This is a genomic window from Flavobacterium sp. ZB4P23 (assembly GCF_003970375.1).
GTDB lineage: Bacteria > Bacteroidota > Bacteroidia > Flavobacteriales > Flavobacteriaceae > Flavobacterium.
Genome location: NZ_RYDK01000004.1, coordinates 337,702 through 390,173 on the forward strand (window position 1 = coordinate 337,702; position 52,472 = coordinate 390,173).

A 52,472-nucleotide genomic window follows, 5' to 3' on the forward strand; every position below is an offset into this window, starting at 1 on the left:
GTTTAGCAGTGAGTATTACCGATGGTTTAGTTCGTGTTTCAGTAGGATTGGAAACCGTAAAAGATGTGATTGCTGATTTAGAGCAGGCATTGTTGTAAGGATTTTTTGATTGTAGATTTACTACAAATTAAAAATCATCAATCTCCATTCACTATTCTTAAATCAAAAAGTATATTTTTGTTGTTTCAATATAAAAAGAATGTTGATTTCAGACAGCTTTGAAATCTACAATCAAAAATAATTAATCTTCAATTATATTTTTTTAAAATGCTTTCAAAAAAAACTAAATACGGAATAAAAGCACTTACTTTTTTGGCACGCCAAAAAAACAATTTTCCGGTGCAAATAGCGGAGATAGCCAAGAGCGAGACTATCTCGATCAAGTTTTTAGAAAGTATTTTATTATTACTGCGTCATTCTGGTTTTTTAGGAGCCAAAAAAGGAAAAGGCGGAGGCTATTATTTGATAAAAGATCCTAAGGAAATAAATATGGCCCATGTGTATCGTATTCTAGAGGGACCTATTGCATTACTTCCATGTGCCAGCCATAATTTTTATGAGCCTTGTGAAGACTGTGCCGATGAAACCACTTGCGCCGTTCGGAAATTAATGACCGAAGTGCGAGACAATACCCTGATGATATTGGAAAACAATACCCTAGCGGATATCGCCTTTTAAAAAATAAACTTAAAAATTAGTGTTGTAGTTAAACAAAAAGTACTATTTTTGCGCTTTAATCTACAATGCCGATAGGGTAATAGATAATAAATAAAATTTATTTTACCTTGCAAGCATGAATAAAGAAGTAGTAGAAGAAAATAAAGGGATGATAAAATCCCAAATTACATTTAAAGAACGCTTGTGGGTTGTTATTCCGGTTGTTTTATTAGTTGGATTAATTTCTACATTGGTGTACAACCATCATGCTGAATTTTCTTGGAATGGTTTTGTGGGAGGGTTCGATCAGGAGTTTTTAATCTTTTTTTGTATTGGCGTTTTTGCACAACTAGTCGATGGAACTTTAGGAATGGGCTACGGAGCAACCTCTACCTCTTTTTTATTGGCATATGGAATCCCGCCAGCAATCAGCAGTACAGGTGTTCACGTTGCTGAAATGTTTACCACCGGCGCTTCTGCAATTTCTCATCATCGTTTTGGGAATATCAATAAAAAACTAGTCCGGCATTTGTTGATACCCGGAATTTTGGGTTCGATTACCGGAGCTTATTTGTTATCGGATGTAATTGATGGGGATGCAATAAAGCCTTTTATTGCCGTGTATATGATCGCTTTGGCGGTTATAATTATCAGAAAGGCAATGCAAAAAAATATTATTAAAAAGAAAACGAAACGATTGAATATTCTGGCTTCTTTTGGGGGATTCATGGATTCCGTTGGAGGTGGAGGCTGGGGGCCAATTGTAACTTCTACATTATTAGGACGCGGTAGAAATCCTAGATATACAATTGGTTCTGTGAATGCAGCCGAATTTGCGGTTTCTTTCGCTAGTGGTATTACATTTATGATTTTTGGAGGAATCCAAGGATGGCAGGTTATTATAGGTTTAATTTTAGGAGGCGTTATTGCTGCGCCAATTGCTGCTTTATTAGTTAATAAAATCAAAAGAAAACCAATGATGATTTTGGTAGGTATCTTAATTATTATTTTGAGTTTAAGAACCTTGTCAAAATTGTTGTAAAAGATAAACGGAATTATGAGCACAGATATAGTACAAGCGTTATTGCATAAAACCAAAGATTTTTCCATTGAGGAAACGCTTCGTTTTTTAGCCAACGAATATAAGGATAACGTAGTTTTTTCTACTTCTTTTGGTCAGGAAGATCAGGTGATTACGGCTTTAATTGCGAAAAATGATTTGCCAATTACCATTTTTACATTGGATACAGGACGATTATTTCAGGAAACGTATGATGTTTTTCATAAAACTTTAAGAAAATATAAAATTGACATTAAAACCTATTTTCCGGAAGCAATTGCGGTGGAAGAGTTGTTAAATCATAAAGGTCCAAACAGCTTCTATGAATCGGTGGAGAATAGAAAAGAGTGTTGTTTTATTCGAAAAGTGGCACCGTTGACTAAAGCATTAAAAGGGAATGACATCTGGATTACTGGTTTACGTGCGGAACAATCCGAAAACAGAAATGACTTAGACCTTTTTGAATACGATGAAAAGTTCGACATTATAAAATTCAATCCATTATTGAAATGGACTTTGATAGAAGTAGAAGCTTATTTAGAAAAAAATAATGTGCCACAAAATGTATTACACAAACAAGGGTTTGTAAGTATAGGATGTGCTCCATGTACGAGAGCCATAGCCGAAGGGGAAGATATCAGAGCAGGGAGATGGTCATGGGAATCGAGTCATAAAGAATGTGGGTTGCACCAAAAATAATTAAAAATTAATACAACAATCTTTCAATTTTTGAATTTTTCAATCCTTGAATAAATAAAAATATAATGAGTACCATATTAAAAACAAATGCTTTAGAAAGCGAAGCGATATACATATTTAGAGAAGTAATTTCTCAATTTGACAAACCGGTATTGCTTTTCTCTGGTGGAAAAGATTCGATTACTTTGGTACGTTTAGCTCAAAAAGCATTTTTTCCAGCGAAAATCCCTTTTCCATTGTTGCACGTAGATACGGGACATAACTTTCCTGAAACTATTGCTTTTAGAGATAAATTAGTTGCTGAATTGGGATTAGAATTAATCGTTCGTAATGTGCAAGATGCTATTGACGAAGGGAAAGTTGTAGAAGAAACAGGTAAGTACTCCAGTAGAAACAGTTTGCAAACGACTACACTTTTGGATGCTATCGAAGAATTCAAATTTGATGCTTGCATCGGTGGTGCGCGTAGAGATGAAGAAAAAGCGAGAGCGAAGGAACGTATTTTTTCGGTTCGTGATGATTTTGGTCAATGGGACGAAAAAAATCAGCGTCCTGAATTATTTGATATTTTAAACGGAAAAATTGAAAACGGTCAAAACGTTCGTGTTTTTCCAATTTCGAATTGGACAGAGCTAGATGTTTGGAGTTATATCGAACAAGAGCAAATCGAAATTCCATCGATTTACTTTTCACACAAGCGTAAGGTATTCTTGAGAGACGGTATGATTTGGTCTCATTCTCCTTTTGTTTACCAAGAAGAAGATGAGCAAATTGAAGAAAGAATTGTTCGTTTTAGAACCGTTGGAGATATGAGTTGTACCGCAGCTGTTGATTCTTACGCAGCAACTATTCAGGAAGTGGTGGGTGAAATTAGATCTTCAACTATTTCTGAAAGAGGAGCCAGAATTGATGATAAACGTTCTGAAGCTGCAATGGAAAAAAGAAAACAACAAGGTTATTTTTAGAAAACAATTATAAGTTATGAATTATAAATTATGAATTGTTCCGAGATATTTAAAATTTATAATTCAACATTTAAAATAAAAAAATCAAATTTAGAAGTTTTTACAAGGTGTTTTTGAAAACCTTAAACTTTTAAACTTTAAACAAAATTCAGATGGAAGTTTTAAAAATAGCAACAGCAGGAAGTGTAGATGACGGAAAAAGTACATTAATCGGGAGATTATTGTACGATACAAAATCATTGACTACAGATAAGATTGAAGCAATAGAAAAAAGCAGTAAGCAAAAAGGATACGATTATTTAGATTTCTCATTGGCTACCGATGGTTTGGTTGCTGAAAGAGAACAAGGAATTACGATTGATGTGGCGCATATTTATTTTTCGACAGCCAAAAAAAGTTACATTATTGCCGATACTCCGGGTCACGTTGAATATACACGAAACATGGTTACCGGAGCTTCAACTTCACAAGTTTCAATCATTTTGATTGATGCGCGTAAAGGAGTTATTGAGCAAACCTACCGTCACTTTTTTATCAATAATTTATTGAGAGTAAAAGATGTGATTGTTGCGGTAAACAAAATGGATTTAGTTGATTATTCAGAAGAAGTATACAACAAAATCAAAGCAGACTTTCAGGCATTAAATGCAAAAAGCGCTTTTAAAGAACAAAATGTAAGTTACATTCCGCTAAGTGCAATCAATGGTGGTAATGTTGCAGATAAATCGGAGAATATGCCTTGGTACACCGGACAGACGGTTTTGGAACATTTAGAATCATTGGAACCAAATGATATCTACGAAAACGGAATCGCACGTTTCCCTATTCAAACAGTAATTAGACCAAAAACGGAAGAGTATCATGACTTTAGAGGATATTCAGGAAAATTATACGGGAACACTATTAAAGTAGGAGATGCTGTAACGGTGCTTCCTTCTTTAACTGAATCTACCGTAACGAATATTCACTTTTTTGATAAACAATTTGATGAAGCGACAGCAGGTTCTTCTATCACTATCGAATTAGATAATGACATCAATGTAACCAGAGGTGATATGATTGTAAAATCGAATGAACTTCCTAAAATTGAAAAAGATATTACAACAACTGTTTGTTGGATGGACAGTAAAAAATTAGTGGCAGGTGCAAAATATTATGTGCAACACAACAGCAATAGAGTTTTGGCGAAAATTGACAGTGTAAAAAACGTAATCGCAACCGATTATTCTGGAACAACACCAGCGACTCAATTAGCTATAAATGAAATTGGAGAAGTAACTATCAAATTGAGCAAAGCCATTTATTTTGATGCTTATACTGATAATAAATCTAACGGAGCTTTCATTTTAATAGATGCTGCAACCAACACAACAGCAGGAGTTGGGTTTATAAAATAGCCCCCACCCCAGCCCTCCCCGAAGGGGAGGGAGACATCCTGGATAAAAGTATGCCGGTAGTTAAGGCGTTTGCCTTTTACGATAAGAATATAATAATAATTGAGTTAAAAGAAAATGTAATAATATTTCCAGTTTCGACTCCCTCCCCTTCGGGGAGGGTTGGGGAGGGGATAAACATAACTAAAGATGCAAAGTTTTAGAACAGAAATAGAAGATCCGATTGTCCAAAAAGAGATTATCGATTTAGAGAAAAAAATTCATTCCTTCCGAAGTGGACAAATTGACGATGAGCGTTTTCGCAGTCTTCGTTTGGCCCGTGGTATTTACGGTCAACGTCAAGAAGGCGTGCAAATGATTCGTATTAAATTGCCTTACGGAAAAGTAACTAGCGAGCAATTGAAGCGTATTACGGAAGTGTCCGATAAATATTCTACGGGACGTTTACACATTACAACTCGTCAGGATATTCAAATTCACTATGTGAGTTTAGACAGAACACCTGAGCTTTGGTCTGAGTTGGCCAAAGATGATATCACTTTGAGAGAAGCGTGTGGAAACACCGTGCGTAATATTACTGGAAGCGAATTAGCGGGTGTTGATGTTGACGAACCTTTTGACGTGTCGCCTTATGCGCATGGTTTGTTTCAATATTTATTGCGTAACCCAATTTGTCAGGAAATGGGACGTAAGTTCAAAATATCATTCTCCTCTTCTGATAAAGATACCGCTTTGAGTTATTTGCATGATTTAGGATTTATTCCAAAAATTGTAAATGGCGAAAAAGGGTTCAAAATAATGTTTGCGGGTGGTTTAGGTTCTCAACCAAGTCACGCTGAATTGCTTTCAGAATTTGTACCGGTGAACCAAATTATTCCAACTGCCGAAGGTATAATCAGAGTTTTTGACCGTTACGGAGAAAGAGCAAAACGTTTGAAAGCACGTATGAAGTTTTTAATCAAGGACTTGGGTCGTGAAGAGTTTTTGCGTTTGGTTGACGAAGAGAAAAAAGCTCTTCCGTTTCATACTTACGAAATAGACACTACCGCTTTTGAAGGACCAATTACTGAACCTTTATTGGCAGTACCAGCAGTAACGATCGAGGATGTTGAAGCTTTTGAAGCTTGGAAAAAATCGAACGTGATTGTACAAAAACAAGCAGGATATGTAGCTATTGGTATCAAAGTACTTTTAGGAGATTTTTATACGGACAAAGCAAGATTGTTAGCCGATTTGATTAAAAATTACGGTGCGAATGAATTGCGTTTTTCATTACGACAAAACATCGTTTTACGTAATATTAAAGAAGAAAATCTAGCGTTCTTTTACCAAGAATTAGCCAAATTGGATTTTGTTGCTTTAGGATATGATACTATCGGAGATATCACGGCTTGTCCGGGAACGGATACGTGTAATTTAGGTATTGCAAGTAGTACTGGTATTGCGGATGAATTAGAAAGAGTATTAAAAACAGAATACCCACAATACAGCAACAATCAACAAATCGCCATAAAAATTAGCGGTTGTATGAATGCTTGTGGACAACACAATATGTCCGAAATTGGTTTCCAAGGAATGTCTATTAATGCAGGAAAGTTGGTAGCTCCGGCTCTTCAAGTTTTATTAGGTGGCGGGAATTTAGGAAACGGAAACGGAAGATTTTCTGACAAAGTGATTAAAATTCCAAGCAGAAGAGGACCCGATGCGTTGCGTTATATCTTAAATGATTTTGAAGCAAACGGAAACGGACAATCGTTCTTGAATTATTACGACGCCAAAGGAGAGAAATATTTCTATGAATTCTTGAAACCATTAGCGGATATAACAAACCTTACCGAGGCTGATTTTGTAGATTGGGGAAATGCTGATAACTACGTAAAAGCAGTTGGAGTAGGAGAATGTGCAGGTGTAGTAATTGATTTAGTGGCTACTTTAATATTAGAAGCCAAAGATAAAATGACTTTTGCACAAGAAGCTTTCGAAGAAGAAAAATGGGCAGATGCGATTTACTTGGCCTACGCAGGTTTTGTAAACGGAGCCAAAGCAATTTTATTGGCCGAAAACCAAAAAACAAATCACCACGCTGGAATTATCGATTTATTTGATACTGTTTTTATCGAAAGCAAAAAAATAGAATTGGATTCAAGCTTTAAAGATTTGGTTTATCAAATCAAAGCGAATGAGCCTTCTGCCGAATTTGCACAAAAATACATCCAACTAGGAGTTGCGTTTTTTGATACAATAGAGAAATACAGAGCCAAAGACCTAGCTGATGCATAATACAATACAACCCAAAGTAACTTTAGTAGGCGCTGGTCCTGGCGATCCGGATTTGCTTACTCTGAAAGGAGTAAAGGCGCTGGCAGAAGCGAATGTGGTTTTGTATGATGCACTAGCCAATGAGGAAATAATGATTCATGCACCCAAAGAGGCCATAAAAATATTTGTAGGGAAACGAAAAGGCTGTCATGAATATACACAAGACCAAATCAATCAGTTGATTGTTGATAATGCGCTTACCTATGGAAATGTCGTTCGGTTGAAGGGTGGAGATCCATTTATTTTTGGTCGTGGAAGCGAAGAAATTGAATTTGCAGAAAGTTTTGGAATCCCTACATTTGTAGTCCCCGGAATTTCATCTTCGATTGCAGTTCCGGCTTATCAAGGAATTTCTTTGACAAAAAGAGGTGTTTCAGAAAGTTTTTGGGTAATCACAGGCACTACTTCCAACAGGAATTTGTCGAATGATGTAGCTCTCGCAGCGCAATCATCAGCAACAGTTGTGATTTTGATGGGAATGAGTAAACTATCACAAATTGTGTCATTATTCCAGAAGGAATCCAAAGGAGAAACTCCTGTTGCAATTATTCAAAACGGAACTACTCCACAGGAAAAAATTGGAGTTGGAACGATTAATACCATCCAAGGAGTTGTGGCGGAGAAAAAGTTAAGTTCACCAGCTATAATTGTTATTGGAGAAGTGGTCAAAGAAAGTAGCAAGTTAAAAGGATTTTACGAAGAATTCATTTTAAGTAACATTGCATAAAAAATAAGTATAAATTATTCAAGCTCTGGCTCCATCTCCTTCGGAGAGGGTTGGTAGAGGAAAATAAGATAGTAATGGAAAGAAACGAACTATATCCTGTTTTTTTAAAACTACACAACCTCAATGTACTTATTGTAGGTGGAGGAAATGTGGGTTTAGAAAAGTTATCTTTCATGTTGAAATCCAGTCCAAATGCCAATGTTGAGGTGGTAGCACCGAAGTTTTTACCTGAACTGGAAACGCTAGTACAAAAACATCCTTCGGTAATATTGACCTATAAAAAGTTCAATCGCTGGATGCTTCGCAAACGCCACATGGTAATTGCCTGCACCGATGATTTGAAAGTAAATAAAAGAGTATTCGACTTGTCACGAAAAAGACATTTGATTTGCAACATTGCCGATACACCGGATTTATGTGATTATTATTTGGGCGGAATCGTAACCAAAGGAAATGTAAAAATAGCCATTTCAACCAACGGTAAATCACCGACAACTGCCAAAAGATTACGGGAGTTTTTCGAAGAAATAATTCCGGATGACATCAATAAAATGGTCGAAAACCTGAATGAATACCGCAAGACGCTGAAAGGAAATTTTGAAGAAAAAGTACAAAAAATGAATGAAATCACCGAGGCGTTAAAAAACAAAGAATAAAAGCATTACAAATTAACGAATGATATTTATCATTTAAAGTTGTAAAAATCAATCGTTAATTTGTACTAAATAGTTTATTATAATTACATTACATAAAGAATAAAAAAATGATTAAAACAGACATACTTATAATAGGAGCCGGACCAACTGGTTTATTTGCCGTTTTTGAAGCAGGATTATTGAAATTAAAATGCCATATTCTGGATGCTTTGCCACAAGCGGGCGGACAGCTTTCAGAATTATATCCTAAAAAACCAATCTATGATATTCCAGGGTTTCCAGAAGTATTAGCGGGGGATTTAGTGGATAATTTAATGGAACAAATCAAGCAGTTCGAGCCAGGATTCACCCTTGGCGAGCGTGCAGAAACTATTGAAAAACAAGAAGACGGAAGTTTTATTGTCACCTCAAATAAAGGAAAAAAATTCCATGCACCAGTTGTAGCAATTGCTGGTGGATTAGGAAGTTTTGAACCCAGAAAACCATTGATTGAAGACATCGAATTTTACGAAGATAAAGGAATCAAGTATTTCATTAAAAATCCGGAAAAATTCAGAGACAAAAGAGTAGTAATTGCAGGAGGTGGTGATTCCGCTTTAGATTGGAGTATTTTCTTGTCGAATATTGCTTCCGAAGTGACTTTAATTCACCGTAGAAATGAATTCAGAGGAGCCTTGGATTCGGTCGAAAAAGTGCAGGAGTTAAAAGATTCCGGAAAAATAAAAATGATCACGCCGGCAGAAGTAGTTGGTTTAAATGGAGCCGAACATTTAGAATCAATTGATATTGAAGAAAATGGTGCCCACAGAACCATTCCTACAGATTATTTTATTCCGCTTTTTGGATTAACTCCAAAGTTAGGTCCTATCGGAGACTGGGGATTAGACATTGAAAAAAATGCCATAAAAGTAAATAATGCTTTGGATTATCAAACGAATATTCCCGGAATTTTTGCCATTGGTGACGTAAACACTTATCCAGGAAAACTGAAATTGATTCTTTGTGGATTCCACGAAGCAACTATGATGTGTCAGGCAGCCTACCAAATAATCAATCCGGGTAAGAAATATGTGCTGAAATATACTACAGTTTCTGGTGTTGACGGATTTGACGGAACTCGTAAAGAAGCTCCAAAAGCCGTGGTTAAAGCCATAGTTTAACAACTTAATACAAACTAGTTAAAAAATATAGCGCTAATACTTGCAAGTATAGGCGCTATGTCTTTACTTTGCACTGTTCCTATATTTATTGAAAGTTATCACGAAAGGCGGAGGGAAAGACCCAATGAAACCTTAGCAACCCTTTATCTTTAAAGAAGGTGCTACATTCTACTTTATACAGAACCAGTTTCAGTATTTAAGATAGATAACACACGAATACTCACTCAGTATTTCTCAAACCTTTTCTTGATAACATATATTTTTAGCCTTCTGAATTAATTTCGGTATCAGGAGCGAACAATTGGTGTTTTTTTGCCAATACTGTTCCCGCTTTCCGCTATATCTTTTTTTCTGAACGCCAGAAAAATAGGATATCGCTTCAATCGGGGCTAAAGAGTTCATATAGTGAACTTTTGTAATTAATAATCAAAAGTGTAAATCCCGAAATGGATCGTGATTTACAAGAAATAACAAGATATGTCAAGCATTCAAGAAGCCATTAAAAAAAACATACTCATACTCGATGGAGCTATGGGAACCATGTTGCAACGCTACAATTTCTCTGAAGAAGACTTTCGAGGAGAACGTTTCAAAGATTTTCCACATTCCTTAAAAGGGAACAATGATTTATTGTCACTTACGCAACCACAAGCGATTCGTGCGGTACACGCCGCCTATTTTGAAGCAGGAGCAGATATCGTTGAAACCAATACTTTTTCTGGAACCACCATCGGAATGGCAGATTACCATCTCGAAGATATTGTTTACGAACTTAACTACGAATCGGCACGAATTGCCCGTGAAGTAGCCGATGAATTTACAGCCAAAAATCCAGATAAACCTCGTTTTGTAGCCGGTTCAGTTGGACCAACAAACAGAACAGCGAGTATGTCACCAGATGTAAATGATCCAGGTTACAGAGCGGTAACTTTTGATGATTTGCGCATTGCTTACAAACAACAAGTAGAAGCATTGATAGACGGAGGAAGTGATTTACTGTTGGTGGAAACTATTTTCGATACGTTAAACGCCAAAGCGGCTCTTTTCGCTATTGAAGAAGTCAAAGACGAACGTAATATTGATATTCCAATCATGGTTTCCGGGACAATTACCGATGCATCAGGAAGAACACTTTCAGGTCAAACCGTGGAAGCTTTCTTAGTTTCGGTTTCACACATTCCGTTGTTGAGTGTAGGATTCAATTGCGCCTTGGGTGCCGATTTGCTTAAACCGTATCTCCAAACCTTAGCGCATAATACTTCGTTCAATGTTTCGGCACATCCTAATGCAGGATTACCCAACGCTTTTGGAGAGTACGATGAAACGCCAGAACAGATGCAAGCCTTTATCAAAGAATATTTAGACGATAATTTAGTAAATATCATAGGTGGCTGTTGCGGAACAACCCCAGAACACATTAAGTTGATTGCTGATATCGCAAAGGAGTATAAACCTAGAGTTTCAACAGCAACGATGTAATTAAATTTCCTGCATGGTTTTTTTAAACTGTGTAGTGATGTTTGAAAATGGATTTTTTTAGTTGAATCCAAGTTAGTGCCAGCGCCGGAACTGATAACACTAGATAGCGCGGATTTGTAATCCGTGCCCACAAAGAGAATAAAAACATAAAGTGTGATTTTGTCATTCGGACGAAGGAGGAATCACATTACGGATATAGTTTGATGAGATTCCTCCTTCGTCGGAATGACAAACTGGGTGGCTAGGTTCCCCCGCTAGCGCGAGCTTCTAGCTCGTGCCCATTAACAAAGGCAGGATAAATAGATTTTGAAATATAGAATTATAATTTAGAATAGGCACGAGCGGGACGCTCGCGATAGCGAAGTACGAGTTCCGTAGGAACGATATATTTTGTAGCAACGGAATTTATTCCGTTGAATGAAATAAAAATTAGGATTACGAGCATATTCTGTTGATAATAGATGATTTAGTACCAATATCCGCGTGAGGGATAGCAGTGAAAAGCCCACAGACAAATGAAGTCCCGATAGCTATCGGGACGGAATTAGTCGAGGACTTGTAACGAATAGCCCGACCCTTGTGGTCACGCCCAAAATAATAAGAAACAAAACGAACTACACGTTAAAAAAAAGTAGAAATAAACAACAAAAGCATAAACTTGTACCGTTTCTAAAACCGTGCAGGACAAATAAAGATAAAAAATGGCACAAGCAGAAACTAGAAGAAACTTGGTATTATCAGGATTAGAGCCTTTAATCATTACGCCTAACAGCGTATTTGTAAATATTGGTGAACGAACGAATGTTACCGGTTCTAGAAAGTTCCTTCGATTAATCAAGGAAGAAAAATACGAGGAAGCACTCAGTATTGCCAAAGAGCAAGTGGAAGGTGGCGCGCAAATCATCGATATAAATATGGATGAAGGAATGCTTGATGGCGAATATGCCATGACGAAATTCCTGAATTTGATTGCTGCTGAACCGGATATTTCCAGAGTTCCAATCATGATTGATAGCTCGAAATGGGATATCATTGAGGCTGGACTAAAAGTGGTGCAAGGTAAGAGTGTGGTAAATTCGATTTCCTTGAAAGAAGGCGAAGAACAATTTATTCATCACGCTAAATTGATTAAGCGTTACGGTGCTGCGGCAATTATTATGGCTTTTGATGAAACTGGACAAGCAGATAATTACGAGCGCCGGGTAGAAATATGCCAACGTTCATATGATATTTTGGTGAATAAAGTTGGTTTTCCTCCGCAGGATATTATTTTCGATTTGAATATATTTCCAGTAGCGACAGGAATGGAAGAACACCGCTTGAATGCTTTGGATTTCTTTAGAGGAACAAAATGGGTTAGAGAAAATTTACCTCACGCACACATTAGTGGAGGTGTAAGTAATGTTTCGTTCTCTTTTAGAGGAAATGATACGGTTCGGGAGGCGATGCACTCCGTGTTTTTGTACCACGCCATCCAACATGGAATGACGATGGGAATCGTGAATCCTGAAATGTTGTCTATTTATGACGAAATTCCAAAAGATCTTTTAGAACGCGTTGAAGACGTAATTCTGAACAGGCGAGAGGATGCCACAGAGCGATTACTGGATTTTGCCGAAAATGTAAAAGGAGATGTAAAGAGCAATGAAAAAGCGATTCAGGAATGGCGCTCTGGAACGATTCAGGAACGATTGACACATTCCTTAGTGAAGGGAGTGGATGAATTTATTCTTTTGGATATTGAAGAAGCTCGACTGGCAGCAAAAAAACCAATTGAAGTTATTGAAATTAACTTAATGACAGGAATGAATGTGGTTGGGGATTTATTTGGTTCGGGTAAAATGTTTTTGCCGCAAGTGGTAAAATCGGCTCGGGTAATGAAAAAAGCAGTGGCTTATTTGTTGCCGTTTATTGAAGCCAGCAAACAAGCCGGAGACAAACAAGGGAATGGAAAAATCCTGATGGCAACCGTAAAAGGCGATGTACACGATATTGGTAAAAACATTGTAAGCGTGGTGCTGGCGTGTAATAATTATGAGATTGTAGATTTAGGCGTAATGGTGCCTCCCGAAAAAATTATCGCAGCGGCCATTGAGCATAACGTAGATATTATTGGATTGAGCGGATTGATCACGCCGTCACTGGACGAAATGGTTTTTCTTGCTAAAGAATTAGACAAAAGAGGACTTAAAATTCCAATAATGATTGGTGGGGCAACAACTTCGCGAGCACATACAGCCGTGAAAATTGCACCACAATACAGAGAAACGGTTATTCATGTGAATGATGCTTCGAGAGCCGTAACGGTGGCGGGAAGTTTATTGAACAAGGATAAAAAAATATATGCAAGCGACATTAGAGCGGAGTATGATGCCTTTAGAGAGACGTTTTTGAATCGTTCACGCGACAAGAATTTCTTAACTATTGAGCAAGCGCGCAAGAATAAATTGCAGTTGGATTGGGAGAATTTTACTCCTGTAAAGCCAAAAATCATAGGCGAACAAGTGATCGAAGTGGATTTGGATGTTTTGGTTCCGTATATTGACTGGACACCGTTTTTTAGAACATGGGAATTGTTCGGGAAATATCCGGCAATTTTAACGGATGCGGTAGTGGGCGAACAAGCCACTTCGGTTTTTGCAGATGCGCAGGAAATGTTAGAAGTTATTTTGAGAGAAAAGAAACTGACTGCTAAAGGAATTTATGGAATTTTCCCTGCCAATCAAGTGAACGATGATGACATTGAGATAAGTGATGAAAACGGAAAACCATTGCAGACATTCTTGACGTTACGTCAGCAATCACAAAAAACAAAAGGTGCTCCAAACATTGCTTTGTCTGATTTTATTGCTCCAAAAGATAGCGGTAAAACGGATTATATGGGCGCATTTTGTGTCACGACTGGTTTTGGTGTTGATGAGTGGGCGGCTGAATTCGAAAGAGATTTAGACGATTACAATTCGATTATGGTCAAAGCATTAGCAGATCGTTTTGCGGAAGCTTTTGCGGAATATTTACACGAAAAAATCCGTAAAGAAATTTGGGGCTATTCATCAGATGAAGCTTTAAGTACAGAGGCTATGATCGCTGAAGATTACAAAGGAATCCGTCCAGCTCCAGGATATCCGGCTTGTCCCGACCATTTAGAAAAACCAACAATTTGGAAATTACTAAATGTTGCAGAAGAAATTGGAGTGACCTTGACCGAAAGTATGGCAATGTGGCCGGCTTCATCCGTTTCTGGGTATTATTTTGGAAATCCGGAAAGCAAGTATTTCGGACTTGGAAAAATAAAAGAAGACCAAGTCATTGATTATGCCAAACGCAGAAGCATTCCAACCGATGTAGCAATGAAATGGTTGAACCCGAATGTAGCAGATTAAAATCCCCACCCAGCCTCCCCGAAGGGGAGGAGTCGAAAAGAAAGAAAAAAATATTGTTCAATTAAAATTACCCGAGTTCTCCCCTCCTTTGGAGGGGTCGGGGGAGGATCATGAAAGTAACACAACATATAGAAGCAGCCAAAGGAGAAACGTTATTCTCCTTTGAAATTATTCCGCCTCAAAAAGGCAAAAGTATTCAGGAATTATACAATAATATTGATCCGTTGATGGAGTTCAAACCGCCATTCATAGACGTAACCACCTCTCGCGAAGAATTTATCTATATGGATAAAGGAAATGGTTTATTGGAAAAAAAACTAACCAGAATGCGTCCAGGAACACTTGGGATTTGCGCTTCGATCAAGCATAAATACAATGTAGATACCGTTCCTCATGTGCTTTGTGGTGGTTTTACCAAAGAAGAAACGGAATATCTATTAGTTGATTGTCATTATCTGGGAATTGATAATGTGATGGCTTTGCGTGGCGATGCCATGAAAGACGAGCAGTCTTTTGTTCCTAAATTAGGAGGAAATGATTTTGCAGTTGATTTGGTCAAACAAATTAACCAATTAAATTGCGGGAAGTACTTGCATGACCTCATGGATGTTGATGATAAAGCCAATTTTTGTATTGGAGTTGCGGGATATCCGGAGAAACATTTAGAATCACCGTCTTTAATTTCAGATTTGAAAAGACTCAAAGAAAAAGTAGATGCCGGTGCGGATTATGTGGTGACGCAAATGTTTTTTGATAATGCTAAATACTTCGAATTTGTTGCCAAAGCCAGAGAAATTGGGATCACCGTTCCTATTATTCCGGGAATTAAGCCTATTGCCGTGCAAAGACACTTACAAGTTTTGCCACAAATTTTCCGAATCGATCTGCCGGAAGATTTAATTCATGCGGTTGATCAGTGCAAAAACAACGCAGATATCAGACAAGTAGGAATCGAATGGGCTATCCAACAATCATTGGAGTTGAAAGCAGCCGGTGTTCCCGTGTTGCACTATTATTCTATGGGAAAATCAGAAAATATTCGACAAATAGCGAGTAAGGTTTTTTAGGAGCTATTTCCAGCTATTCGTTACAATCTTTTCTTGTCTAAAAAAACGAGACAAGAAAAGGATTTTTACTGCTATCTGGGCTAGGGATTTAACGGTTATAAATGTCGTTATTCATTCCAAATTCTCATAATTTTGTCATTCCGACGAAGGAGGAATTTCACCGCATGGGATTCCTCCTTCGTCGGAATGACAAATCAAACGGTATAAGTATTATGAATGGCTAGTATTTTTCATCTGCAAACTGCGACTGAACACTGATTACTATTTTTTCGTAATCTCTCTAAAAACAGCCTCTAAATTTTTATTTTTCTGATTCAGTTGCAATGTTTTCAAACCATTGGCATTGGCAAAATCAAAAACTGCCGGACGCATGTCTTTATCCGCTTTGAAAGTCAACTCCCAAATCATGTCGTGCGTATTTTTATAAGAAACAAGATTTTCGATTTTAGCAATGGCTTGTTCTTCGATTTTATAGTCAAATTCTACTTCAATCACTTGTTCCTTATCTTCAGAAATTAAGTTGTCCAGTTTTTTATCGGCAACAATTTTTCCATTATTGATGATAATAACACGGTCACAAATCGCTTCTACTTCCTGCATAATGTGCGTCGAAAGGAAAACAGTTTTGTCTTTTCCCACATTTTTAATCATATTACGAATTTCGATTAATTGGTTTGGATCTAAACCAGTGGTTGGTTCATCCAAAATCAAAACATCGGGATTGTGCAATAACGCATTGGCAAGGCCCACACGTTGCCGATATCCTTTAGACAATTGGCCTATTTTTTTATGACTTTCGGTAGTTAAACCAGTAAGTTGAATTACTTCGTCGATACGGGATTTAGCTACTTTATACACATCAGCGTTAAAGGCTAAATATTCGCGTACATACAAATCCAAATACAGCGGATTGTGTTCCGGTAAATAACCAATTGAAAGTTGTACTGCCTTTTGGTTGGTGTTTACATCATTTCCGTTTACTATTGCGGATCCTTCATCAGCATTGATGTAAGTGGTCAATATTTTCATCAAAGTTGATTTTCCGGCTCCATTTGGACCTAAGAAACCAACTATTTCTCCTTTTTTGACAGAAAATGTAATGTTGTCTAAGGCTTTTTGAGTACCGTAACTTTTGGATATGTTATTTACTTCTATTGACATGGAATTTTATTTGTTGCAAAAGTAAACAGAAAAAGTATTGATTTATTGTTTTTGTAACTCAATAAATAAAAGACCTTAGTCAAAGTTTATTGAGCAAGAGGATATTCTCTTTTAGATTTATATATTTACCATAAACTATATGAACATGAATTTGAAAAACACACAATCAGGGAGTTTCTTGAAAAACTACAAAAGTATTTTATTGCTGCTTGGCGGAATTTTGGCAGGAAGTATATTGGGTTTAGTTTTTGGAAAGGAAGTAGAAGTGATTAAACCATTGGGCGATATATTTCTGAATTTATTGTTTACCGCCATTATCCCTTTGGTGTTTTTTACGATTGCATCTTCGATTGCCAATTTAGAAAAATCAGAGAAACTGGGAAGATTATTTGTAATTGTTATGGGAGTGTTTTTAAGCACCGTATTAATTTCTGCCATTTTGATGCTGGTTGGTGTCCTGTTATTTCCCATTCATCAAGACATCATTATTTCAAAAATACCGTTAGAAAGTATACAAAGTACAAATACAGGTTCACAAATTACCCAATTGCTTACAGCGGGGGATTTTTATGAGCTGCTTTCTCGAAAAAGCATGTTGGCCTTAATCATTTTTTCCTTTCTAATAGGGTTTGCCGCCCTGCGTTCCGGAGAAAAAGGAAAAGATTTCAGCAGGTTTTTGAATTCAGGCAATGAAGTGATGAAACAATTGTTACACATCATCATGAAAACGGCTCCAATAGGTTTGGGGGCTTATTTCGCGTATCAGGTTGGAATTTTTGGACCGCAATTATTTGGAGCTTATGCAAAACCTTTGGGGCTTTATTATGCGGTTTGTGCTTTCTACTTTATTGTGTTTTTTAGTTTGTATGCTTTTATCGCTGGAGGGAAATTAGGATTTAAAGTATTTTGGAAAAATAATATTACGCCTTCCTTAACCGCATTGGGAACTTGCAGCAGCATTGCCACTATTCCTGCCAATCTGGAAGGTGCCGAAAAAATGAATATTCCGGCTCACATCAGAAATGTAGTTATTCCACTGGGTGCGCCTTTGCATAAAGACGGATCTAGTATGTCATCTATTGTGAAAATTGCGGTAATTTTCGCCATGTTCGGAAAAGATTTAACGGATCCAAATACCTTATTAGTGGCGTTAGGAATTACAGTAATTGTTTCGGTAGTTGAAGGTGGAATTCCTAATGGAGGTTATATAGGAGAAATTTTGGCGATTACCGTTTATGGTTTCCCAATGGAACAAGCTCTTCCAGCTGCAATGATTGTGGGGACTTTAGTAGATCCAATGGCGACATTGCTAAATGCGAATGGTGATTTAGTGTCGGCGATGATGGTTGCCCGAATTTCGGAAGGAAAAAAATGGCTTGCTGAAAAAGTAGTTGTATAAAACCACTTTTTTTAGCCGGTTTCAATGGTATAGTTTTAAAAACAGTAAAATAGCAACGACTTATTGGTGTTTTAAAGACCTTTTTTTAATTATTACATAATTAATAACCAGTTTTTTAGCGAATTCTTTTTTTGTTCAATAAAATCAGCCTTTTTTTTTGGATAGCTGGAAATTATGTATACATTCGCAGAGTAATTAATACAAAAAACAACAGCATGTTGAATAACCGATTTTATTTTAGCAACTCTTATTATTTCTTCTGGAAGGTCGAAAGGGATTGTTGTATGGTTATTTGATTATAAAATTAAATTGATACTATAAATATACAATCCCGATGTAAATCGGGATTTTTTTTTGCTTAAAAAGGTGTGAAATGAATGAAATAATTGGAATACAAGGCATAACGGGTTCTTTTCACCATCAGGTGGCGCAAGAATATTTTCATCAGGCGGTTGCTTTAGATGAATGTTTGTCCTTTGAAGAGTTAGTGGATAACCTGCTCTCCGGTAAATCAGATCAGGCAGTTATGGCTATAGAAAATTCTATTGCGGGCCCAATTATTCCGAATTACGCATTGATTGACAAGAATAATTTACACATTATTGGGGAGCATTATTTAATAATTCATCAAAATTTAATGGCCTTAAAAGGGCAGAAAATAGAAGATATTTTGGAAGTACATTCGCATCCTATGGCCATTTTGCAATGTATGGAATTCCTTAAAAAATATCCAAATATAAAATTAGTCGAAGATAAAGATACTGCCGAAACGGCACGTAGAATTCAGGGAAATCAGTTGAAAGGGATTGCTGCAATTGCCAGTATTACGGCGTCGAGAATGTATGATTTAGAAATTTTGGCTCCGGAGATTCAAACGATTAAAAATAATATGACACGTTTTGTGATTATCAAAAAGGAAAATTCATTTATTCCGGAAAACGAAATTAACAGAGCGTCCATCAAATTTGAATTGGATCACAAACGGGGAAGTTTAGCGGCAGTTTTGAATGTGATGAGCGATTGCAAATTGAATTTAACAAAAATACAATCGTTACCAAAAATAGAAACGCCTTGGAAATATTCGTTTTTTGTCGATGTCACTTTTGAAAAATACGAAGATTATGCGAAAGCAAAGTCGCTATTGATCATTATGGCAGAATATTTCAAAGTGTTAGGCGAATATAAAAACACAAAATTATAAAGCCCTTAACCCCAACCCAACCCCCGAAGTGGGAATTAGATTAAGATCGATTTACAAGAAATTTAAAATAGAAGAATGATTACTATAGCGAAACGTCTCGAAATAATTGAAGAATACTATTTCTCCTCAAAGTTGAGAGAAGTAAGGCAACTGGCTTCTGAAGGGAAACCCATTATCAATATGGGAATTGGAAGTCCGGATTTACAGCCGTCACAGGCGGTAATTGATGCAGTGGTTCTGGCAATGCAAGAGGAGAATGCACATCAATACCAAAGTTATCAGGGGTTGCCAGAGTTGCGGCAAGGTATGGCTGATTTTTACAAAAACAATTACGGAGTTGCGTTGAATCCGGCTAACGAAATTTTGCCTTTGATGGGTTCCAAAGAGGGAATTATGCATATTTCACTGGCTTTTTTGAATGAAGGCGATCAGGTACTGATCCCAAATCCAGGATATCCAACCTATACTTCGGTGACAAATTTAGTGGGAGCAGTTCCGGTTTATTATGACTTAAAAGAAAACAATAACTGGGAGCCGGATTTTGAAGCTTTGGAAAAACTAGATTTGTCGAAAGTGAAAATCATGTGGATTGGGTATCCGCACATGCCAACTGGAGCCAGAGGAAGTCTGGCATTGTTTGAAAAATTAGTGACTTTTGCCAAAAAGCATAACATTTTATTAGTCAACGACAATCCGTATAGTTTTGTTTTGAACGACAATCCGATGAGTTTGTTGCAAGTAGCAGGTGCAAAAGACGTGGTTTTAGAATTGAATTCTTTGAGTAAGACTTTTAACATGGCGGGCTGGAGAGTGGGAATGCTTCTGGGAAATGCAGCTTGCATTGATGCCGTTTTGAAAGTGAAAAGCAACATGGATAGCGGTATGTTTTACGGGATTCAAAAAGGAGCAATTGAAGCTTTAAAAAGTGACAAAACTTGGTTTGATTCGATGAATGCGATTTATAGAAAACGCAGAATTCTTACCGAACAACTGGCTGAGAAATTAGGCTGTAAAGTTTATAAAGAAGGAGTTGGATTATTTGTTTGGGCAAAATTGCCGGACGGAATCACATCGGCGGAGAAATTCATAGATGAAATTTTATATGACAAATCTATTTTTATTACACCGGGAACCATTTTTGGTTCTAATGGAGAAGGTTACATCCGATTTGCATTGTGTGTAAAAGAAGAAAAAGTACAGGAAGCAATTGATAGATTTTAATACATGAATATACACGTAATAGGAATAGGATTGATAGGCGGTTCAATGGTATTGGACATTAAAGCACTGCATCCGGAAGCCAAAATTTATGGAATCGATACTGATGAAAATCATTTGCAGGAAGCAATAACTTTGGGAGTTGTTGATGCTGGTGCGACATTTGATGATTTAGTTGATGCAGATTTTGTAATCGTTTCTGTTCCGGTTGACGTTGCATTAAGTGTTTTACCAAAAGTACTGGATGTTATTGGTGAAAATACGATTGTTTTTGAAGTAGGTTCGACAAAAACGCCTATTTGTGAAGCGGTTGCTAATCATCCTAAGAGAAGGAATTTTATTGCAACGCATCCTATTGCAGGAACGGAGTTTTCAGGACCATCGGCAGCGATAAAAGGATTGTTTCAAGGGAAAACGAATATCATTTGTGAGGTCGAAAAAACAACGTTTAAATTGCAGGAAAAAGCGTTGGATTTGTTTAAGGCAATGGGAATGCGGATTCGGTATATGGATCCAAAATCACATGACAAACATATTGCTTATGTGTCGCATTTATCCCATATCAGTGCATTTATGCTTGGAAAAACGGTAATTGACAAAGAGAAAGACGAGCAGGATATTTTTGATATGGCGGGTTCTGGTTTTGAAAGTACGGTTCGTTTGGCCAAGAGTTCACCGGCAATGTGGACACCAATTTTTAAACAGAACAGGAAGCAGGTTGTGAAAACATTAGAGGAGTATATTTCTAATTTGTCAAAGTTTAAGGAATTATTAGAGAAGGAAGATTATGATGCGATTTACCATGAAATGCAAAGTGTGAATAAAATAAAAGAAATATTAAACGGAATAAATATAAAAAAGTAACCAGCATTTTTTCAGAAGCTTCAGGAGCAGGTTACAGTTAAAGTAAACAACACAGAATAAAATAAAAAAACTAAAATTAGAAAAGATGGAAAACAAGAAAGAAATGAGAAATTGGTTGAATGAATTCAATTTGACTCATCCATTTGTGATCGCAGGACCTTGTAGTGCTGAAACAGAAGAGCAAGTATTGAAAATTGCACATGAATTGAAAGACTCTGACGTAAGTGTTTTTAGAGCAGGAATTTGGAAACCAAGAACGCGTCCGGGAGGATTTGAAGGAGTAGGAGCAATAGGACTTAAATGGTTGCAAAAAGCAAAGGCAGAAACCGGCTTGCTTATGGGAACCGAAGTAGCGACTGCAGCGCATTGTAAATTGGCTTTAGAGCATGATATTGATGTATTATGGGTTGGAGCCCGTACAACTGCAAATCCGTTTGCGGTGCAAGAAATTGCTGATACATTAAAAGGAACCGATAAAATTGTATTGGTCAAGAATCCGGTAAATCCAGATATGGCTTTGTGGCTGGGTGGTGTGGAACGTTTGCATGCGGCAGGAATTAAGAATTTAGGCGTTATTCACAGAGGTTTTTCTACGTATGAAAAAACGAAATACAGAAACATTCCTGAATGGCAGATAGCTATTGAATTGCAAAATAAATTCCCTGATTTGCCTTTGATCATTGATCCCTCCCATATTACAGGAAACCGTGAGATGATTCTTGAAGTGACTCAAGAAGCATTAGATCTGAATTACGACGGTATGATTATCGAGACGCATACTGATCCGGATAATGCCTGGAGTGATGCAGCGCAACAAGTGACACCAGATGCTTTGAAGCAAATTTTCAAAGATTTGAAAGTGAGAAAAGTAAGTGGTGATACGGATGAGTTTGCTAATAAAATGACAAAATTGAGAGCGAATATTGATGTTCTGGATTCGAATTTATTGGAATTGTTAGGCAAAAGAATGAAAGTGGCTGACGAAATTGGTCAAGTGAAAAAAGACGCTAACGTTGCTGTATTGCAAAACAATCGTTGGAACGAAATTTTAGGAAAAATGATTTTGGAAGGCGAGAAAAAAGGGTTGACAGAAGAGTTTGTACTAAAAATGTTCAAAGCGATTCACCAGGAAAGTATTGGTCACCAAGAAAAAGTACTAAACGCTTAGTCCGTATTTTTTAAATATAAATCCCTGCAGCTTTTGTCAAAAGTTGTGGGGATTTTCTATTTTTAATTGTATGTAAAGTTGCTCAAAGTGAAAAACTTTAAACTTTTAAACTTTAAACCTAAAACAAAGAATTATCTTTGCAAAGTCTTAGATTTTAAATCAGAAATCTAAAATAGTTAATCTTCAATCAAATAATCCTTTATGACAGGACTCGTTTACAAATCTACAGGAAGTTGGTACACCGTAAAATCCGAACAAGGGGATTTTATCGAATGCCGTATGAAAGGGAAATTCCGAATTAAAGGAATCAAAAGCACCAATCCTATTGCTGTAGGTGATATTGTGGATTATGAACTAGAAGAATCATCCGATACTGTTACGGGAACCATTCATAACATTCATGACAGAAAGAATTATATCGTTCGGAAATCAGTGAATTTATCCCATCAGATGCATATTATTGCGTCTAATATTGACAGGGTTTTCTTGCTGGTAACCATCAATAATCCGCCAACGACTTTTAACTTTATTGACCGTTTTCTGGTTACTGCCGAAGCGTATGGAATTGAAACTATACTGGTTTTTAATAAAATAGATACGCTAGACGATGCCACGCTGTATGAACAATTGTACATGCAGCATGTGTATCAGGAAATTGGATATAAATGTTTGCGCGTTTCTTCGACTGAAATGAAAGGAATAGAGGAATTGAAAGAAATGATGATTGGGAAAGTGAGCATGTTCTCTGGACATTCCGGAGTTGGGAAATCGACTTTGGTAAATGCGATGGAGTCTTCTTTACATTTAAAAACAAAGACAATTTCTGAAGCAAGTAAACAAGGGCAACACACGACGACTTTTGCCGAAATGTATGATTTGTCTTTTGATGCCAGAATCATCGATACGCCCGGGATCAAAGGTTTTGGAATCGTAGACATGGATGCAGCAGAAATCAGTGGTTATTTTCCTGAATTTTTTAAGTTGAAAGAGCAATGTAAATTCAATAATTGCTTGCATAAAGATGAGCCGCATTGCGCTATTAAAGGGGCTTTAGAAAAAGATGAAATCGCTTGGTCCCGTTATAGAAGTTACCTTAAAATTCTCGAAGGTGACGATGAAAATTACCGTACGGATATTCATAATGAGGATCGAATAATCAGTGACAAAACCAGGGAATAGTAGAGACGCGATTTATCGCGTCTATTTTACATAGAATATAAAAGAATGAAAATCGTCCTCCAAAGAGTTTCCCAAGCCTCCGTAACCATCGATACTAAAGTCGTAGCCGATATCCAGAAAGGATTGTTGGTTTTGGTTGGGATTGAAGATTTAGACAATCAAGAAGATATCAATTGGTTAGCTTCAAAAACAGTCAATATTCGTATTTTTGGAGATGAAAATGCAGTGATGAATCTATCTGTCAAGGATACAGATGGCGATGTTATTGTGGTAAGTCAATTTACTTTGCACGCCGCTACTAAAAAAGGCAATCGTCCTTCCTATATCAAAGCTTCAAAACCAGAAATAGCTATTCCATTATACGAGAATTTTGTGCTTCAGCTGGAGAAAGAATTGGGTAAAAAAGTACAAACTGGCGTTTTTGGTGCAGATATGAAAGTACTTTTGCTGAATGATGGTCCTGTAACGATAGTAATTGACAGTAAAAATAGAGAGTAGGTTTCCGTAGAGTTAAAAGAATTATTTGTATATTTACTTAGTTATCAAAATAAATCACATTATCTTTGCACCCCGATTAAAATTTATGTTTCTGAAAATGAATACATTAATTAATCATTTTAATTATGACAATCAACGATAAATATTCTCACGATCAGATCGATAAATTAGGCAATGCTTTAATTTATTTGATAGATAAAATGGGGTCTCTTGGTAAAACTAGTTTATTAAAATTAGTTTACATTATTGAAGAGAAATCCATAGAGGAACGTGGTATGCCTTTTTTTAACCTTGATTTCGAGGTTTGGAAATTTGGTCCTGTTTGTCAAAATCTATATGTAGAATTTTCTGAAGAACCAATTCTTCTCAAAAATTTCATAAAAAAGAGAAATATTAAAAACGGTTTTGTTTTTGATAAAAACGCATGTTTTAATGATGATGAATTTTCTGATTCAGATATTTTTTTAATTGATGAAATTATCAACGAGTTTTCTGGTGCAAATTGCAATGATTTAATAGCTTATACACATCGTGAAAATTCATTATGGTATAATACTGCTAAAGAAAACGGAGTTTTAGAATTACTTTTAAATGAAGAAATTCCAACAACTAATCTTAAAATTGATTTCACCGAATTAATTAAGAATGAACCTTCAAAGTTGGAATTTTACTATGAACACAAAGAGTTTTTAAATTTTGTATCTTCATTAAAGCAGTAATATGTTTGAAGAAAGGAATTTATTATACTTTGAAGAATATTATTTTGAAAACGGTGACCCCGCCAAGCCTAAATATTTTCTAGTTTTAAAAAGATATGAAAATGGTATAATGATAATTTCTTTACCAAGTTCTGTGCAAAACGCCTCCATTCCTAAAAATAAAAAGCACGGTTGCATAAATCTTCCAGTGGTAAATTTTGGATGTTATTTTTTCGAAAATCAAGTTGCAATTACGGAATGTGGTTTTGGTTTTCCATTTGATACTTTTGTGTATGCGTATTGGATAACTGATAAAACTATTGAAACGATTGATTATATTTATAAACCAAAGGATTATGGTTTAATAGGAAGGCTAACTATTCAAGAATATCAAAATGTTCTTACTTGTTTAAAAAACTCTCCAAACATAAAAAGTAAATACCGGAAATTGTTATAAGAAACACCTCACTGAAGGTGTTTTTTTAGGTTCCAATTCTTTACATTTGTTCAAATACAACTGAGATGACTTTAGAACAATACATTCAAAATATAAATTCCGCCTACAAAAGAGGTAATGCAACAGAACACACCTATCGTGGCGATTTGAAGCAACTTATCGAAAGTATTGTTCCGGATGTTGCCGCAACCAATGAACCCAATATTTCGACAACGTTCCTGAAGTGGCTTGGAATTTCTACATTGGTGGTTATCAACCCGCTCAAAAATGGCTCAAAGACCGTAAGGAACGCAAACTGGAATTTGACGATATTGCCCATTATCAAAAAATCATTGTAGCACTAAGTGAAACGGATAGATTAATGAAAGTAATTGATACAATAGCAATAGAATAGTTATGGAAGAAAACGTAAAAAAATTTATTTTATACACCGCACCAAGCGGAGAAATACGTGTTGATGTTTTACTGCAAAACGAATCGGTATGGCTTTCGCAAAAAGCAATGGCGTTATTGTTTGACTGCAGTGCAGACAATGTTTCATTACACTTAAAAAATATTTTTGAAAGTAAGGAATTAGAAGAAAATGCAGTTACCGAGGTTTTCTCGGCAACTGCATCAGATGGCAAAACCTACAAAGTAAAACATTACAGTCTTGACGCAATAATTTCTGTTGGTTACAGAGTAAACTCTACCAAAGCTACACAATTCAGGATTTGGGCAACCCAGACTTTAAAAGAATATATTATAAAAGGGTTTGTGCTTGACGACAATCGTTTAAAACAGGGTCAAGCAATTTTTGGAAAGGATTATTTTAAAGAATTACTGCAAAGAGTTCGTTCGATTCGCGCAAGTGAAAGAAGGATTTACCAGCAAGTAACGGATATTTTTGCTGAGTGCAGTATTGACTATGACAGCAATGCCGATATCACAAAAAATTTCTATGCCACAGTTCAAAATAAATTTCATTTTGCTATAACCGGTAATACTGCTGCCGAAATAATAGCCAAAACTGCCGACGCCAAAAAGGAAAATATGGGATTAACGACTTGGAAAAACAGTCCAAGTGGAAGGGTTTTGAAATCGGATGTGGTAGTTGCCAAAAATTATTTACAAGAAAAAGAAATTAAACAATTGGAGCGCACCGTAACGGGTTACTTTGATTACATAGAAGGATTGATAGAGCGGGAGAATACTTTTACGATGAGTCAATTGGCAACAAGTGTGAATAAATTTCTAAACTTTAATGATTATAAGGTTTTGGATGGTAAAGGGAAAATTTCTAAAATACAAGCTGATAAAAAAGCAATCGCTGCTTATGAAGTATTTAATAAAACACAAAAAATAATTTCTGATTTTGATAAAGAAATAAAAAAACTAAACCCATGAACCTAAAAAATTCCCAACTAGACGTTGACACTTGGATCAAAGAACACGGAGTTCGCTACTTTAACGAATTGACCAATATGGCGCAGCTTACCGAAGAAGTAGGGGAAGTGGCCCGAATCATCGCCCGTCGTTACGGCGAACAATCCGAAAAAGAAAGCGATAAAGACAAAGACCTTGGCGAGGAATTAGCCGATGTAGTTTTTGTGGTATTGTGTTTAGCCAACCAAACCGGAATTGATTTACAAGCCGCTTTTGATAAAAAAATGGATCTAAAATCCATTCGAGACAAAGACCGTCACAAAAACAATGAAAAACTCAAATAATTTGTGAAGTATAAATTATGAATTATAAATGCGGAGTGGTAAATTGCGACTCAAAAATTATTTGAGTTAAAAATGAAAGTATAATTCATATCTCATAACTCACAACCCATAATTACAAAAATGAATTTACTGTTACAAACTTCCCAATCCAATTTACAAGCTCAAATTGCAGTTACTGGCTCAAAAAGCGAAACAAACCGCTTGTTATTGTTACAGGCCTTATTCCCAAACATTACTTTGGCCAATACTTCGAACTCTGATGATAGTGAAGTCATGCAAAAAGCATTGCTAGGAAACGAGGAAATAGTTGATATTCATCATGCAGGAACAGCCATGCGTTTCCTGACCGCTTATTTTGCTGTGAACGAAAGCCGCGAAGTAGTTTTGACTGGTTCTCAAAGAATGACGGAGCGCCCTATAAAAGTTTTGGTGGAAGCCTTGGAACAATTAGGTGCGAAAATAACGTACGAGAAAGAACCAGGATATCCGCCCATTCGTATCAAAGGACAAAAAATAACAGCTTCTAAAGTGAACATTCCTGCCAATGTGAGCAGTCAATACATATCGGCCTTATTATTAGTGGCGCCAAAACTGGAAAACGGTATTGAAATCACTTTGGTTGGTGAAATCACTTCAGTTCCTTATATCAAAATGACCCTGGCTTTGTTGAATGATTTGGACATTAAAACCAGTTTTGAAGGGAATGTAATTACTATTTATCCAAAACAAGCAGTAGCATCAAAAGTAATGACTGTTGAATCCGATTGGAGTTCGGCTTCCTACTTTTTTAGTTTGGTTGCTTTGGCTGAAAATGCTACTGTTTCATTGACCAGTTATACAGAAACCAGTTTACAAGGCGATTCGGCTTTGGTAGAAATCTATAAGCTAATGGGAGTTGAAACGCATTTTGAAGGAAATAAAATGACGCTTACCAAACAAGGGAATTTTATTCCTCAAACTCTAAATCTTGAACTAAATAATACGCCGGATATTGCCCAAACGATCGTAGTTACCTGCCTTGGATTAGGAATTGGTTGCCATCTAACAGGCTTACATACCTTGAAAATTAAAGAAACAGACCGACTGGAAGCACTACGAATTGAGCTAACAAAACTCGGAGCGAGCATATCCGTTACCAATGATAGCTTGACGCTTTTGGCTTCAAGTGAAATCAATCACAACATTAAAATTGCAACCTACAACGACCACAGAATGGCAATGGCATTTGCACCATTAGCGTTGAAAGTACCCATAATCATCGAAAATGCCGAAGTCGTTTCAAAATCATATCCGGATTTTTGGGAAGATTTAAAAAGTTTAGGTTTCGAAATTTCGTAAAAAACCCTCAATTCATTGGGCGAAAAGATGTTTCCCTTTTCCCTCTCCTTTGGAGAGGGCTGGTGTGAGGAAAAATAAATTGCAAAACACTTGACAACGCCTATCTCACAATCGTATATTTGCACACTCGAATTAAGATTGTCATCCTGAGCGCAGACGAAGGACATAACTCATAATTCATAACTTATAACTTTTTAAGATGAAACTATCACATTTTCAATTCGATTTGCCAAAAGAACTTCTTGCTGAATATCCAGCTGAAAACAGAGACGAAGCACGTCTAATGGTTATAGATCGTAAGAAAGGGACTATAGAGCATAAAATGTTCAAAGATGTTATTGATTATTTTGACGAAGGCGATGTTTTAATTCTCAATAATACTAAAGTTTTTCCGGCACGTTTGTATGGTAACAAGGAAAAAACAGGCGCAAGAATCGAAGTTTTTTTACTTAGAGAATTAAATGCAGAGCAAAGACTTTGGGACGTTTTAGTAGATCCGGCCCGAAAAATCAGAATTGGTAACAAATTGTATTTTGGAGATGATGATTCATTAGTCGCTGAGGTGATAGATAATACTACGTCTCGTGGAAGAACATTGCGTTTTCTTTACGACGGTTCTTATGAAGAATTCAGAAATAAATTAACGGAACTTGGAGAAACTCCAATCCCAAAATACATTTCTAGAGACGTAACTCCGGAAGATGCGGAACGTTACCAAACTATTTATGCCAAAGAAGAAGGATCTGTTGCAGCGCCAACTGCAGGATTGCATTTCTCTAAACATTTAATGAAAAAACTGGAAATCAAAGGAATCAAATTTGCCGAAGTAACCCTTCACGTAGGTTTGGGAACTTTTAATCCGGTTGAGGTTGAGGATTTATCAAAACACAAAATGGATTCCGAGGAATTAAAAATCACTCAAGAAGCATGTGATATTGTAAATAACGCAAAAGTTCATAAAAAAAGAATCTGTACCGTAGGAACAACATCTATGCGTGCCGTAGAAAGTTCAGTTTCGTCACATAATACACTGAATCCTTTTGACGGATGGACAAATAAATTTGTGTTTCCACCTCATGAATTTACGATTCCCACCTGTATGATTACTAATTTTCACACGCCAAAATCAACTTTATTAATGATGGTTTCCGCTTTTTGTGGCCACGATTTAATGAAAAAAGCATACGCAGAAGCAATCGAAAAAGAATACAAATTCTATTCTTACGGTGATGCAATGATGATCATCTAATCTGAATTCATTTCAGTCTAAATAACAAGATCTCGTCAGCAATGGCGAGATTTTTTGGTTTATTCCGAGCACAGTTTTATAAGAGTGTGCCCCAAGGGTCGCGCTGTACGCTGTATCTTTATTTTCTTAAAGAAAGAAAATAAAGGATGCCGCTTCCATCCCTCACACAAAACGTTTGGAATATGTGAGGACTTTTTGTGTAAAAAGAAATTTAAAACGGCATCTCAATTTTGTGTCTGAATAAATTTGTTACAGCTATTTTTTTGTCAAGTCGAGCGCAGTCGAGATACCGCGTTGAGTTTTGACTGCGCTCGACTTAATATATATTCTGAAGCCTTAAATTGTAATTTGAAAACACCGATACCTGCTTTTTTTTAGATTTCGTAAGTCAGAGTCTGCATTCTCAGCAATACTCGTGGCTCGTATACTTGCATCTTTAGTTGCCTGAGCAATCATTTATTTTTAGTTCGGCCAGTTTGATGTACTAATATTCCACGTCAGAATTAATCAATTCACGGGATTGTCACGATAATTTTTCAATTTTGTTTACTTCCTTAGATTGGATACTCACACTTTGAGTTAACGTGAATCCAGTAAAAATTTGCTGTCTCGTAGTTCCGTTTTTGTTATAAGTAGTTTCAAAATCTTTATTGAAATTTCCCGCAGAGAATATCATTTCATAGGCAATAACTCTTTTGCCGGATAAATAGTTTTTTTCTTTTCTCTCTGTCCTCATCCAATGCGACGTTGGCCTTTTTCAAAGTGGTGCTTTTTCACTACTTTTACAAAACAAAATACAAATCATGATTTTCGAAAACACCCTTGAATTTGCAAAACACCTCGATTTACAAGATCCTTTACACAAATACCAAGACGAATTTATTTTCCCGAAGGTACAAGGAAAAAAAGTAATTTATTTTACTGGAAATTCTTTAGGATTGCAGCCGAAACGCACCAAAGCGTATGTAGATGAAGTCATGAATGATTGGGCAAATCTAGCTGTTGAAGGACATTTTTACAGTGAAAAACCATGGTGGGATTACCACGAACGATTCGCAGATCCGTTGAGTAAAATTGTTGGTGCTTTACCAAGCGAAGTTACCGTGATGAATACATTAACGGTAAATCTTCATTTACTGATGGTTTCCTTTTACCAACCTACACAAACCAGATATAAAATTATTTGCGAAGAAAAAGCATTTCCTTCGGATCAATATATGTTTCAAAGTCAGGTCGATTTTCACTCCCAAAACCTGGGGATACAACTCGAGGATGCAATTGTTGAGATTAAGCGTCGCGATGGCGAACACAACATTCGCTTAGAAGATGTGTTGGCAAAAATTGAGGAAGTAGGTGATGAGTTAGCTTTGGTCTTAATTGGGGGAGTCAATTATTACACAGGACAGGTATTTGATATGAAAACTATTACCGCTGCAGGTCATAAAGTGGGAGCCTACGTAGGCTGGGATTTAGCGCACGCCGCAGGAAATATTAAGCTGGAATTGCACGATTGGAATGCGGATTTTGCCGCTTGGTGCAGTTATAAATACATGAATTCAGGGCCAGGAAATGCTTCTGGATGTTTTATTCATAAAAAGCACCACAACAATGCAGCGTTACCCAGATTTGCCGGATGGTGGGGACATAATAAAGAACGTCGTTTCAAGATGGAACAAACCTTTGATCCTATTCAAGGCGCTGATGGCTGGCAAATTAGTAATCTTCCAATACTTTCTCTGGCGCCTTATTTAGCATCTGTAGACATGTTTGATGAAATTGGGATGGATGCTTTGATCCAAAAAAGAGATGCGATCACTTCTTATTTAGAATTCATTCTGCATGAAATAGACAAAGAAGTGGATAGTAGTTTCGAAATTATAACACCGTCAAATCCCACAGAAAGAGCGTCACAATTGTCCGTATTGCTTCATGGGGAAGGCCGCAGTTTGTTTGATTATTTAATGCAAAATGGAGTAATCACGGATTGGCGTGAACCTAATGTTATCCGCTTAGCGCCAGTGCCTCTGTATACTTCTTTTGAGGATATATATCAATTTGGGCAAATTTTGAAAGCAGGAATTCAGTCTTAAAACGGGCATTAAATAACACAAAAAATAGTTTTAATTTTATAAACTTAATTAACAGGGTTAAGCCTTTCTTTGTATTCGTACTAATTATGAAAATTAAAATTATGAAAGCATTATATTTTATACTAATAGCTGCAGGTATTGTTTCTTGTCAAAATCAAGGAAAAATGGACATTCAAAAAGCCAAACAGGCTACTGTAGACTCCATGAAAGTTGAAATCGAAAAACAAAGAGTGATCGACTCCATGCAGGTAGAAATGGTTAAAATCCATGAAGCTAAAGTAGAAACTCAAAAAGAAGTAGTTGTTGTGGATCAACAAGCAGCGGGGACTACTACAAAAAATAAAGGTTGGAGTGGTGCTGCTAAAGGAGCCGTAATTGGTGCCGGCGTTGGTGCTGCCACAGGGGCAATCATCAGTAAGAAAAAAGGACAAGGTGCTATAATAGGTGGTTTAGCTGGTGCGGGAGTAGGGGCAGGTACAGGCGCTATTTTAGATAGTAAAAAACAGTAAATAGATTTTTCAATATAGCTTGGAGTGTTTAAGTTCAAAAAGAATTTAAACACCCCTTTTTATTTAGCGCTATCTAGTTTAATAGGAATCCATATTAGTGATAATTTCGTTCGCCTTAACTTTGATTTTATACATTTCTTCCGGATTCATTTTGTTCAATAAATTCATCATCATTGCCATGCGCTGGTTCCCTTTGAAATACTCTTTTTTCTCATCTAGGAAATTCCAATACAGCGTATTGAAGGGACAGGCTTTGTCGCCAAATTTCTCTTTGACATTGTAGTGGCATTTAGAGCAATTATTACTCATTTTGTTGATGTAACTTCCAGAGGAAACATAGGGTTTTGTGGCAATTATTCCGCCATCGGCATATTGTGACATCCCGCGTGTGTTGGGCATTTCAACCCATTCAATCGCATCAATATACACGCCCAGATACCAAGCGTCTACTTCGTCAGGATGAATTTGTGTCAATAGTGTAAAATTCCCAATAATCATAAGTCTCTGGATGTGGTGCGCGTAGGCTTCATCTAAACTTTGATTAATCGCGTGGCTCATGCAATTCATTTTGGTTTTACCTGTCCAGAAAAAATCAGGAAGCTTGTTTTTGTTTTGCAAGACATTCATCTTAGCATAATCAGGCATTTCTTTCCAGTATATTCCTCTTATATATTCGCGCCAGCCTAAAATTTGACGCACAAAACCTTCTACTTGTGAGATAGTTATTTCTATTTCATTGTCATGATAAAAAGCAATCACGGTCTCGAGGACTTCCTTTGGAGAAAGCATTTTGCTATTCATGGCAAAAGACAAACGAGAATGGAAAAGGAATTTTTCATCGGTATGCATTGCATCTTCGTAATCACCGAAATGTTTTAACAGATTTTTACAGAAATAATCTAAAACCTCGAACGATTGCTCGCGCGAAGTAGGCCAACTGAAATTATCTAAATCGATGTTTCCAAAAGTGATGATCCCAGCTTCTTTAATTTGGGCAACAACTTTAGAAACATTGGTGTGAAAATTCTTTTCAGAAGGCACAGGAACTTCTCCTTTGTATTTTTTGCGATTATCGGCATCAAAATTCCATTGATTTCCCACAGGAGTTGACCCATTCATTAACAAATGATGTTTTTTACGCATGCTGCGATAAAAATTTTCCATCAGCAACAGCTTTTTACCCTCAAAAAAATCGGAAAGGTCATGACGCGTAGTGTAAAAATGCTCGGAGTCAAAAGCTTCTGATTCTATTTTTAGATTGGAACAAATTGTTTTTAGTTGTTGGTCCAATCGGTATTCATCAGGGAATTGATATTCAAATTTTTCGATTTTATATTTTTCGATACAGAAAGCAATAATTTTTTCTAGATCCTGAGGATTATCGCCATCATTAATTTGAAAATATAAGGCTTGATGTTCCTGTGATTGTAGGGCTGTGTAAAAATTTCTCATCGCCATAAAAAAGGCCACCACTTTTTGAATGTGATGTTTTACATACGCTGTTTCCTGACGCATTTCGGCCAGCACATAAATAGTGTTATGATCTTTCTCCACCAACCAGGAGTGTTTTAAATTGAGTTGATCTCCAAGGATTAATCGTAGTTTTTTCATTTTTATTTTTTGTAAAAGGAAACAGTAGAAACTTCTTTTCGGGCATATTCAAAACGGTCGATAAGTTTGGGTAAACAATAGCCATCAAGGCCGTTTAGCGCCACAACATTGCCTTTATCAATTTGTAACCACCCATCTTTATGTATTAATTTCTCCTCAAAAAATAAATTTTCGATAGCTGCAATTACATGAATTGTATTGTTTTCCTGGATGTAATATTCATTTAGATATTTACAATGCAACTGCACAGGGCTTCCTTTTACAAAAGGAGTTTCAATATTGGTCTTGTATTCTTCTTCTAGGCTTGTTTTATCAAATTCAGAAACGCCTAAATCATAATTTGCGGAGGTATGATGCGCATCGGCAATCATGTCAGCAGTGATGTGATTTACCGTAAAATAACCAGTCTCTTTTATATTTTTGTAGGTGTCTCTGGGAACGGTTGTGGGTCGCATAATGAATCCAATTATGGCAGGATTACTACCTAAATGTGTGATACTGCTAAAAATTGCTACGTTAGTGTTTCCGTCCAATGATTTTGTAGCAAGAAGATTCGCTGATTTATAACCCGTGCACGAATTGATTAAATTCAGTCTTTCAATTTTTTCCATTTTGGAAATAGCTTCTTTAGAAATATGTTTCATCTTTTTACTTTTGAACAAATATACTTTTTGTTTAATTAAAATGTAAATAAATCAAACAAAATAACAAATAGGGCTCAATTATTTATTTTGAATTAGTTTTGAACAAACACATTATAAGTAAATTGTTCTAATTGACTTATAAATCTTATATATTTGTTGCCAATTTATGTAAAGATGCAAACACTTAAAAAGGTCCTTCTGGTTTTACTTTCTTTATTGTTTCTTTCAGCAATAGTTGTGTTGATTTATGGGTTTTATTTAAAGCCAACCTATGAAGGGGAACTAAAACTTAAAAATATTGGAAAGGAAACCACAGTTTATTTTGATGAATTTGGAGTGCCTCATATTTATGCGGCAAGTTCAAGGGACGCTATGGTTGTGTTGGGTTACGTACATGCGCAAGAACGATTGTGGCAAATGGAATTGATGCGGCGTATTGCTCCGGGACGATTGTCAGAAATTTTTGGACCAGTTGCATTGAAAAGTGATCTGTTTTTTGCCGGATTAGGAATCGAAGAAGCTTCCGCAAAAGCAATCGCAACTTTAGATAAGAAAAGTTCCAGTTATCTATTGACAATGGACTATCTAGAGGGGATAAACCAATATATGGCAGAGGGAACTACGCCAATAGAATTCAGTTTAGTTGGTGTCAAAAAAGAAAAGTTTACCATAAAAGACGTCTACAATATTTTTGGATACATGTCTTTTAGTTTTGCTATGGCCCATAAGTCAGATCCTTTGTTGACGGATATTCGGAACAAGTACGGAATGGACTATCTCAAGGATTTTGGCATTGACGGTTCATTTAATACCACAAAAATAAAAAATGCAAAACATAAGCCACAGGAATATGCTGCTATTTCAAAATCAGTAGCCTCACTTTTAGACCAATCCCCTATCCCACCCTTTATAGGAAGCAACAGCTGGGTTCTTTCTCCAAAGAAAACTAAAAAAGGAAAAGTGATTTTTGCCAATGATCCACATATTGGGTTTTCGCAACCCGGAACTTGGTATGAAGCGCACTTAGTAACTCCGGATTTTGAATTGTACGGTTGCTATTTAGCAGGTACTCCATTCCCATTATTGGGACATAACCGTAACTATGCGTACGGATTAACCATGTTTGAAAATGATGATATTGATTTGTACCAAGAAGAAAATAGTCCTGGAAATGCGACCGCTTACAAAACACCAACGGGGTATAGGAATTATGAAATTCGCCGAAAAATTATAAAAATAAAAGATTTTACTGATGTGGTTTTGAATGTAAAAGTGAGTCGTCACGGGCCTATCATGAATGACTTAATTGTAGGGCTGGATAAGGACAAACCAGTGGCAATGTCTTGGATTTATACCCAACAACCCATACGAATTCTGGACGCAGTGTATAGGCTTTCGCACGCTGAAAGCAAGGAAGATTTTCTAAAAGGAGTGGCTCTGATAGCCGCACCGGGACTGAATGTTATGTATGGTGACTCCAAAGGAAATATTGCATGGTGGGCAACAGGAAAATTATACAAGCATAATGAAGGCGTGAATCCGAATTTTATTTTGGATGGGGCGAGCGGGAAAGACGATATCAAGGAATATTTGGATTTCTCCAAAAATCCTTCAGCGGTGAATCCAAAATGGAATTACGTGTATTCAGCCAATAATCAACCAGAGGCAATAGACGGATTTTTGTATCCGGGCTATTACCTTCCTGAAGACAGAGCCAAACGAATCACGCAATTATTGAATAAAAAAACAAAATGGAATAAGGCAACTGTGGGCAGCATGATTTTTGATAATACATCACCAGTTGCGCCTGACGTTGTAGCACGTTTAATTTCGAATCTGGATTACACTACGCTTTCAAATAATGAAAAAGAAGCCTTTGCTGTTTTGAAAAAATGGAAAGGTTCTAATAATCTGGATGATGTAGCACCCACAATCTATAATAAATGGATTTTTAATTATTTAAAAAATACTTTTGAGGACGAACTGGGAGCTGCTAATTTCAAGCAGTTTTTAGGCACGCATATCATGAAGCAAATGATCGCCAGACAACTTGAAAACAAAAACTCACTGTGGTGGGATAATATCAATACAAAAAACCATTCGGAAACAAGGCGAGAAATCGTGTCGCTATCGTTCAAGGAATCGATTGCTGCTTTAGAAAAACAATTGGGAAATTCCGTATCAGCTTGGACCTGGAACAAAGTACATACTCTGGAACATCAGCATCCGTTGGGTAAAATTGCAGCTTTAAGAACTATATTTAATGTTGGTCCATTTGAAGTTTCAGGTTCAACGGAAGTGATTAATAATTTGTTTTTTGATTATACCGAAACGGGTCAGTATCAAGTAAAAGGCGGGCCTTCAACACGAAGAATTATTGATTTCTCAGACATTGAAAATAGCTGGGCCATTTTGCCAACGGGACAATCCGGAAATCCATTCAGTGCACATTATAACGATCAGGCGGAATTGTATAATTCAGGAAAATTCAGAAGAATGAAACTGAACGAAAAGGAGATTGTTAGGACTTCTACAAAATTGGTGTTTATTCCCTATAAAAAATGATTGTTTTTTAAAGTTATTAAAACATTAAATCAGTAATTTTGCCTAACTTTTTATAAAAAATTAATGCAAACTCCCCGAAAAATAGCAGTTGTAGGCTCTGGACTAGTCGGATCTTTACTAGCTATTTACCTTCGTAAAGCAGGTCATACTGTTCATATTTACGATAGAAGTCCAGATATCAGGAAGATACAATTTTCAGGACGTTCTATCAACTTAGCGATGTCTAATCGCGGCTGGAAAGCCTTAGATGGAGTTGGAGTAGGTGATGCTGTTCGAGCGATCGCAATCCCCATGAAAAAACGGGCAATTCATTTAGTGGATAAGCTTAATTTTCAAAATTATGGTCAGGAAGGCGAATCCATTGATTCAATTTCGAGAGGAATTTTAAACCGAAAAATGATCGATTTGGCGGAAGCCGCAGGAGCAGAGTTCTTTTTTGAGCACAAAATTTGGGATGTAACTCTAGAAAATGCCACGCTTCATATAGGCGAAACCGAAAGAGGCGCATGGGAAGATAAAAAATACGATATGGTTTTTGGCGCTGATGGTGCTTTTTCAAGAATTCGTCACCGCATGCAGCGCCAGAGTATGTTCGATTATTCGCAAGAATTTCTACCTATTGGATATAAAGAATTAAATATTCCGGCAAACGGGGATGGATCACATAAATTGGATAAAAATTCGTTTCATATCTGGCCACGAGGAGAATATATGTTGATTGCCTTGCCCAATTTAGACGGAAGCTTTACCTGTACTTTATTTATGCCCTTTGAAGGAGAAAATTCCTTTGATTCCTTAAAGGACAGGAAGTCAGTAGAAGCTTTTTTTGAAAAAAATTTACCGGATACGGTTGATGTTATTCCAAAATTAGCGGAAGATTTTTTCCGGAACCCAACCAGTACATTAGTAACCATGAAGTGTTTTCCTTGGACGTATGAGGATAAGGTTGCCTTGATTGGGGATGCGAGTCATGCCATTGTCCCTTTTTACGGACAAGGAATGAATGCCGGTTTTGAAGATATTTCAGTGCTGTATGAAATGATTGAAAAGTACGGGGATGATTGGAAATCTATTTTTTCCGAATATCAAAAATCCCGTAAACAAAATGCCGATGCTATTGCAGAGCTTTCCTATCGAAATTTTTTAGAAATGAGTTCTAAGACTGCAGATGAAAACTTCCTTTTGCAAAAGAAAATTGAAAAATCATTTTCAGACAAGCACCCTGAAAAATGGATTCCGCTATACAGTCGTGTAACATTTAGTGATCGGCCTTATACAGAAGCGTTGGCTATAGGTGATTATCAAAATGCAATTATGGAAGAAATTTTAAAAATGGAAAATATCAAAGAAATCTGGGATTCAGAAGTAGTTGAAAAGACCATTTTAGAATTGTTAAAATAAAAAAAGGACTCTATTCAAAGTCCTTTTTGGTGTTATTTATCTTTTGTTGCCGGTTTCAGTAGGACTCGTAAGGTGCTGTCATTATTGAAATAGCTGAACGTCCAATTGATAAAAATAGAAAGTTTGTTTTTGACGCTCAAAATCAACATAAGGTGGATAAACATCCAGGTAAACCAAGCCAATCTTCCTTGGAAACTAAATTTTGGCAAATCGACCACCGCTTTTCGTTTCCCTACTGTAGCCATAGAACCCTTATCATGATACTCGTATTCGATTTGAGGTTTGTTTTTTAGACTTAGTTTGAAGTTTGTGGCTAATACTTTTCCTTGTTCTATAGCAACACTGGCTACTTGCGGATGACCATTGGGATATTTAGGAGTAGCCATGAATGAAATATCACCAAGGGCATACACGTCTTCGAGGTTTTCTATTTTATTAAATCGGTCAACAAGATAGCGATTTCCTCTGGTAATACTTTCTTTGGGAATGCCTTCCAGGGTGTTTCCTGTAATTCCTGCTGCCCAGATCACATTTCTGGATGCAATCCTGTCTCCGTTTTGCAGGCTTACGGTTTTACCGTTGTAATGGCTTACAATAGTATCCGTTTTTACAATGACACCTAGTTCCTCCAGATATTTACGAGACGTTTTTTGGGAATCTTCACTCATTGGGTTCAATACGTTCGGAGATCCTTCAAGAATATAAATGGTGAGTTTCGAAAAATCTTTATCCGGATAATCTTTTGGCAAAATATTTTTTTTCATTTCTGCCAAAGCTCCTGCAAGTTCTACTCCGGTAGGGCCTCCGCCAACAATCACAAAGTTCATTAGCGATTGTAGCTCTTCTGGTGAAGCAATTAAGGCATCTTCAAAAGTTTGTAGAATTTGGTTGCGAAGTTGGATCGCTTCCGGCACCGATTTCATGGGAAATGCAAATTTTTCTATTTCAGCATTTCCAAAATAATTAGTCGTGCATCCAAAGGCAATTATCAAATGGTCGTACTCAAAATCAGCAATAGAGGTTTGTACTATTTTGTGCTCCGGATCAATACGAAGTACATCAGCTATTCGAATGCGGACATTTTTCGAATGCTGAAATACTTTTCGTAACGGAAATGAGATACTGGCAGGTTCAAGCCTTGCTGTGGCTACCTGGTACATCAAGGGTTGAAATTGATGGTAGTTGTTTTTGTCAATCAGTAAAACATCAAAATCTGTATTTTCTAAATCTTGAGCCAAACGCAATCCAGCAAAGCCAGCGCCAACTATTATAATTTTTTTTTGAACTTTCATACTTTTTTTATGGAAAGTATAAAGATACAAATTATATAAGGGTTAGTCTGCTCTATTAACTTTTTCTAAAGAAAATGAAGGTTTGCAAATAGCTAAATATTCACAGACTTCATTAAAAGGATCGGAATAGTGCACACGGGTATTCTTCTCTATTTTTATGGACTGTCCTGCTGTAAGAACCACGGTCTCGCCTTCAATTATAAATTGTTTTTATTTCCCTTCTTTAGCAATACCACTAAAATCGCCTTTTATGTCCATCATTAAAACAGGAATCCCAAAAGAGGATAGTTGTTATGAAAGAACTTGGATCGTTTTGGTTTTCCCCGTTCCAGTAGCTCCGGCAATTAACCCATGACGGTTTAAGGTTTTTAAGGGAATTTTTATGGGTGCATTTGCTAGAGCTTCTCCGCCTAATAGTACTCCTCCAAAGTCATACTCTCTCCTTTTGAAAGGTACCCACGCGTTATGTCTTGTATAAAATCTTCTTTTCTGGTCATGATAAGTTTGAATTAAAAGGATTTGTAAGCTGCTATTAGTATCCTAAAATAGGAAATTATGGGGTATAATGCAGTTTTCCTGCTTTTTTACTCTTAATAATAAAAAAATATATTTTTGACTGCTTTTAAACGGTTATTGAAAATTTATGTTAATATTTCTTAAAAATGTATTTTTTTTTTTGTAAAACGAATGATTTCCTTATAGATTTTGATATATATGCAATGAGTAAATTGCTAAATGTTTGTTTGAAATAAAATTAATGACAATAAAATTAAAAAAAGTTTTTTTATTTGAACTAAAAATATAAATTTGCTCCACTACAAGTTTATTATAACTAAAATAAATTATTTAAAACTATTAAAATTAAAAAAAATGGCAAACGTTAAAAAAGAAAAGAGTTCAAACGGAGGAGGAATGATTTCAGGAATCATTATTGTGGCATGTGTATTTGTAGGATGGTTGATTTGGAATTTTATAATGGGAGATGGTGCCAATTTTGAAGGCGGAGTAAATACAGGACACCCAATACCGGGTAATTATTTGGCAATGGTATACAAAGGAGGTCCAATTGTACCAGTTTTGATGGGTTTATTGTTGATGACTGTTGTTTTTTCTTTTGAAAGATATTTTGTGATTTCAAAAGCAGCTGGATCAGGAAACTTAGATCAGTTTATGAAAAAAGTACAAGATGATATTAAAGAAGGGAATATTGATGGAGCTATCGCTTTGTGTGATAAACAGAAAGGATCTGTTGCAAATGCAATAAAATCAGCTTTGATCAAATACCAAGATGTTAAAAAAGAAGGATTCAATAGCGAAGAAGCTGCTGAAACAATTCACAAGGAAATCGAAGAGGCTACTTCATTAGAAATGCCAATGTTAGAGAAAAATATGACTATTATTTCATCTTTGGTTTCTTTAGGAACTCTTGCAGGATTATTAGGTACGGTAACAGGGATGATTAAAGCGTTTGGAGCATTAGCTAGTGCAGGTACTCCTGATCAAGCGGCTCTTGCAAATGGTATTTCTGAAGCACTTATCAACACTGCAACTGGAATTTCGACTTCAGTATTAGCAATCGTTTCGTATAACTTCTTTACTTCTAAAATTGATGATTTAACCTATTCTATTGATGAAGCAGGTACTACAATTGTAAATACTTACAGAAGATTTAGAGGAAGCTTAAAACAATAATAATTTTTTTGACGTCATGTGCGTCAAAATAAAATATAAAAAAGATAATGGCTAAACTAAAAATGTCAAAAAAGTCAACGTCAATTGACATGACTGCGATGTGTGATGTTGCGTTTCTTTTGCTTACGTTCTTTATCTTGACCGCTACAGCTAAAGTACCAGAAGCATTGCCGGTAGACACGCCTTCTTCTACAGTTCAGACAAAATTGCCTGAGACAGATTTGGCTACAATTACTATTGGAAAAGGAAAAGTATTCTTTGATCTAAAAGGAAGAGAAGTTCGTAAAAAAACGTTAGAATTAATGGGTCAAAAATATGGTGTTGAATTCTCAGCTGATGATGCTGATAAATTTGCACTGATGGATGGTTTTGGTGTGCCAATTCAAAGTTTGAAGCAAATCATAGAGATGAAAGCTGCAGACAGAGGAAAAGCAAACCAACCAGGTATTCCAAAAGATTCACTTGATAATCAATTAGCGGATTGGATACAAAATGCTCGTATTGCCAATATTGAAATTGCTGATAAAGAATTGCAAATAGCCATAAAAGGGGATGCAAAAGAAGAATATCAGGCAATTAAAAAGGTGATGGATATTTTACAAGATCAAAAAATCAATAGCTTTAATTTAGTTACTGGTTTAAGAGGAGAAGATTTTTAATTAAAAAACATACACTACAATGGCTGAATTAAATACCGGCGACGGTGGAGGCGGAAAAGGTGGTAAAGTAAGAAGTAAAAAACAAAATTCAAAAGTAGATTTAACTGCTATGGTGGATTTGGCATTCTTATTGATCACATTTTTCATGCTGACTACTACGTTGTCAAAACCCCAATCAATGGATTTGGGGTTGCCGGATAAAGAAGACGATCCTAAAATAAATAAGGATATTAAAGTAGATGAAAATCGTACTTTAACAATTATGCTTGGTGAGAACAATAAGGTGGTATATTACATGGGTTTATTGGCTACGCCAATTGCAGGTCCAAAAGATATTGCCTATGGAAAAAACGGAATTCGTAAAGAATTATTGGCTAGAAAAAAATCAGTAGTGGAGCATACTGGAAACAAAGACAAAGGAGTTATTGTGATCATCAAGCCAAGTAAGAAATCTAATTATCGTAACTTAGTTGATATACTTGATGAAATGGCAATTGTTGGCGTTCCAACTTATGCAATTGTAAATGATTTTTCACCTGAGGAAACAAAATTGTTAGAAGGTAAATAAGATTTTAATCTAATAGCCTAATAACCTAATAATTAAGAAAAATGAAATTAGATATATTTAAAAACCAATGGCTGGATATCGTTTTTGAAGGGCGAAATAAAAGTTATGGAGCGTATGAACTAAGAAAAGAAAATAATAAGACCTCAGTGAGAGCGCTTATTGTTGGAAGTATTCTTTTTAGTTTGGCCGTTAGTGCCCCTCTTATTGCTAGTCTGCTTCCGGATACATCTGATGTAGAGGAAAATAGAGATATTAAAATTACAGCAGTAAAGTTGCCGCCAAAGCAAGAAAAGCCTAAAGAAAACATCCCGCCACCACCACCTCCACCTCCAAAAGTGGATCAGGTTAAATTTGTGAAACCTGTTGTAGCAAAAGCGGAAGAAGTTACAGAAGAACCACCCAAAATTGTTGAAATTAAAGACAAAAAATTAGGTGCAGTGACCATAAAAGGTGATCCAGATGCAGTATTGACTGTAGAGCCTGTAGGTACAGGTACTGCCGCGGTAGTAGAAGAAGTAGATAACCAAATTTACAACACTGCTGGGATTGAGGTTAAACCTGATTTTCCAGGTGGGATAGAGAAATTTTACAAGTATGTGGGTAATAATTATCAAACTCCTGAAGAAGACGGGTTGAATGGTAAAGTATATGTTACTTTCGTAGTAGAGAAAGATGGTTCTTTAACCGATATTAAAGTAATTAGAGATATTGGTTATGGTACAGGGAAAGAGGCGATTCGTGTTTTGAAAAAGTCTCCTAGATGGACTCCGGGTGAACAAAATGGTAAAAAAGTCAGAGTGCTGTATTCTTTACCAATTACAATTCAAACGGCAAATTAATGTTAAAGAGCATACGTATTAATATTCAGAAGAAATCGCTCAAAGAGCGATTTCTTCTCGTTTTAGGAATTATGTTTTTTTTAGTTTATCTGGTTTTGGGTTTATTTATTATCTTTATGAAAGAATTTCCCATAGTAATGGATACTGGATATAGAATAGCATTTGGTTTGCTTCTTATTGTATATTCTTTTTTTAGATTCATCCGACTTATTAATAATACCAACTAGATCATGAAAAAAACAGCTATAATTCCGTATTTTATTTTTCTTTCTTTGTTTGCATTTCTTTTTGCATGTAAAAAAACGGAAGGATCTAAGGAAAATAAAGAAACTATTTTAAAAGGTTCTACAACGATACTAGTTGATGAAACATTACAACCTGTGATTGAGGATCAGATAGCGGTTTTTGAAAGTGTGTATCCTGCAAAAATAACGTTGAATGCTAAATCTGAAAAAGAAGTGCTCCGATCATTGCTAAATGATTCATTAAGTATTGCCATTTTATCCAGAAAATTAAATGCTGAGGAAAATAAGATTTTTGAGGGTAAAAAAATTATTCCAAAAGTGACTCCTTTCGCTACTGATGGGATTGCTTTAATCGCAAATGAGAAAATTAAGGATACCTTAGTCGCTTTAAATGACATTATAGCCTTTCTGCAAGGGAAGTCTCAAACGGCAATAAAGGGATTGGTTTTTGATAATCCAAATTCCAGTACTGTTCGTTATATGAATGAATTAGCGGGTGTGTCAGAACTTCCGAAAAAGGGGATTTTTTCTTTTAAAACCAATGAAGAGGTAATAAAGTATGTGTCTGAAAATGAAGGAATGATTGGAATAGTGGGGCTAAACTGGCTTTATCAACCTTCTGGAATTATGAAAGATATTGTAAAAAAAATTAAGGTGCTTAGCGTTAAAAGTACTACTGGAAATCAATATTATCCGCCATCGCAAAATAATATTGCAGAGGGAACCTATCCTTTGGCACGTGATTTGTATATAATAAATTGTCAGGGTTCTTCTGGATTAGGAATGGGTTTTGCCTCTTTTGTAGCAGGTGAAAGAGGACAGCGGATAATACTTAAATCTGGTTTACTGCCGGTACGAACACCGAGTAGATTAATTCAGGTTAGAAAAAAAATATACAATGATAAAAATTAAATTAACTACAATGAAAATGAATAAATTAAAAACGTTTAGTGTTGCATTATTAGCATCGGCATTTGCAAGTCAAGCGCAAGATATTGATCAAGCAAAAAAAGCGATCGATGCAGAACAGTTCGAAAGTGCGAAGGCAATTTTAAAATCAATTATTAAGGAGAATCCATCTAATGGAGCTGCTTTTTTTACTTTAGGGAATGTATATCTTACTCAAAATGTAGAAGATTCCGCCAAAATTTATTTCCAAAAAGGATTAACAGCTTCTGATGAAGCTAATTTGAATTACATTGGCTTAGGTCAAATGGATTTAGATAACAATGATGTTGCGGCAGCTCAAGCAAAATTTGTATTGGCCACCAAAGACATGAAAAGAAAGGATTTTGCAGAGTACGTTTACCAAGCAAGAGCCTATATGAATGCTGAAAAGCCCGATTATAAAAATGCAATCGCTATTTTGAATCGCGCTGCCATAAAAAATGCAGATGATGCACAGTTACAGCTTGCCCTTGGTGATGCTTACTATGGTGATAGCAAACAAAATGAAGCTTATGTAGCTTATAGAAGTGCTTTTCAAGCAGATAATTCTTTGCTAAGAGCAAAAATGCAACTGGGTGTTTTGCTTAAAGGAGCAAAATCGTATGACGAAGCTTTAAAAGCTTATGAAGAGGTTATTGCTATTAATCCTAACTATGGACCAGTGTATAGAGAATTAGCGGAGACTTATTATAAAATTGCACGTAATAAACCTTCTCAAGCGGCTGTGAATTATAAAAAAGCAATTGGCTATTACGATAAATATATGGCTTTAACCGATTACTCGATTAACTCTAGAATGCGTCGAGCTGATTTTCTAATCTTGATAGAGGATTATGTTGCACTGGAAGCGGAAGCTAACAAAATGATCGAATTGGACAAAGTTAATCCAAGAATCTATCGTTATTTAGGATATGCGGCTTATGAAAATGGAAATGTTGATTTAGCATTGAAATCATTGGAAAGTTTTATCGCTTCCCCAACTAATAAAGTAATCGCTAAAGATTATTTGTATTTAGGTTTGACTAAAATAAAAAAAGGGACTAGCGAAGATGGATTAGCTATAGACTCCGTTGCTTTTGATTCAGGAATGAAAGGTCTTAAAAAAGCAATCGAAATGGAGCCATTAGCGGTTCAAGATTTGAGTGATATTGGTAAAAAATTATTTTCTCAAAAACTATACAAAGAATCTGCAGCTGTATTTGAATCTGGAGCCAGTTCTCCTGAGTCTACTAATTATCTGGATGACAACGTCTATTTTGGTCTAGCGAATTACTATGCCAATATTAACAAAAAGGAAGGCGAAAAAGTAGATGCAATTGCTTTATCAAAAGCAGATGCTGCTTTTGATAAAGTATTAGTTGCTTCTCCTACTTATTTAGAAGCATACTTGTATAAAGCAAGAACCAATAGATTACTTGAAAAAGATGACTTGATGGTGAAAAATTATGAAGATTATCTTTTAAAAACAATGGAATTAGGTGCTGAGGAAATAGCAAAACCTGCAGTAAAAACTAAGTTTATTGAATGTTACAATAATATGGCAGCCAGTTTTGCTAATACAGACAAGCCTAAAGCTATTGAATATTTCAAAAAAACATTAGCATTAGACCCTGCTAATAATTATGCAACAGAATCAATAAAAATTTTGAAACAATAAAAATTTGTCTCAATATCAAAAACCGATAGTCTTTGGCTATCGGTTTTTTTGTGCTCCTATTTTAGGATCGTTGTCTTCAGAGTTGGATTAATTATTTTAAAACGGTTTAATACACGCCTTTTTTGGCTTATTGAAAGTTTATCATTTTAGTCTGTGTTTGCAAATGGACTCCTTTTCTAATTAACTATCTTTGCACTTTAAAATTAAAGAATGTTATCAAAAGAAATACAGTTAGAAGTTAATAAAGGTGCAATGCTTCCTTTAATGGAAGAATTTTACACCATTCAAGGGGAAGGATACCATACCGGAACAGCTGCGTACTTTATTAGAATTGGCGGATGTGATGTAGGTTGTCATTGGTGTGATGTTAAAGAAAGCTGGAATGCGGCGCTACACCCGCCAACTAATATTGATCAAATTGTTGCCAATGCAAGTAAATATTCAGAAACTGTTGTGGTTACTGGTGGTGAACCATTGATGTGGGACATGAGCTTGCTAACACAAAAGCTAAAAGATAGTGATAGAAAAGTGCACATAGAAACTTCTGGGGCTTATCCGCTTACAGGAACTTGGGATTGGATTTGTTTGTCGCCAAAGAAAAACAAATTACCAACTCAAACGGTGTATGATAACGCACAGGAATTAAAAGTGATTATTTACAATAAACATGATTTTATTTTTGCCGAAGAGCAAGCTGATAAGGTAAATGAGAATGCTATTTTATTTCTTCAACCGGAATGGAGTAAAAAAGAAGAAATGACTCCGTTAATTGTTGATTATGTAATGAACAACCCAAAATGGCGTGTTTCGTTGCAAACACATAAATATTTGAATATTCCTTAATACTTAAAAACCTCAAACAACAAGTGCTGTTTGGGGTTTTGAATTAAAACAGATACTGATTAATTTTCGGAAGGCTTACTTCTTGTTAGCAGATTTCCTAGCCCAGATAGTAGCGACATCCTTTTTTTCTCATTTTTTTAATGAGAAAAAAAGATATAGCGAATAGCTGGAAATAGCTCCTTATACTACCGGCCTTTTTCTTTTTTCAATTCGGTAATATGCGCTAAGTGGTGGTTTCCATGCCAAGCATAGGTTCCAATTATTTCCTTCAATTGAATAACGGTATTATGTTCGGGATGTATAAAAGATTTTTCAAGATCTGCTTCAGAAAGACTGTTCATTATATATGCCAAACGAAAATGCAATCCGTCAAGAAATGAAAGTGTGGGTTGAATGGGCATCGTTAAATTATCATGTAATTCTGCCCAACAATCTTCGTGATACGCTTTTATTAGCGGTTTATTTTCAGTTAATGTCCATTTAATTCTAACGAAACAATTCATGTGACTGTCGGCGCAATGGTGAATGACTTGACGAATCGTCCAGCCATCCTGACGGTATGGTGTCTCGAGTTGTTCCTCTGTCAAATGAATGACTTCGTTTTTCAATCGTTCTGGAAAACTTGCGATTTCTTTTATTTTATTATGGAGATATTCACTTGAATAGATCTCGGGTCTGATAAATTTCCCAATAGGATAACGTAATTTTTCCACCGCTGAATTTCTCATACTAAGTAGCTTTATGTGTTTTCTAAATGGAAAGTTTTGCTAAATAGTCGAAATGTTCGCCTTCAAGAATTAACTCACAATGTAATCCGTGATCTAATGCTGCATTTTGTAAAGTATTGTAATCAATAAACATCCAGTCAAATGGTTTTTCCTTCTCGCCTTTGTAGGAGATATTAAAAACGATTTCTCCATAATATTCCTTTTGGGAAGGAATCCACTTTCCGCCATCTTCATCGTCATCAAACATATAAATTATATCAGAACTGTCTAATAGAATTTGTCCGCCAGGATTCAATAATGATTTTAGTTTTAAAAGGAAATTCGGGATGTTTTTAAGTTTACCGCACATTCCCGCACCATTCATCAATAGGAGTATGGTGTCGTATTTCTCGTTTTCTAATGTCAGCACATCCTGAACTTTCGCTTTTTTAAGTCCGCGAAGGGTACACGCTTGAATAGCATTTGCTGAAATATCAATAGAGGTTACGTCTAGATTGCGTTCGTTTTGCAAAGATAAACTATGGCTTCCTGCGCCACAGCCAACATCCAGGATTTTACCTTTGGCAAGTTGTAACGCTTTTTGTTCCATTTGGGGCATTTCATCATAAGAACGAAACAAGTAGGCAACGCTCATTTCATCTTCTTCAGATATTGTAGTTTCCGTAATTAAATCTTCGGGTGAATTATTGGTTTGAAAATCAAGTATGGCTTTGCCAAAAAGGTCTTTCATCTTTTTTTGTTTAAAGTTTAAGGTTAAAGGATTCAAGTTTGTTACTTTTGTGGTTCCAACTTTAAACTTTAAATTTGAAACATATTTTAAACAATCTCCCTAAGGAAGCCAAAGATAAGCATATCGAAAACAAAAAGTATTTTGATAAGCTGAAAAAAAAGACACCAAAGAATTTGGATTACGTGATGCAAGATTTGCATGATGCTGAATTCAAGAAAACGGATTGTTTAAAGTGTGCTAATTGTTGTAAAACTACGGGACCTTTATTTACGGATGCCGACATTGAGCGTGTTTCAAAATACCTACGCCAAAAGCCACAACAGTTTATCCAGCAATACCTTCAAATCGATGAAGACCGAGATTATGTTTTGCAAAGTGTACCCTGTACTTTTCTCGACAATGAAAATGCGTGCATGATATATGACGTACGTCCAAAAGCGTGTAGAGAATTCCCGCATACGGATCGAAAAAAATTCCAGCAAATTACAGACTTAACCCTGAAAAACGTAGCGATATGCCCGGCAGCGTTTAATATTGTAGAGGAAATGAAAAAGAAAATGCCGCTTTAAAAATTTTCTATTTTGTCTCCCTCTGCTTTGTAGAGTCCCGTCCCGAAACTTCGGGATCGGAAGGGGGGTGAGAATTAGTATATCAAATATTTCATTCTCATTGCTTTAAACTCAATAAGTCCTTTCTGCCAGCTTTTTCTGATTTCATTTTCGGAAATTCCATTTTCTATTTGCTGTTGCAGTTTTTTAGTTCCTGCAAGTTTGGTAAAAAAAGGATTGAAGAATTTCGATTTTTCCGTTGTGCTTTGATAGGCTTGAATCAACCATTTTAATTCTAGTTTACTGACCTTTGTATGTGTTGATAAATCTTCCCCATAACATTTCACGCCATTGTAAACTGGATTTTGTGCGCCAAAATTTGGTTTGGGTATAAAACTAAAATCACTTTTTGGTAGATACGGAGAACCATAAATCTGAAATTGTTTTTCAGTTCCACGACCCACACTTACATTTGTGCCTTCAAACAGACACAAACTTGCATAAAGATTCACGGCTTGATCATTTGGAAGATTCGGTGACGGTTTTACAGGTAAACTATAATTCATTTTTCGGTTGTAATTAATACACGGAATAACGGTCAATTTGCATTGAATGCCATTTTTCAGCCATTTCTCTCCATTTATCATTTTAGCATACTCGCCAATTGTCATTCCATGTAGCAAAGGAATTGGATGCATGCCTACAAAACTGGTAAATTCTGGTTCAAGAATTGGACCGTCGACTATACTTCCATTCGGATTTGGTCTGTCAAGAACTAAAAGCGGAATGTTGTTTTCAGCGCAAGCTTCCATGATGTAATGTAACGAGGAGATGTAAGTATAAAATCGTGCGCCTACATCTTGCAAGTCGAAAATCATGATATCGATTCCAGCGAGGTGTTCTTGTTTTGGTTTTTTATTATCACCGTATAGAGAAATAATTGGCAGCCCGGTTTTAGAATCTTTTCCATCAACCACATGTTCTCCCGCATCAGCAGTGCCACGAAAACCATGTTCTGGAGCAAAAATAGTTTGCACATTGATATTTTTGGAAAGTAAAAAATCAACAAAATGGGTTTTGTCAGATAGAATTCCCGTTTGATTGGTTACAATTCCTGTTGTTTTATTTTCTAACAGAGAAATATATTTTTCGTAATTATCGGCTCCCGTTTTAAATATTGGTATTTGATGTGGTCTAAAAAATGGTTGGAAATGGATTTTTGGCAAGCTATCTGTACTGCTGCTATACTGATTGTTTTTTGTAGAACTTCCACAAGAGGATTGTACAACTAATGTCAATAATAAGAGGTAAGTATAGCTAAAATATTTCATAGTACTATTTTTGATCTGTTTAAATCTGTTTAATCTGTGGCAAAAAACTTTATGTATCTTTGTTGCAAACTATAAATTTTGAATTTAGAATATTTCATAGCCAAAAGACTCATAACTGCTAAAGATTATAAAAGTAGCATATCTGCTCCAATTATAAAAATTGCTATTTCAGCAATTGCAATTGGTATGATTATGATGATTATTTCGGTAGCGACAGGAATTGGACTGCAACAAAAAATCCGAGAGAAGGTTGCGGCTTTCAACGGACACATCGTTATTTCCAATTATGACAACAATCAATCCGAAGTCACGGTAGTTCCAATTTCTAAAAAACAAGATTTTTATCCAAAATTTACTGCTGTTCCTGAAGTGGAGCATATTCAAGCCATTGCCAGTAAAGCAGGAATTATTAGAACCGAAACCGCTTTCGAAGGAATTATTTTCAAGGGAGTGGGGAATGATTACAAATGGGATAATATAAAAGAGTATCTGGTTTCAGGCAAATTACCTGATTATTCAAAAAATGTGAATCAAGAAGTGTTATTGTCTCAATTCCTTGCCAATAGGTTGAATTTGAAAGTAGGAGATCTGTTCAATACATTCTTCATCAAAGAAAATCAAAATCAGTTGCCCAATATTCGGAGATTTAAAATTACAGGAATCTTCAATTCCGGTTTTCAGGAATTCGATGCAACCTATATAATAGGAGATATTCGTCACATGCAGCGTATCAATAAATGGACTCCAGATCAAATTGGTGCTTTCGAAGTTTTTGTTGACGATTTTAATACTATCGAAGCTACCGGAGAACAAGTCTATGCACAAACAGCTTCTACATTAGATAGTAAAACCATACTAGAAAAATACAGCTATATATTTGAATGGCTTCAGCTATTCGATTTTAATATCATCGTTATATTAGTTGTCATGATTCTTGTGGCCACAATCAACATGGTGGTTGCACTATTAGTATTAATTCTCGAACGAACCCAAATGATAGGAATCCTAAAAGCGTTAGGAGCCAATAATTGGTCCGTCCGGAAAATATTTCTATATAATGCCTTCTATCTTATCGTAAGAGGGCTTTTCTGGGGAAACTTAATCGGAATAGCACTATTGTTACTCCAGCAACAATTTGGCGTGATCCAGTTGAATCCAGAAAACTATTATGTAAACCAAGCACCAGTTTATTTAAATTGGGGATATATCCTAGTGCTAAACCTACTTACTGTGACCGTTTGTTTTTTTGTATTATTAATTCCGTCCTATATAATAACTAAAATTTCTCCAGTCAAAGCCATACGTTTCGATTAGATTATCATTAGTGCGTTCCCATTTATAAAAAAGAGAGACTATTATCAATATCGATAGTAGCCTCTCTTTTTTATAAACGGTCGGGCTATCCGCTACAAGTCCTCATAAAGTTGTGTTTCACTCCACTTTCTTGCGGGCTTTCCACTACTATCCCTAACGCGAAGATTTGGAAACCAGAATATTTAGTTGTTTCTCATGACACCTTATATATAGGATATAAAAGCAATAGTAGAATTTAGACCTTACACTATATAGGAGAAAACCTTTTAATCTGTTGTGCTCTTTTGTTAGGATAGGGTATGTTGGCGTTAATTTTCAGTAAATGAAAAAGAAGGAAGCGCATAAAAAGTGTAATAAAGCGTGATTTGGATAGGTTTCAAAAAAAGGGAATGGAGATTAAAGCTTTGTGAGGATAGATAAAAAGGTGATTTAGGATTGAAACGGATTAAAAGGGGAGTTAAGAATTAGGATTATTTAAAAAACTTTGATCTTCAAAAAACGAGATATCAGCTAGTTAAAGAAAAAGTTAAGAAAAGTTTAAAAAAAAGGGATT

The 52,472-nt window shown here is 36.0% G+C and carries 48 protein-coding genes, 3 pseudogenes and 1 riboswitch (1 of these 52 running past the window's edge); of the genes and pseudogenes, 40 read left to right on the plus strand and 11 right to left on the minus strand.

From position 1 onward, the window contains the following. The 11 genes and pseudogenes from EKL99_RS08970 to EKL99_RS09020 all read left to right on the plus strand — a co-directional run. Positions 1-98 (plus strand): annotated as a pseudogene (locus EKL99_RS08970) (PLP-dependent transferase) (its annotated part extends 91 nt beyond the left edge of the window); the annotation flags it as partial. Positions 99-267: 169 nt separating this feature from the next. Beyond that, positions 268-678, plus strand: a complete 411-nt coding sequence (locus tag EKL99_RS08975) for an Rrf2 family transcriptional regulator (protein WP_126516147.1) — start codon at positions 268-270, stop codon at positions 676-678. Positions 679-793: 115 nt separating this feature from the next. Beyond that, positions 794-1,699, plus strand: coding sequence for a sulfite exporter TauE/SafE family protein (locus tag EKL99_RS08980; RefSeq protein ID WP_231507414.1), 906 nt, complete (start codon positions 794-796; stop codon positions 1,697-1,699). Positions 1,700-1,714: 15 nt separating this feature from the next. Then, positions 1,715-2,416 carry a phosphoadenylyl-sulfate reductase gene (locus EKL99_RS08985; RefSeq protein WP_126516148.1) on the plus strand — a complete coding sequence of 234 codons (702 nt, stop codon included), beginning with the start codon at positions 1,715-1,717 and terminating at the stop codon, positions 2,414-2,416. 65 nt (positions 2,417-2,481) lie between these two features. Next, positions 2,482-3,381: a sulfate adenylyltransferase subunit CysD gene (gene cysD / locus EKL99_RS08990; protein WP_126453028.1), complete on the plus strand. Its 900-nt coding sequence runs from the start codon at positions 2,482-2,484 to the stop codon at positions 3,379-3,381. A 152-nt stretch (positions 3,382-3,533) separates the two neighbouring features. Continuing rightward, positions 3,534-4,778: a sulfate adenylyltransferase subunit 1 gene (locus EKL99_RS08995; protein WP_126457432.1), complete on the plus strand. Its 1,245-nt coding sequence runs from the start codon at positions 3,534-3,536 to the stop codon at positions 4,776-4,778. 186 nt (positions 4,779-4,964) lie between these two features. After that, complete coding sequence (locus EKL99_RS09000) at positions 4,965-7,055, plus strand: HEPN domain-containing protein (protein WP_126576801.1); 2,091 nt, start codon at positions 4,965-4,967, stop codon at positions 7,053-7,055. After that, positions 7,048-7,821 carry a uroporphyrinogen-III C-methyltransferase gene (gene cobA / locus EKL99_RS09005; protein ID WP_126576802.1) on the plus strand — a complete coding sequence of 258 codons (774 nt, stop codon included), beginning with the start codon at positions 7,048-7,050 and terminating at the stop codon, positions 7,819-7,821. The genes EKL99_RS09000 and cobA overlap by 8 nt, the downstream gene beginning before the upstream one ends. A gap of 74 nt (positions 7,822-7,895) precedes the next feature. Beyond that, positions 7,896-8,477, plus strand: coding sequence for a bifunctional precorrin-2 dehydrogenase/sirohydrochlorin ferrochelatase (locus EKL99_RS09010; RefSeq protein ID WP_126576803.1), 582 nt, complete (start codon positions 7,896-7,898; stop codon positions 8,475-8,477). A 107-nt stretch (positions 8,478-8,584) separates the two neighbouring features. Next, the gene (locus tag EKL99_RS09015; RefSeq protein ID WP_091204228.1) at positions 8,585-9,637 is read left to right on the plus strand and encodes an NAD(P)/FAD-dependent oxidoreductase; all 1,053 of its coding nucleotides are present in this window, start codon (positions 8,585-8,587) and stop codon (positions 9,635-9,637) included. A 92-nt stretch (positions 9,638-9,729) separates the two neighbouring features. Next, positions 9,730-9,849: riboswitch (SAM riboswitch) on the plus strand. Between the two features lie 265 nt (positions 9,850-10,114). After that, positions 10,115-11,116 carry a homocysteine S-methyltransferase family protein gene (locus tag EKL99_RS09020; protein WP_126554994.1) on the plus strand — a complete coding sequence of 334 codons (1,002 nt, stop codon included), beginning with the start codon at positions 10,115-10,117 and terminating at the stop codon, positions 11,114-11,116. A 319-nt stretch (positions 11,117-11,435) separates the two neighbouring features. Here the strand turns inward: EKL99_RS09020 and EKL99_RS14780 are convergent, their stop codons facing one another. Continuing rightward, the gene (locus EKL99_RS14780) at positions 11,436-11,561 is read right to left on the minus strand and encodes a hypothetical protein (protein ID WP_255416337.1); all 126 of its coding nucleotides are present in this window, start codon (positions 11,559-11,561) and stop codon (positions 11,436-11,438) included. A 256-nt stretch (positions 11,562-11,817) separates the two neighbouring features. On the opposite strand from EKL99_RS14780, the gene metH reads away from it, so the two are divergent. Further along, positions 11,818-14,499 (plus strand): methionine synthase, encoded by a 2,682-nt coding sequence (metH, locus tag EKL99_RS09025; RefSeq protein WP_126568704.1) that lies wholly within the window; start codon positions 11,818-11,820, stop codon positions 14,497-14,499. Between the two features lie 110 nt (positions 14,500-14,609). Continuing rightward, positions 14,610-15,566 (plus strand): methylenetetrahydrofolate reductase [NAD(P)H], encoded by a 957-nt coding sequence (gene metF, locus EKL99_RS09030; protein WP_126554996.1) that lies wholly within the window; start codon positions 14,610-14,612, stop codon positions 15,564-15,566. 261 nt (positions 15,567-15,827) lie between these two features. Here metF and gldA read toward each other — a convergent pair whose 3' ends face one another. After that, positions 15,828-16,727: a gliding motility-associated ABC transporter ATP-binding subunit GldA gene (gldA, locus tag EKL99_RS09035; protein ID WP_126576804.1), complete on the minus strand. Its 900-nt coding sequence runs from the start codon at positions 16,725-16,727 to the stop codon at positions 15,828-15,830. A 145-nt stretch (positions 16,728-16,872) separates the two neighbouring features. Here gldA and EKL99_RS09040 point away from each other — a divergent pair, with 145 nt between their 5' ends. From EKL99_RS09040 to queA, 14 genes are all read left to right on the plus strand, one after another. After that, the gene (locus tag EKL99_RS09040; RefSeq protein WP_126516157.1) at positions 16,873-18,126 is read left to right on the plus strand and encodes a dicarboxylate/amino acid:cation symporter; all 1,254 of its coding nucleotides are present in this window, start codon (positions 16,873-16,875) and stop codon (positions 18,124-18,126) included. A 373-nt stretch (positions 18,127-18,499) separates the two neighbouring features. Next, the gene (locus EKL99_RS09045; RefSeq protein ID WP_126576805.1) at positions 18,500-19,327 is read left to right on the plus strand and encodes a prephenate dehydratase; all 828 of its coding nucleotides are present in this window, start codon (positions 18,500-18,502) and stop codon (positions 19,325-19,327) included. A 75-nt stretch (positions 19,328-19,402) separates the two neighbouring features. Continuing rightward, positions 19,403-20,548, plus strand: coding sequence for a pyridoxal phosphate-dependent aminotransferase (locus EKL99_RS09050; RefSeq protein WP_126457421.1), 1,146 nt, complete (start codon positions 19,403-19,405; stop codon positions 20,546-20,548). Positions 20,549-20,551: 3 nt separating this feature from the next. After that, entirely contained in the window at positions 20,552-21,409 is an 858-nt protein-coding gene (locus tag EKL99_RS09055) for a prephenate dehydrogenase (RefSeq protein WP_126562872.1), read from the plus strand. Between the two features lie 85 nt (positions 21,410-21,494). Then, complete coding sequence (locus EKL99_RS09060) at positions 21,495-22,577, plus strand: bifunctional 3-deoxy-7-phosphoheptulonate synthase/chorismate mutase type II (protein ID WP_126457419.1); 1,083 nt, start codon at positions 21,495-21,497, stop codon at positions 22,575-22,577. A 201-nt stretch (positions 22,578-22,778) separates the two neighbouring features. Next, positions 22,779-23,756 (plus strand): ribosome small subunit-dependent GTPase A, encoded by a 978-nt coding sequence (gene rsgA / locus EKL99_RS09065; protein WP_126576806.1) that lies wholly within the window; start codon positions 22,779-22,781, stop codon positions 23,754-23,756. A 45-nt stretch (positions 23,757-23,801) separates the two neighbouring features. Continuing rightward, positions 23,802-24,254, plus strand: coding sequence for a D-aminoacyl-tRNA deacylase (gene dtd, locus EKL99_RS09070; protein WP_126555007.1), 453 nt, complete (start codon positions 23,802-23,804; stop codon positions 24,252-24,254). A 125-nt stretch (positions 24,255-24,379) separates the two neighbouring features. Beyond that, positions 24,380-24,973, plus strand: a complete 594-nt coding sequence (locus EKL99_RS09075; RefSeq protein ID WP_126568700.1) for a Panacea domain-containing protein — start codon at positions 24,380-24,382, stop codon at positions 24,971-24,973. A gap of 1 nt (position 24,974) precedes the next feature. Further along, positions 24,975-25,409, plus strand: coding sequence for a hypothetical protein (locus EKL99_RS09080; RefSeq protein ID WP_126568699.1), 435 nt, complete (start codon positions 24,975-24,977; stop codon positions 25,407-25,409). A gap of 223 nt (positions 25,410-25,632) precedes the next feature. Continuing rightward, positions 25,633-25,803: a type ISP restriction/modification enzyme gene (locus tag EKL99_RS09090; protein WP_231507415.1), complete on the plus strand. Its 171-nt coding sequence runs from the start codon at positions 25,633-25,635 to the stop codon at positions 25,801-25,803. A 2-nt stretch (positions 25,804-25,805) separates the two neighbouring features. After that, entirely contained in the window at positions 25,806-26,795 is a 990-nt protein-coding gene (locus EKL99_RS09095) for a virulence RhuM family protein (RefSeq protein ID WP_126555009.1), read from the plus strand. Further along, positions 26,792-27,118: a nucleotide pyrophosphohydrolase gene (locus tag EKL99_RS09100; protein WP_126453086.1), complete on the plus strand. Its 327-nt coding sequence runs from the start codon at positions 26,792-26,794 to the stop codon at positions 27,116-27,118. The genes EKL99_RS09095 and EKL99_RS09100 overlap by 4 nt, the downstream gene beginning before the upstream one ends. Positions 27,119-27,238: 120 nt before the next feature. Continuing rightward, positions 27,239-28,456, plus strand: coding sequence for a 3-phosphoshikimate 1-carboxyvinyltransferase (gene aroA, locus EKL99_RS09105; protein WP_126555011.1), 1,218 nt, complete (start codon positions 27,239-27,241; stop codon positions 28,454-28,456). Between the two features lie 199 nt (positions 28,457-28,655). After that, positions 28,656-29,705: a tRNA preQ1(34) S-adenosylmethionine ribosyltransferase-isomerase QueA gene (gene queA / locus EKL99_RS09110; protein ID WP_126453091.1), complete on the plus strand. Its 1,050-nt coding sequence runs from the start codon at positions 28,656-28,658 to the stop codon at positions 29,703-29,705. A 523-nt stretch (positions 29,706-30,228) separates the two neighbouring features. Here queA and EKL99_RS09115 read toward each other — a convergent pair. Continuing rightward, entirely contained in the window at positions 30,229-30,441 is a 213-nt protein-coding gene (locus EKL99_RS09115; protein ID WP_126457414.1) for a hypothetical protein, read from the minus strand. A gap of 67 nt (positions 30,442-30,508) precedes the next feature. On the opposite strand from EKL99_RS09115, the gene kynU reads away from it, so the two are divergent. Then, positions 30,509-31,795, plus strand: coding sequence for a kynureninase (gene kynU / locus EKL99_RS09120; RefSeq protein ID WP_126457413.1), 1,287 nt, complete (start codon positions 30,509-30,511; stop codon positions 31,793-31,795). Between the two features lie 101 nt (positions 31,796-31,896). Beyond that, entirely contained in the window at positions 31,897-32,304 is a 408-nt protein-coding gene (locus tag EKL99_RS09125) for a glycine zipper family protein (RefSeq protein WP_126576807.1), read from the plus strand. A gap of 78 nt (positions 32,305-32,382) precedes the next feature. On the opposite strand, the gene EKL99_RS09130 is transcribed toward EKL99_RS09125, so the two are convergent. Further along, positions 32,383-33,915, minus strand: coding sequence for a cryptochrome/photolyase family protein (locus EKL99_RS09130; RefSeq protein WP_126576808.1), 1,533 nt, complete (start codon positions 33,913-33,915; stop codon positions 32,383-32,385). Between the two features lie 2 nt (positions 33,916-33,917). After that, a complete protein-coding gene (locus tag EKL99_RS09135) occupies positions 33,918-34,559 on the minus strand; it encodes a flavin reductase family protein (protein WP_126516167.1) in 642 nt (213 codons plus the stop codon). Between the two features lie 174 nt (positions 34,560-34,733). Between EKL99_RS09135 and EKL99_RS09140 the strand changes: the two genes are divergently transcribed. Next, positions 34,734-37,124 carry a penicillin acylase family protein gene (locus tag EKL99_RS09140; RefSeq protein WP_126576809.1) on the plus strand — a complete coding sequence of 797 codons (2,391 nt, stop codon included), beginning with the start codon at positions 34,734-34,736 and terminating at the stop codon, positions 37,122-37,124. A 63-nt stretch (positions 37,125-37,187) separates the two neighbouring features. Further along, on the plus strand, positions 37,188-38,525 hold the full coding sequence (locus EKL99_RS09145; RefSeq protein WP_126457409.1) for an NAD(P)/FAD-dependent oxidoreductase: 1,338 nt from the start codon (positions 37,188-37,190) through the stop codon (positions 38,523-38,525). A 32-nt stretch (positions 38,526-38,557) separates the two neighbouring features. Here the strand turns inward: EKL99_RS09145 and EKL99_RS09150 are convergent, their stop codons facing one another. From EKL99_RS09150 to EKL99_RS09155, 3 genes and pseudogenes are all read right to left on the minus strand, one after another. After that, complete coding sequence (locus EKL99_RS09150) at positions 38,558-39,817, minus strand: NAD(P)/FAD-dependent oxidoreductase (protein WP_126576810.1); 1,260 nt, start codon at positions 39,815-39,817, stop codon at positions 38,558-38,560. A gap of 42 nt (positions 39,818-39,859) precedes the next feature. After that, positions 39,860-40,027: pseudogene (locus EKL99_RS14900) on the minus strand (cupin); the annotation flags it as partial. 6 nt (positions 40,028-40,033) lie between these two features. Beyond that, positions 40,034-40,314, minus strand: a pseudogene (locus EKL99_RS09155) (helicase HerA-like domain-containing protein); the annotation flags it as partial. Between the two features lie 373 nt (positions 40,315-40,687). Between EKL99_RS09155 and EKL99_RS09160 the strand changes: the two are divergent. The 7 genes from EKL99_RS09160 to EKL99_RS09195 all read left to right on the plus strand — a co-directional run bounded on the left by EKL99_RS09160 (position 40,688) and on the right by EKL99_RS09195 (position 47,268). Further along, positions 40,688-41,509: a MotA/TolQ/ExbB proton channel family protein gene (locus EKL99_RS09160; protein WP_126453117.1), complete on the plus strand. Its 822-nt coding sequence runs from the start codon at positions 40,688-40,690 to the stop codon at positions 41,507-41,509. Between the two features lie 47 nt (positions 41,510-41,556). Further along, a complete protein-coding gene (locus EKL99_RS09165; protein WP_126457407.1) occupies positions 41,557-42,168 on the plus strand; it encodes a biopolymer transporter ExbD in 612 nt (203 codons plus the stop codon). Between the two features lie 19 nt (positions 42,169-42,187). Beyond that, positions 42,188-42,736, plus strand: a complete 549-nt coding sequence (locus EKL99_RS09170; RefSeq protein WP_126453123.1) for a biopolymer transporter ExbD — start codon at positions 42,188-42,190, stop codon at positions 42,734-42,736. A 41-nt stretch (positions 42,737-42,777) separates the two neighbouring features. Beyond that, positions 42,778-43,575: an energy transducer TonB gene (locus EKL99_RS09175; protein ID WP_126457406.1), complete on the plus strand. Its 798-nt coding sequence runs from the start codon at positions 42,778-42,780 to the stop codon at positions 43,573-43,575. 230 nt (positions 43,576-43,805) lie between these two features. Next, positions 43,806-44,732, plus strand: coding sequence for a PstS family phosphate ABC transporter substrate-binding protein (locus EKL99_RS09185; RefSeq protein ID WP_126457405.1), 927 nt, complete (start codon positions 43,806-43,808; stop codon positions 44,730-44,732). After that, positions 44,719-46,425: a tetratricopeptide repeat protein gene (locus tag EKL99_RS09190; RefSeq protein ID WP_317125126.1), complete on the plus strand. Its 1,707-nt coding sequence runs from the start codon at positions 44,719-44,721 to the stop codon at positions 46,423-46,425. Before EKL99_RS09185 ends, EKL99_RS09190 begins: the two co-directional genes overlap by 14 nt. 210 nt (positions 46,426-46,635) lie before the next feature. Further along, positions 46,636-47,268, plus strand: a complete 633-nt coding sequence (locus EKL99_RS09195; RefSeq protein WP_126576811.1) for a 7-carboxy-7-deazaguanine synthase QueE — start codon at positions 46,636-46,638, stop codon at positions 47,266-47,268. 185 nt (positions 47,269-47,453) lie between these two features. On the opposite strand, the gene EKL99_RS09200 is transcribed toward EKL99_RS09195, so the two are convergent. Further along, positions 47,454-47,996: a YfiT family bacillithiol transferase gene (locus tag EKL99_RS09200; protein ID WP_126576812.1), complete on the minus strand. Its 543-nt coding sequence runs from the start codon at positions 47,994-47,996 to the stop codon at positions 47,454-47,456. Between the two features lie 22 nt (positions 47,997-48,018). Continuing rightward, positions 48,019-48,726 carry a bifunctional 2-polyprenyl-6-hydroxyphenol methylase/3-demethylubiquinol 3-O-methyltransferase UbiG gene (locus tag EKL99_RS09205; protein ID WP_126576813.1) on the minus strand — a complete coding sequence of 236 codons (708 nt, stop codon included), beginning with the start codon at positions 48,724-48,726 and terminating at the stop codon, positions 48,019-48,021. A 74-nt stretch (positions 48,727-48,800) separates the two neighbouring features. Between EKL99_RS09205 and EKL99_RS09210 the strand changes: the two genes are divergently transcribed. Then, on the plus strand, positions 48,801-49,295 hold the full coding sequence (locus EKL99_RS09210; protein WP_126453140.1) for a YkgJ family cysteine cluster protein: 495 nt from the start codon (positions 48,801-48,803) through the stop codon (positions 49,293-49,295). 74 nt (positions 49,296-49,369) lie between these two features. Here EKL99_RS09210 and EKL99_RS09215 read toward each other — a convergent pair whose 3' ends face one another. Continuing rightward, entirely contained in the window at positions 49,370-50,605 is a 1,236-nt protein-coding gene (locus tag EKL99_RS09215; protein ID WP_126457401.1) for an exo-beta-N-acetylmuramidase NamZ domain-containing protein, read from the minus strand. A gap of 78 nt (positions 50,606-50,683) precedes the next feature. Here EKL99_RS09215 and EKL99_RS09220 point away from each other — a divergent pair, with 78 nt between their 5' ends. Continuing rightward, positions 50,684-51,919 carry an ABC transporter permease gene (locus tag EKL99_RS09220; RefSeq protein ID WP_126457400.1) on the plus strand — a complete coding sequence of 412 codons (1,236 nt, stop codon included), beginning with the start codon at positions 50,684-50,686 and terminating at the stop codon, positions 51,917-51,919. Positions 51,920-52,472 lie beyond the last annotated feature (553 nt).

Bases quoted from the DNA above. Each gene is read 5' to 3' on its own strand.
- EKL99_RS09190 (WP_317125126.1), top strand. From the start codon at position 44,719: ATGATAAAAATTAAATTAACTACAATGAAAATGAATAAATTAAAAACG.
- EKL99_RS09095 (WP_126555009.1), top strand. From the start codon at position 25,806: ATGGAAGAAAACGTAAAAAAATTTATTTTATACACCGCACCAAGCGGA.
- EKL99_RS09015 (WP_091204228.1), top strand. From the start codon at position 8,585: ATGATTAAAACAGACATACTTATAATAGGAGCCGGACCAACTGGTTTA.
- EKL99_RS09010 (WP_126576803.1), top strand. From the start codon at position 7,896: ATGGAAAGAAACGAACTATATCCTGTTTTTTTAAAACTACACAACCTC.
- metF (WP_126554996.1), top strand. From the start codon at position 14,610: ATGAAAGTAACACAACATATAGAAGCAGCCAAAGGAGAAACGTTATTC.
- EKL99_RS09080 (WP_126568699.1), top strand. From the start codon at position 24,975: ATGTTTGAAGAAAGGAATTTATTATACTTTGAAGAATATTATTTTGAA.
- EKL99_RS09165 (WP_126457407.1), top strand. From the start codon at position 41,557: ATGGCTAAACTAAAAATGTCAAAAAAGTCAACGTCAATTGACATGACT.
- EKL99_RS08975 (WP_126516147.1), top strand. From the start codon at position 268: ATGCTTTCAAAAAAAACTAAATACGGAATAAAAGCACTTACTTTTTTG.
- EKL99_RS09125 (WP_126576807.1), top strand. From the start codon at position 31,897: ATGAAAGCATTATATTTTATACTAATAGCTGCAGGTATTGTTTCTTGT.
- EKL99_RS09100 (WP_126453086.1), top strand. From the start codon at position 26,792: ATGAACCTAAAAAATTCCCAACTAGACGTTGACACTTGGATCAAAGAA.
- EKL99_RS09215 (WP_126457401.1), bottom strand. From the start codon at position 50,605: ATGAAATATTTTAGCTATACTTACCTCTTATTATTGACATTAGTTGTA.
- EKL99_RS08980 (WP_231507414.1), top strand. From the start codon at position 794: ATGAATAAAGAAGTAGTAGAAGAAAATAAAGGGATGATAAAATCCCAA.
- EKL99_RS09150 (WP_126576810.1), bottom strand. From the start codon at position 39,817: ATGAAAGTTCAAAAAAAAATTATAATAGTTGGCGCTGGCTTTGCTGGA.
- EKL99_RS09135 (WP_126516167.1), bottom strand. From the start codon at position 34,559: ATGAAACATATTTCTAAAGAAGCTATTTCCAAAATGGAAAAAATTGAA.
- cysD (WP_126453028.1), top strand. From the start codon at position 2,482: ATGAGTACCATATTAAAAACAAATGCTTTAGAAAGCGAAGCGATATAC.
- EKL99_RS09000 (WP_126576801.1), top strand. From the start codon at position 4,965: ATGCAAAGTTTTAGAACAGAAATAGAAGATCCGATTGTCCAAAAAGAG.
- EKL99_RS09175 (WP_126457406.1), top strand. From the start codon at position 42,778: ATGAAATTAGATATATTTAAAAACCAATGGCTGGATATCGTTTTTGAA.
- gldA (WP_126576804.1), bottom strand. From the start codon at position 16,727: ATGTCAATAGAAGTAAATAACATATCCAAAAGTTACGGTACTCAAAAA.
- EKL99_RS14780 (WP_255416337.1), bottom strand. From the start codon at position 11,561: ATGCTCGTAATCCTAATTTTTATTTCATTCAACGGAATAAATTCCGTT.
- EKL99_RS09130 (WP_126576808.1), bottom strand. From the start codon at position 33,915: ATGAAAAAACTACGATTAATCCTTGGAGATCAACTCAATTTAAAACAC.
- EKL99_RS09160 (WP_126453117.1), top strand. From the start codon at position 40,688: ATGGCAAACGTTAAAAAAGAAAAGAGTTCAAACGGAGGAGGAATGATT.
- EKL99_RS09055 (WP_126562872.1), top strand. From the start codon at position 20,552: ATGAATATACACGTAATAGGAATAGGATTGATAGGCGGTTCAATGGTA.
- dtd (WP_126555007.1), top strand. From the start codon at position 23,802: ATGAAAATCGTCCTCCAAAGAGTTTCCCAAGCCTCCGTAACCATCGAT.
- EKL99_RS09020 (WP_126554994.1), top strand. From the start codon at position 10,115: ATGTCAAGCATTCAAGAAGCCATTAAAAAAAACATACTCATACTCGAT.
- queA (WP_126453091.1), top strand. From the start codon at position 28,656: ATGAAACTATCACATTTTCAATTCGATTTGCCAAAAGAACTTCTTGCT.
- EKL99_RS09060 (WP_126457419.1), top strand. From the start codon at position 21,495: ATGGAAAACAAGAAAGAAATGAGAAATTGGTTGAATGAATTCAATTTG.
- rsgA (WP_126576806.1), top strand. From the start codon at position 22,779: ATGACAGGACTCGTTTACAAATCTACAGGAAGTTGGTACACCGTAAAA.
- EKL99_RS08995 (WP_126457432.1), top strand. From the start codon at position 3,534: ATGGAAGTTTTAAAAATAGCAACAGCAGGAAGTGTAGATGACGGAAAA.
- EKL99_RS09050 (WP_126457421.1), top strand. From the start codon at position 19,403: ATGATTACTATAGCGAAACGTCTCGAAATAATTGAAGAATACTATTTC.
- EKL99_RS09200 (WP_126576812.1), bottom strand. From the start codon at position 47,996: ATGAGAAATTCAGCGGTGGAAAAATTACGTTATCCTATTGGGAAATTT.
- EKL99_RS09185 (WP_126457405.1), top strand. From the start codon at position 43,806: ATGAAAAAAACAGCTATAATTCCGTATTTTATTTTTCTTTCTTTGTTT.
- EKL99_RS09040 (WP_126516157.1), top strand. From the start codon at position 16,873: ATGAATTTGAAAAACACACAATCAGGGAGTTTCTTGAAAAACTACAAA.
- EKL99_RS09205 (WP_126576813.1), bottom strand. From the start codon at position 48,726: ATGAAAGACCTTTTTGGCAAAGCCATACTTGATTTTCAAACCAATAAT.
- EKL99_RS09145 (WP_126457409.1), top strand. From the start codon at position 37,188: ATGCAAACTCCCCGAAAAATAGCAGTTGTAGGCTCTGGACTAGTCGGA.
- EKL99_RS09170 (WP_126453123.1), top strand. From the start codon at position 42,188: ATGGCTGAATTAAATACCGGCGACGGTGGAGGCGGAAAAGGTGGTAAA.
- metH (WP_126568704.1), top strand. From the start codon at position 11,818: ATGGCACAAGCAGAAACTAGAAGAAACTTGGTATTATCAGGATTAGAG.
- aroA (WP_126555011.1), top strand. From the start codon at position 27,239: ATGAATTTACTGTTACAAACTTCCCAATCCAATTTACAAGCTCAAATT.
- cobA (WP_126576802.1), top strand. From the start codon at position 7,048: ATGCATAATACAATACAACCCAAAGTAACTTTAGTAGGCGCTGGTCCT.
- EKL99_RS08985 (WP_126516148.1), top strand. From the start codon at position 1,715: ATGAGCACAGATATAGTACAAGCGTTATTGCATAAAACCAAAGATTTT.
- EKL99_RS09045 (WP_126576805.1), top strand. From the start codon at position 18,500: ATGAATGAAATAATTGGAATACAAGGCATAACGGGTTCTTTTCACCAT.
- EKL99_RS09075 (WP_126568700.1), top strand. From the start codon at position 24,380: ATGACAATCAACGATAAATATTCTCACGATCAGATCGATAAATTAGGC.
- EKL99_RS09140 (WP_126576809.1), top strand. From the start codon at position 34,734: ATGCAAACACTTAAAAAGGTCCTTCTGGTTTTACTTTCTTTATTGTTT.
- EKL99_RS09195 (WP_126576811.1), top strand. From the start codon at position 46,636: ATGTTATCAAAAGAAATACAGTTAGAAGTTAATAAAGGTGCAATGCTT.
- EKL99_RS09115 (WP_126457414.1), bottom strand. From the start codon at position 30,441: ATGAGGACAGAGAGAAAAGAAAAAAACTATTTATCCGGCAAAAGAGTT.
- kynU (WP_126457413.1), top strand. From the start codon at position 30,509: ATGATTTTCGAAAACACCCTTGAATTTGCAAAACACCTCGATTTACAA.